Annotated in this window: 37 protein-coding genes, 1 other RNA gene and 1 pseudogene (1 of these 39 running past the window's edge); 19 read left to right on the plus strand and 20 right to left on the minus strand. The window is 71.9% G+C overall.

The features are described from left to right. Nucleotides 1-59: 59 nt before the first annotated feature. From B124_RS05805 to B124_RS05820, 4 genes are all read left to right on the plus strand, one after another. Nucleotides 60-1,154, plus strand: coding sequence for an IS630 family transposase (locus B124_RS05805; protein ID WP_496501572.1), 1,095 nt, complete (start codon nt 60-62; stop codon nt 1,152-1,154). 225 nt (nt 1,155-1,379) lie between these two features. Then, entirely contained in the window at nt 1,380-1,709 is a 330-nt protein-coding gene (locus B124_RS05810) for a hypothetical protein (RefSeq protein WP_496501573.1), read from the plus strand. Continuing rightward, nucleotides 1,702-1,902, plus strand: a complete 201-nt coding sequence (locus tag B124_RS05815; RefSeq protein ID WP_496501574.1) for an MbtH family protein — start codon at nt 1,702-1,704, stop codon at nt 1,900-1,902. Before B124_RS05810 ends, B124_RS05815 begins: the two co-directional genes overlap by 8 nt. A 2-nt stretch (nt 1,903-1,904) precedes the next feature. Next, entirely contained in the window at nt 1,905-3,317 is a 1,413-nt protein-coding gene (locus tag B124_RS05820) for a LuxR C-terminal-related transcriptional regulator (protein WP_496501575.1), read from the plus strand. 292 nt (nt 3,318-3,609) lie between these two features. Here B124_RS05820 and B124_RS05825 read toward each other — a convergent pair whose 3' ends face one another. The 3 genes from B124_RS05825 to B124_RS05835 all read right to left on the minus strand — a co-directional run bounded on the left by B124_RS05825 (nt 3,610) and on the right by B124_RS05835 (nt 11,891). Further along, complete coding sequence (locus B124_RS05825; protein WP_496501576.1) at nt 3,610-8,988, minus strand: amino acid adenylation domain-containing protein; 5,379 nt, start codon at nt 8,986-8,988, stop codon at nt 3,610-3,612. A gap of 256 nt (nt 8,989-9,244) precedes the next feature. Continuing rightward, the gene (locus B124_RS05830) at nt 9,245-11,602 is read right to left on the minus strand and encodes a M20/M25/M40 family metallo-hydrolase (RefSeq protein WP_496501577.1); all 2,358 of its coding nucleotides are present in this window, start codon (nt 11,600-11,602) and stop codon (nt 9,245-9,247) included. Continuing rightward, complete coding sequence (locus B124_RS05835; RefSeq protein WP_496501578.1) at nt 11,589-11,891, minus strand: hypothetical protein; 303 nt, start codon at nt 11,889-11,891, stop codon at nt 11,589-11,591. The genes B124_RS05830 and B124_RS05835 overlap by 14 nt, the downstream gene beginning before the upstream one ends. A gap of 89 nt (nt 11,892-11,980) precedes the next feature. Between B124_RS05835 and B124_RS05840 the strand changes: the two genes are divergently transcribed. After that, complete coding sequence (locus B124_RS05840) at nt 11,981-12,289, plus strand: hypothetical protein (RefSeq protein WP_496501579.1); 309 nt, start codon at nt 11,981-11,983, stop codon at nt 12,287-12,289. Between the two features lie 7 nt (nt 12,290-12,296). Here the strand turns inward: B124_RS05840 and B124_RS05845 are convergent, their stop codons facing one another. The 3 genes from B124_RS05845 to brxD form a co-directional block, all read right to left on the minus strand. Then, on the minus strand, nt 12,297-12,872 hold the full coding sequence (locus B124_RS05845) for a hypothetical protein (RefSeq protein WP_496501580.1): 576 nt from the start codon (nt 12,870-12,872) through the stop codon (nt 12,297-12,299). 236 nt (nt 12,873-13,108) lie between these two features. Beyond that, nucleotides 13,109-15,247: a DEAD/DEAH box helicase gene (locus tag B124_RS05850; protein ID WP_496501581.1), complete on the minus strand. Its 2,139-nt coding sequence runs from the start codon at nt 15,245-15,247 to the stop codon at nt 13,109-13,111. Further along, nucleotides 15,247-16,569 (minus strand): BREX system ATP-binding protein BrxD, encoded by a 1,323-nt coding sequence (brxD, locus tag B124_RS05855; protein ID WP_496501582.1) that lies wholly within the window; start codon nt 16,567-16,569, stop codon nt 15,247-15,249. Before brxD ends, B124_RS05850 begins: the two co-directional genes overlap by 1 nt. 255 nt (nt 16,570-16,824) lie before the next feature. On the opposite strand from brxD, the gene pglW reads away from it, so the two are divergent. From pglW to pglZ, 4 genes are read left to right on the plus strand one after another with little or no spacing between them, the layout of a single operon-like run. Next, the gene (pglW, locus tag B124_RS05860; protein WP_496501583.1) at nt 16,825-21,357 is read left to right on the plus strand and encodes a BREX system serine/threonine kinase PglW; all 4,533 of its coding nucleotides are present in this window, start codon (nt 16,825-16,827) and stop codon (nt 21,355-21,357) included. Next, nucleotides 21,354-25,016, plus strand: coding sequence for a BREX-2 system adenine-specific DNA-methyltransferase PglX (pglX, locus tag B124_RS05865; RefSeq protein ID WP_496501584.1), 3,663 nt, complete (start codon nt 21,354-21,356; stop codon nt 25,014-25,016). The genes pglW and pglX overlap by 4 nt, the downstream gene beginning before the upstream one ends. Nucleotides 25,017-25,042: 26 nt before the next feature. Continuing rightward, complete coding sequence (gene pglY, locus B124_RS05870; protein ID WP_496501585.1) at nt 25,043-28,912, plus strand: BREX-2 system ATPase PglY; 3,870 nt, start codon at nt 25,043-25,045, stop codon at nt 28,910-28,912. Beyond that, nucleotides 28,912-31,716 carry a BREX-2 system phosphatase PglZ gene (gene pglZ, locus B124_RS05875; RefSeq protein ID WP_496501586.1) on the plus strand — a complete coding sequence of 935 codons (2,805 nt, stop codon included), beginning with the start codon at nt 28,912-28,914 and terminating at the stop codon, nt 31,714-31,716. Before pglY ends, pglZ begins: the two co-directional genes overlap by 1 nt. Nucleotides 31,717-31,905: 189 nt before the next feature. Here pglZ and rnpB read toward each other — a convergent pair. The 3 genes and pseudogenes from rnpB to B124_RS05890 all read right to left on the minus strand — a co-directional run bounded on the left by rnpB (nt 31,906) and on the right by B124_RS05890 (nt 34,115). Beyond that, nucleotides 31,906-32,304, minus strand: an RNA gene (gene rnpB, locus B124_RS05880) — RNase P RNA component class A. A 146-nt stretch (nt 32,305-32,450) separates the two neighbouring features. Continuing rightward, nucleotides 32,451-33,230, minus strand: a pseudogene (locus tag B124_RS05885) (DMT family transporter); the annotation flags it as partial. 54 nt (nt 33,231-33,284) lie between these two features. Beyond that, entirely contained in the window at nt 33,285-34,115 is an 831-nt protein-coding gene (locus B124_RS05890) for an AraC family transcriptional regulator (RefSeq protein ID WP_496501587.1), read from the minus strand. Between the two features lie 68 nt (nt 34,116-34,183). Here B124_RS05890 and B124_RS05895 point away from each other — a divergent pair, with 68 nt between their 5' ends. Next, complete coding sequence (locus tag B124_RS05895) at nt 34,184-35,665, plus strand: aminotransferase class V-fold PLP-dependent enzyme (protein WP_496501588.1); 1,482 nt, start codon at nt 34,184-34,186, stop codon at nt 35,663-35,665. A 73-nt stretch (nt 35,666-35,738) separates the two neighbouring features. After that, nucleotides 35,739-36,623: a MerR family transcriptional regulator gene (locus B124_RS05900; RefSeq protein ID WP_496501589.1), complete on the plus strand. Its 885-nt coding sequence runs from the start codon at nt 35,739-35,741 to the stop codon at nt 36,621-36,623. Between the two features lie 946 nt (nt 36,624-37,569). Here the strand turns inward: B124_RS05900 and B124_RS05905 are convergent. Continuing rightward, on the minus strand, nt 37,570-39,093 hold the full coding sequence (locus tag B124_RS05905) for an RNB domain-containing ribonuclease (protein ID WP_496501590.1): 1,524 nt from the start codon (nt 39,091-39,093) through the stop codon (nt 37,570-37,572). A 131-nt stretch (nt 39,094-39,224) separates the two neighbouring features. On the opposite strand from B124_RS05905, the gene B124_RS05910 reads away from it, so the two are divergent. Beyond that, nucleotides 39,225-40,784, plus strand: coding sequence for an arylsulfotransferase family protein (locus B124_RS05910; RefSeq protein WP_496501591.1), 1,560 nt, complete (start codon nt 39,225-39,227; stop codon nt 40,782-40,784). Between the two features lie 6 nt (nt 40,785-40,790). Here the strand turns inward: B124_RS05910 and B124_RS05915 are convergent, their stop codons facing one another. After that, on the minus strand, nt 40,791-41,333 hold the full coding sequence (locus B124_RS05915) for an MOSC domain-containing protein (RefSeq protein WP_496501592.1): 543 nt from the start codon (nt 41,331-41,333) through the stop codon (nt 40,791-40,793). A 159-nt stretch (nt 41,334-41,492) separates the two neighbouring features. Here B124_RS05915 and leuE point away from each other — a divergent pair, with 159 nt between their 5' ends. Further along, a complete protein-coding gene (gene leuE, locus B124_RS05920; protein ID WP_496501593.1) occupies nt 41,493-42,164 on the plus strand; it encodes a leucine efflux protein LeuE in 672 nt (223 codons plus the stop codon). 155 nt (nt 42,165-42,319) lie between these two features. Here leuE and B124_RS05925 read toward each other — a convergent pair whose 3' ends face one another. Both B124_RS05925 and B124_RS05930 read right to left on the minus strand, forming a co-directional pair. Beyond that, on the minus strand, nt 42,320-43,477 hold the full coding sequence (locus tag B124_RS05925) for a beta-1,3-glucanase family protein (RefSeq protein ID WP_496501594.1): 1,158 nt from the start codon (nt 43,475-43,477) through the stop codon (nt 42,320-42,322). Next, nucleotides 43,474-44,427, minus strand: a complete 954-nt coding sequence (locus B124_RS05930) for a glycoside hydrolase family 16 protein (RefSeq protein WP_496501595.1) — start codon at nt 44,425-44,427, stop codon at nt 43,474-43,476. The genes B124_RS05925 and B124_RS05930 overlap by 4 nt, the downstream gene beginning before the upstream one ends. 144 nt (nt 44,428-44,571) lie before the next feature. Between B124_RS05930 and B124_RS05935 the strand changes: the two genes are divergently transcribed. Next, nucleotides 44,572-45,606 (plus strand): LacI family DNA-binding transcriptional regulator, encoded by a 1,035-nt coding sequence (locus tag B124_RS05935; protein WP_496501596.1) that lies wholly within the window; start codon nt 44,572-44,574, stop codon nt 45,604-45,606. Between the two features lie 42 nt (nt 45,607-45,648). Here the strand turns inward: B124_RS05935 and B124_RS05940 are convergent, their stop codons facing one another. Next, nucleotides 45,649-46,122 (minus strand): DUF3574 domain-containing protein, encoded by a 474-nt coding sequence (locus B124_RS05940; RefSeq protein ID WP_496501597.1) that lies wholly within the window; start codon nt 46,120-46,122, stop codon nt 45,649-45,651. Between the two features lie 146 nt (nt 46,123-46,268). On the opposite strand from B124_RS05940, the gene B124_RS05945 reads away from it, so the two are divergent. The 3 genes from B124_RS05945 (at nt 46,269) to B124_RS05955 (ending at nt 48,968) form a co-directional block, all read left to right on the plus strand. Beyond that, on the plus strand, nt 46,269-47,453 hold the full coding sequence (locus B124_RS05945; protein ID WP_496501598.1) for a hypothetical protein: 1,185 nt from the start codon (nt 46,269-46,271) through the stop codon (nt 47,451-47,453). Between the two features lie 371 nt (nt 47,454-47,824). After that, complete coding sequence (locus B124_RS05950) at nt 47,825-48,100, plus strand: hypothetical protein (protein ID WP_496501599.1); 276 nt, start codon at nt 47,825-47,827, stop codon at nt 48,098-48,100. 136 nt (nt 48,101-48,236) lie between these two features. Further along, entirely contained in the window at nt 48,237-48,968 is a 732-nt protein-coding gene (locus B124_RS05955) for a DUF2382 domain-containing protein (RefSeq protein ID WP_496501600.1), read from the plus strand. Between the two features lie 76 nt (nt 48,969-49,044). Here B124_RS05955 and ku read toward each other — a convergent pair whose 3' ends face one another. After that, a complete protein-coding gene (gene ku, locus B124_RS05960; protein ID WP_496501601.1) occupies nt 49,045-49,974 on the minus strand; it encodes a non-homologous end joining protein Ku in 930 nt (309 codons plus the stop codon). Nucleotides 49,975-50,005: 31 nt separating this feature from the next. Between ku and ligD (B124_RS05965) the strand changes: the two genes are divergently transcribed. Next, nucleotides 50,006-50,929 (plus strand): non-homologous end-joining DNA ligase, encoded by a 924-nt coding sequence (gene ligD / locus B124_RS05965; RefSeq protein WP_496501602.1) that lies wholly within the window; start codon nt 50,006-50,008, stop codon nt 50,927-50,929. Nucleotides 50,930-51,074: 145 nt separating this feature from the next. On the opposite strand, the gene ligD (B124_RS05970) is transcribed toward ligD (B124_RS05965), so the two are convergent. The 3 genes from ligD (B124_RS05970) to B124_RS05980 form a co-directional block, all read right to left on the minus strand. Next, a complete protein-coding gene (ligD, locus tag B124_RS05970; RefSeq protein WP_496501603.1) occupies nt 51,075-52,079 on the minus strand; it encodes a non-homologous end-joining DNA ligase in 1,005 nt (334 codons plus the stop codon). A 27-nt stretch (nt 52,080-52,106) separates the two neighbouring features. After that, nucleotides 52,107-52,463, minus strand: a complete 357-nt coding sequence (locus tag B124_RS05975; RefSeq protein ID WP_496501604.1) for a group I truncated hemoglobin — start codon at nt 52,461-52,463, stop codon at nt 52,107-52,109. Nucleotides 52,464-52,563: 100 nt separating this feature from the next. Further along, nucleotides 52,564-53,529: a DUF4429 domain-containing protein gene (locus B124_RS05980; RefSeq protein ID WP_496501605.1), complete on the minus strand. Its 966-nt coding sequence runs from the start codon at nt 53,527-53,529 to the stop codon at nt 52,564-52,566. A gap of 131 nt (nt 53,530-53,660) precedes the next feature. Here B124_RS05980 and B124_RS05985 point away from each other — a divergent pair, with 131 nt between their 5' ends. Then, nucleotides 53,661-55,283 carry an alkaline phosphatase D family protein gene (locus tag B124_RS05985; RefSeq protein ID WP_496501606.1) on the plus strand — a complete coding sequence of 541 codons (1,623 nt, stop codon included), beginning with the start codon at nt 53,661-53,663 and terminating at the stop codon, nt 55,281-55,283. On the opposite strand, the gene B124_RS05990 is transcribed toward B124_RS05985, so the two are convergent. Together B124_RS05990 and B124_RS05995 are read right to left on the minus strand one after the other, a co-directional pair. Continuing rightward, nucleotides 55,204-56,748 (minus strand): MATE family efflux transporter, encoded by a 1,545-nt coding sequence (locus tag B124_RS05990; RefSeq protein WP_496501607.1) that lies wholly within the window; start codon nt 56,746-56,748, stop codon nt 55,204-55,206. The two genes, B124_RS05985 and B124_RS05990, sit on opposite strands and share 80 nt — an antisense overlap. Then, nucleotides 56,749-57,671, minus strand: the 3' portion of a protein-coding gene (locus B124_RS05995) for a CpsD/CapB family tyrosine-protein kinase (protein WP_496501608.1). The gene runs 772 nt beyond the window's last position; the window shows 923 of its 1,695 coding nt (coding positions 773-1,695); its start codon lies off the right edge, out of view — the gene reads right to left on this strand; the stop codon is at nt 56,749-56,751.

Raw genomic sequence — 57,671 nt, forward strand, 5'->3', positions numbered from 1 at the left:
CCTAGTGTCTCGTGATCCGGTTGTAGTTACCTGACGGTCGTTGGCGCGTTGGACAGGGCATGGATCTCTCTTTTGAACAGCGGGACGAACTACGGGAATTGGCAGCTTCTCGGGATGTTCCGGCGGATGTGGCACGTCGGGCTCAGATCTTGCTGTGGCTCGCGGAGGGTCGTCGCCGCAAGGACGTCGCGGAGCTGGCCGGCGTTGTGCCGGTCACGGTCGACCGCTACCGGGCCCGCTACGTGCAGCGGGGCATCCCCGGATTGGTCAATCGCCGCCCGGGCGGCGGGAAAGAGCAAGTGCCGCCGCAGACCCGGGGCCGTGTGATCGCGTTGACCAAGACGACCCCGCCGCCGGAGACAGGCTTGTCGCACTGGTCGACGCGCACCCTGGCCGACTACCTCAAGCGGCGGGAGGGCATCGCGGTGTCCTTCCACTACGTCGCCCGTATCTGGCGCGAGGAGAATCTCAAGCCGCACCGTTCGGGCACCTTCAAACTGTCGAAGGACCCGGCGTTCGCGGAAAAGGTGGCCGATGTGGTGGGGCTGTACCTGCACCCGCCCGGTGGCGCCGTGGTGCTGTCGGTCGACGAAAAGACGCAGGTCCAGGCGCTGGACCGGACCCAGCCGGTGCTGCCGGTGGCCTTCGCGGCCACCGAGAAGCGCACCCATGACTACGTGCGGCACGGCACCACGAACCTGTTCGCCGCGCTCAATGTCGCCACCGGCGAGGTCGTCGGCGAGTGCCGGCCGAACCGGAACGGAACAAACTTCCTGGCCTTCCTGAAGAACGCCACCCGGCCGCACACCGGCAAAGAGATCCACGTGGTTCTCGACAACCTCTCCACACACACCACCCCGGAGGTGAAGGCATGGCTGGCGAAGAACCCGCACGTGCACTTCCACTTCACCCCCGTGGGCTCGTCGTGGCTGAACCAGATCGAGATCTGGTTCGGGATCATCACCCGGCAGTCCATCCGCCGCGGCACCTTCGCCAGCGTCAACGTCCTCATCAAGCAGATCCGCGACTACATCAACAACTGGAACGAGACGGCCAAGCCGTTCACCTGGACCGCGACCGCCAACGAGATCCTCGCGAAGGTCCGCCTCACCCAGACCAACGTCAAGAAACTCGTGCGAAACAACTCGAAGTAACACAGACCAGATCACGAGACACTAGGGGTAGTTATTGGCCCTGATTCGGTGACTGCCTGGCTGTTTTTGATGTTCGCTGCGGTAGTCGGAGCGGCGTCTGAGTTTGACAATCTACAGGCAGCCGCGCGCCCCTCGCGGTCGGATCGTATCTGTGGGAGGGGTGCCAAGCTCACTTGGCCCGATGGCGGGCCCCGCCTCGCGAAGGAGAGAGCGCGGGCGAGCGGCGTGACCGTGCTGCAGGGAGCGACTTTCCGGGATCTGCGGCACTTCGCCGATGCGTACGGCTATCTCGTCTGGGAGGTCGACTGGGCCAATGCCCCCGCCTCCTTCGAAGAACTCTTGCTCATTCGTCGTCGGGGCTGGGCTCGTCGGGGTTGTGCGCTGTTGCCGGCAGGGATGGCGGCGGATCAGGCGTCGGCCCAGGCCGCGGCGTCAGATGGCGTCAAGGTTTCGTACAGCACCTGTCGTTACTCTCCTGTGAGCAATCTCGAATCGAGGGCAGTGATATCGGCGATGCTTGTTCGTCAACTCAAAACGTGGGGGAACGTTGAGTGAGTCCGGCGCATATGTCGTTGTTGTCAATGACGAGGAACAGTATTCCATTTGGCCGGCCGGGCGGGACATACCGGACGGTTGGACCTCGGAGGGAATGACGGGTTCCAAGGATGAGTGCCTGGCGCACATCGACACGGTCTGGACGGATATGAGGCCGCTGAGCCTGCGGAAGGCGATGGCTGCAGACGATTAATCGTGGACATCATTCCGCAGGCGCGTGCCGCGTTGGATGCCCTTGCGGCAGGCGTCAATACTGTACTTGCGCGAGATCCGCGACTGGCAGTCGACTGGTGCCGGGCCGCCCTGGGGCTGCTGTCTGCTGTCCCGGAGGACGGACAACAGCAGGCTGACCTGCTGCTGTCCCTGGCTCGTGCGCATGCGCGCATCGGAGAGCTGGCGCAGTGCCGTGCGGCTCTCGCGCAATGGAGCGCGCTTGCCGGGCCGGACCAGGGGTTGACTCAGGCTGCCGACATCCTGGCGATCCTCTCGCTCGCGGACGGCCGATTCACGCACGCTCGCGTGATCCTGCGGGGAGCCGTCAACCATCCGGCCGCCGTGGACACCGGGAGTCTCAGGCTGGATCTGGCGGCAACCGCCCTCTGGGACACTCACTGGTCCCGGTCGGACGCTGCGCTGGCTGTGATCAGGGAGGACCAGCACCTCCAACGGGCACGCGCGTTGGTGCTGCTCGCCGTCGAGGCGCTCGATCGCGAAGAGGTCGATCACGCGCTGCGGCTGGTGAAGGACGCGGCGGACCTCGTCGACCTGCGGACCGATGAGGAACTGGCCGAGCGTCCGGTCATCATGTCCGACCTCGGATGGGCCGAGACACACCTCGGCCAGAACCAGCGCGCCCGCCAGCGGTTCCAGCGAGGACTGCTGGTGTGCGAGGCGAGCGGCCAGTACCTGCCGGTTGCCCCGCTCCAGTCGGGACTTGCGGAGCAGGCGCTGCGCCAGGGAGCCCTGTCGGCTGCGACCGACAGGGCGGAGCGCGCGGTGTCGGTCGCGCGTTCCCTCGGCCATCGCGACCACTGGGCCATGGCTCTCGTCGTGCGGGCAGATGTCGCTCTCGCCGCGGGGCGCCGTGATAAAGCTCTGGCCGACGCCAGGTGCGCGATGCGGGTGGTCGACCTGGACAGCCCGCAGTGGCGGCGGGCGCATCTGGCCTACGCCGCCGCAGTCCTGGCGGCTGGTGACAGCGCGGCTTGCGTCCGTGCGTTACTGGATGTCGCGGGTGACGAACTCGGCGAGTTCCCGGTGTGGGAACGCCGGCGGGCGGCGAAACTGCTCGGCCGGGCCGAGCGTGCCGCCGGACGGGTGCGGCACGCTGTCCGCTGGGAACGGATCCGAGCCCGTTACGAGGCGTTGTTGGATCTCCCCGAGAAGAGTGCCGCGGGGCCGGTACTGGTGAGCCGGCGCGAGTTCGAGGTCGCGCGTCTGGTCAGCGAGGGCCGGACCAACCGGCAAATCGCCCGGCTGTTGGAGGTGAGCCACAAGACGGTGGAGACGCATCTTGCCCGCATCTTCGCCAAGTCCGGTGTCTCCAGCAGGGCCGAGTTGGCCGGGCTGACCGTCGCCAACCGGGTGGTCGCCCGCCCCGGCCCCTGAAAGCCGGGGGGCGGGCGACCCGCACACCTGCTCCTGCCGGACTCAAGGTGTCCTCAGGACGATCGGCCTCGCCGGCCGCGACCGCAGCCGGCGCCGCCGACGGCAGGGCGGCGGACCCGTTCCAGACGTGATCAGTCTCTCCACTCGAAGGAGACCGGGAGGCGGCGATACCCGTTGACCTGGGTCGCTGACCCGCTCGGGCTCTCCCGCGTGATGGATCGCGGTGAAGTGCTCGGCGCCGCCCCTTCCCGGAGGAATCGGCGGGCTCCGGCGAGCCATCCTCGTGTTCCCTTCACAGCGTGTTCCCTTCACAGCCCGTCGGGCGCTCCGGGTGTCCGGAGCCTGACGTGTCGGCCAGATAGCGCGAGCGGTCTACCCGGGCGATGAGGGTGCGCGGTGCGCCCGGAGCGTCCGGTCCCCCCGGACCACCGCCGCCCGCCCGCTGTACGCCGGCGTCCACGGAGGCGGCGATCCGGGCGACCGTCGGCTCGACGAAGAGTTCCTGGAGCGGAACCTTCACCCCGAACCGGTCGTCGATGCGCAGAGCAAGGCGGGCCATGAGCAGGGAGTGCCAGCCGAGGGCGAAGAGATCGTCGTCGCGGCCGACCCGGGAGGCACCGAGGAGTTCGGTGACGATGTCCGCCACGGCCGCCTCGGTGGTGGTGAACTGCGGGGCGGTGTACGCCGGGGCATCGTCCGGGGCGTGGCCCAGGGCGATCAGCGCCCGTCGGTCCACCTTGCCGTTGACCGTCAGCGGCAGGGCGCCGACCGGGCGGAAGCCGGCAGGCACCAGATACTCGGGCAGCCGTTCGCGCAGGTAGGCCCGGAGTTCGGCGGCTGTCGGCGGTGCCTCCCGGGGCACCACATAGCCGGTGAGCCCGGTACGGCCGCGGGCATCCTGGTCGGCCAGGACGAAGGCGTCGCGGACGCCGGGGTGGGTGCGCAGCACCACGGCGATCTCCCCGGGTTCTATCCGGTGACCCCGGATCTTGACCTGGGAGTCGGCCCGGCCGAGGTACTCCAGAGAGCCGTCCGGCCGCTCCCTGGCCAGATCACCGGAGCGGTACATCCGCTCCCCGGCCCGGTCGGGGTGCGGCACGAACCGCTCGGCCGTCAGGGCAGGCTGTCCCACGTATCCGCGTACGACTCCCTGGCCGCCGATGCAGATCTCTCCGGGTTCGCCGGGGGCGACCGCAGAGCCGTCCGCGTCGAGCAGGCGCAGGTCGGTGCCGGCGAGCGGAGCGCCGAGCGGGATCTCGGTGGCTGTGACGTCCCGCGCGGGTGCGGGAGGGGGCGGGGGTCCGCTCGCCCGGTTCAGCGGTCCATAGGTGGCGTGCACGGATATCTCGGTGATGCCGTACATGTTGGTCAGACGGGTCGCGGGATCACCGTTCGCCCGCCAGTCGGCGAGGTGACCGGTCTCCAGTTTCTCCCCGCCGAAGACGATGTGGCGCAGATCCAGGCCGCGGAGCAACTGCGGGGCGACCGCGGTCAGTTCGGCGAAGACCGCGGGCGTCTGGTTCAGCACGGTGACCCGATGCCGGCGCAGCAGCTCCCAGAAGTCCGGTGGCGACAGCGTCTCTTGGGCCTCCACCAGCACGAGCCTGCCGCCGTGTACGAGCGGGCCCCACATCTCCCACACGGAGAAGTCGAAGGCGTAGGAGTGGAAGAGTGTCCACACGTCCGTGTGGTCGAAGCGGAAGTCCGCCGCGGCTGCGAAGAGATTGGCCACGCCCCTGTGCGGCACCAGCACGCCCTTGGGCCGTCCGCTGGAGCCCGAGGTGTGGATGACGTACGCCAACCGGTCGAGGGCTCCGGGTACCCCGGGATCGGCGGCGGGCAGCGCCGCGAGCGTCTCGGCCTCAGCGTCGAGGTCGATGACCGCGGCGTCGTGCCCGGGGAGGCGAGACTTGGTCTCGGCGCAGGTCAGGATGATCGACGGCCGGGTATCTTCGAGAACGTACGCGGTCCGCGCGGCCGGGTGTGCCGGATCCAGCGGCACATAGGCCCCACCCGCCTTGGCCACCGCCAGGGCAGCCACCACCAGGTGGTCGGAGCGCGGCAGGCAGAGCGCGACCATCGACTCGGGGAGCACCCCGGCATCCCTCAGCCGGTGGGCGAGCCGGTTGGCGCGGGCATCGAGTTCTGCGTAGGTGAGTGCGCCACCGCTCCAGACGAGTGCCGTGCGGTCCGGCGCGATCTCGGCCCGGCGCGCGAACATCTCATGCACGGGGCGCAGTCCGGCCGTCTCCTGGCCGGACCCGGCGGTCTTCGGTCCGGGGCCGAGGAGCCGTGGATCGGACAGCGTCGCCTCGGGGGCGCCGGTCACCGTGTCGAGGACGGTGCGGTACTGCTCCGCCCAGCCGCGGGCGGATTCGGGCCGCAACAGCGCTGCGTCGAAGTGCAGCACTCCGTGCCACTGGCCGTCGATCTCGGCGAGGGTGACGCCGGTCTCGAACTGGCTGGCGGGCGGAGTGAACGGCACCGATTCCAGGGCGAGTCCACCGACCGTGCCACGGACGCCTGGAAGTCCCAGGGCACCGGCGGCCGTCAGCGGACCGTGCCCGCCCATCGGCCGATGCACGGTGATGGCGGCTTGGGCGAACACGGGGCGCCCGGGGCTGCGCCGTGGCTGCAGGCGCTCGATCAGCGCGGGCAGCGGCAGCCCGGCGTGGGCGACGGCGGACCGTACGGTGCCGTGGGTACGACGGAGCAGCGAACCGCAGGTGTCGGTTCGCGAGAGCCTGCCGCGCAGTAGCAGCGTCCCCGCGAACAGCCCGATCCCGGCGGCCTCGTCCGCTGCGCGCCGGCCGTGCTCGGGGGTGGCGACGAGCAGGTCCTCGCGGTCGCTGAGGCGCCCGAGGAGGATCTGGTAGGCGGTGAGCAGCACCGTATAGGGGGTGGTTCCGGCGGCGGCTGCGGCGGTGGTGATCCGGGCGCTGAGCTCCGGGCCGAGGGCGAAGGGCACGCTCCGGCCTTGCGGGGAGGGGTGCTCTGCCCGAGGGCGGTCCGCGGGCGGTGCGCCGTCCATGGGCAGCGGCAACAGAGCGGGAGCACCCGCCAGTTCCCGGCTCCAGTACTCCCACAGCCGCTCTTCCTCGTCCCGGGTCGGCTGCCTCGGCACCGGGCTGCCGACCGGTGGTACAGGCGGCGCCTCGCCCTGCAGCGCCGCGGGATAGAGCAGGTGGAGGTCGGCCAGGAGCACCTCGACCGACCAGAAGTCGGCGACGATGTGAGGGATCGCGAGGACCAGCCGGTGGTCGTCAGGGCCGAGGGTGAAGACCGCGGCCCGCAGGAGCGGTCCGCCGGCCAGGTCGAAGGGCCGGTAGGCGGCCTCGGCAAGGCGCGCCTGCAGGGTCTCCGCGTCGAGCCCGGCGGCGTCGCACCGGACGAAATCGATCTGTGGGCCCCGCCGAATCCGTTGTACGGGACCGTCACCGGCCAGGATGAAGGCGGTACGCAGCGCCGGGTGCCGGGCCACCACGCCGAGCAGGGCCCGTTCAAGGGCTTCGGTGTCCAGGGGGCCTCGGACGGCCACCGCAGAGGCGATCACCTGGGCCCGGCCGTCGGGCGCGACCTGGTGTCTCAGCCACTGCGCGTACTGGTTCGAGGTGAGCGGCTGATCCCCGACGGGCTCGGCGGGCGTGGCCGCGGCCGGGCCCGCGACGGTGGACGCCGGCGCCGCAACCAGCGCGGCGAGTTCGGCGAGGGTGCAGGCAGCCGCCTCTTCGAGATCGATCCGCTGCCCGAACTCGCGCTCGATCCGGTGCTGCAGTTCCACCGTGCCCAGCGAGTCGAGGCCCAGCTCGATCAGCGTCCGGTCGGCGGGGAGGTCGTCGTGCCGCAGGAGCAACTGGGTGACCTGCGTGCGGAGAAAGGCCAGGGCGCCGGCGGCGCCGGCCGTGGTCCGCGGGGCGTCTGGAAGGGGAGCCGCGGAGGCGGCAGCATCACCCTGGCCCACCGCGACGGCCGGCCCAGCGTCGTCGTGGTCCGCATGGACGGTCTTCAGCGCACCGGCACGAAGCTCTGTCCTGCAGGTTCCCCGTTGCACCTTGCCGCTGGAGGTCCGCGGCAGAGTACCGGCCCGGAGCAGCACGACGGTGTGCGGCCGTACCTGATGCGCGGCGGTAACGGCACCGCGGACGGCCGTCACCACGTGTGCAGGGTCGCCGTCGAAGCCGCGGTCGAGTTCGTGCACGACGGCGAGGCGCTCGGCCCCGTCATCGCCGCTGCCGCCGATCGAGAAGGCTGCACCGCCGCCAGGACGCAGCGCCGGATGGCTCTGCTCGACGGTCTGCTCGATGTCCGGCGGATAGTGGTTCCGGCCGCGCACGATGATCAAGTCCTTGAGCCGGCCGACCACATGAAGCTCGCCTTCGGACGACCGGTACCCCAGGTCGCCGGTGCGGAGGAAACACGGCCCGGTGGTGCCGCTCAGGGTGGCCGCGAAGGTGGCCGCGCTCAGCTCGGGCCGGCCCAGGTAGCCCTCGGAGACACCGGGTGAGCTCACCCAGATCTCGCCGACCCGGTCGCTTTCGGCGAGTTCGCACGTCGCAGGGTCGACGATCTCCACCCGTACGCCTGGTACCGGAATGCCGCTGGAGACGACGGGAGCGCTGCTGTCCGGCGGAGTTCCGTCCACAGCCGCCGCGGTCCCGCGCGGTTTCGCTGAGACCAGCAGGGTCGCCTCGGCGAGGCCGTAGCACGGTGTCAGCGCCTCGGCGCGGAAGCCGCTGCCGGCGAAGGCCGCGGCGAAGCGGCTCAGGGTCGAGGGGCGCAGCGGCTCGGCCCCGTTGAAGGCGACCTCCCAGGAGCTGAGGTCGAGCGCGGCCCGCTCCTCGGGTCCGATGCGGTCGACGCACAGGTCGTAGGCGAAGTTCGGGGCGCCGCTCGCCGTGCCACGAACCGAGCTGATCGCCTCCAGCCAGCGGGCGGGCCGTTGTGCGAACGCCGAGGGCGACATCAGCACGCAGCTCCCGCCGCAGTACACCGTGCCGAGGACCGAACCGATCAGGCCCATGTCATGGTAGAGGGGGAGCCAGGAAACCACCCGGCTGTCGGGAGACGTTCCGAACGCCTGCTGGGTCACCCGTGCGTTCGACAGCAGGTTCCCGTGGTCGAGCAGCACACCGCGAGGGCTGCTGGTCGAACCCGAGGTGTACTGGATGAACGCCGTTGTCCGCTCATCGGCCCGGTACGGCGTCCAGCCGTCGATCTCGGCTCCCTGCGTCACGGTGTCGGTCGCGACCAGCCGCATTCCCCTCATCGCGGGAGCCCTGGACGCCAGGCGGCCGGCGAACTCCGCGGTGGACAGGGCCGTGTGCACGCCGCTGTCCCGGACGATGCCCGCGAGGCGCTCCAGCGAGCGTGCCTGGCGGGTGGGGGGATAGGCGGGTACCGCCACCGCGCCCGCGTACAGACAGCCGAAGAAGGCCGTCACAAAGTCGAGGCCCGAGGGGTAGAGCAGCAGCACCCGACGGCCTGTCAGGCCGAGTTCCTGGAGGCGGATGCCGACCGCCCGGGCTTCTGAGTCGAGCTGGGAGTACGTCAATTCGCCGTCCGGGACCTCCCCGTCGGCGAGGTAGCTGAAGGCGACACGGTCCGGTGAACGCAGTGCGGTATCGGCGAGTAGCCCGGTCCAACTGCCCGCCGTAGGGCGAATCTGGGTCATCAGCACCTCTATCGTCCGAGGGCGCGGCGGAACACCGCCGGTGGGTAGGCGAACAGCCTGGCCATGCCCGGCGCCGCGCATAAAGTCGGGAACACTCCTGACACCGGCGCGGCCCCGCCCGCGGAATGATCAACCGGCTCCGAAGGCCGCAGGGACGTCCAGGCCGTTGACGCGCCGGCCCGGTGTTCTGCGGGCACTGCTCCCGTGGCAGACGGCCGTCCACCTCCCCGCGGGAGCAGGCGGCTGCGGTTGCTCGTCAGATGGTGAACTCCTGTGCCACCAGGGTGAATCCCGCGTCCCACGCGGCCCAGCCGACCTCGGCCGGTGGCTCCTCAGCCAGCGCCCCGGCTGGGAAACCGGCGGACTTCGCCAGCAGGCGCAGCCGCAGGGGTCCGTCGCCGCTGACCTTCAGACGGAGTTCGACACCCTCCGGCGGCGGCGCGGCGTAGGTGAATCCCCAGCCCCAACGACCGTGCACTCCGAGCCTGTTGTGGCCGCCGGGCAGCTTCTCGCCCGCCACCGTCAGGCTCCGTACGTCACCGCTGTCGGTGTCTGCGTACAGCTTCAGCTGACTGGCCGCACCGCGGTCGGTACCGATGCGCACGGTGACCTCGCGCGATCCGCCCGCGCTGCGGCGGGTGGAGAGCACCTTGAGAGTCGGTGCCGGAGCCTCGGCGCGGGGCGCGGGTCCGGTGCGCCACTCGTCCGGTTCCGACAGATACGGGAACTCCGCCGCGAGCGGAGCGGTGTCTCCAGCAACGTACTGATCGAGCCACGGATGGCCGCCCCGCCCCGAGCTCACCCACCGGGCCTTCTGGCCGTCGGCGACGTACAACAGGCTGACCTGGGAGGGGTGTCGGCCGTCGATGCCGTCCCGGGCCAGGCCAATCCCGCAGACGACGAAACCCGCGAGGGTCGCCGCACCGGCCCTGATGAGCAGGGGGCGCCGCGGCACAGGGCGGGCGAGCGGCGCTGCCAGCAGGGCGACGAGCAGGGCGAGCACGATCAGCGGCGCCAGGGCGAGCCCCAGTCCGAACGTGGCGAAGAGCAGCGCCACCATGGGGGCGAGCAGCGCGGCAGCGGGTACGGCCGGCAGTGCTGCGGCGGCGGTACGCCAGTGGGAGGCCGCGGGCAGCCGGACCGCGGTGGCGAACCCTGCCGCGCCGGTCAGGGCGGGCCAGAGGAACAGGTACGAGGCGCCGGGAACGAGCACTGCCGTCAGCAAGGTGAGGAACGTCAGCCAGCAGGTGACCGCCGCGCTCAGTTCCAGAAGGCCGCATCTGCGCCGCAGCACCACCGCCCAAGCCCACACGGCCACCCCGGTGACCGCACACAGGCCGAGCGCGGGGAGCCCCGGACGGTAGGGATCGCCGAAGATGAATCCCGCGTAGTGCGGCCGGACGAGGACCATCAGCCGCCAGCCCGCCCAGCCCACCACAGCCGCCGTGAGCAGCGGTACGGGGACGGTGGCGGCTGCGATCACCAGCGTCCGGCCCTTGACGGCGTGGCGCCGGAGCGCGAACCACACGGCGGCCCCGGATGCGGCCACCGAGATCCCGGCCAGTGGCAGCACCAGGCCCCCCGGATAGCGCACCAGGAGCGGCCCGAGCGAGAAGTAGGTCGCGTCGCCGCCCTTGCCGATCGCGGAGACGTCCGCCGCGGCCAGATGCCTGGTGGCGGACAGGACAGTGGCGCCCATGTCCTGCAGAGAGTCTTTGCTGGAGTTGGCGAGCTTGTCCTGAGGGGTGTCGTAGTTCGCCGACGTGCCGATGTTGGCGAAGTTCATTCCGGTGAAGCCCGCGTCACGGAAGACCGTGAAGTCGGTGTCGTTGGGCAGGAGCCCGTACACCTCGTCGGCGAGCGAGGTGGTCACCGGCACCCGGTCGGCGAGGGCGGGCACGAGCGCCGCGTTGTGCCCACCGGTCTCGAACATCACCGCGCGGCCTGAGGTGCCGCGGGACTCCACATTGAGTACGACGGTGCGATCCGGGTCGCCCTGGTCCTCGGCGGCGAGGCGGGCGCGGACACCCATGAGGCCGTGCTCCTCCGCGTCGGAGAAGAGGAAGGTGATGTCGTTGCGCGGCGCGGGGCCCGACCGCAGTGCCCGGATGGTTTCGAGCAGCGTCGCCACACCGTGCGCGTTGTCCGTGGCCCCCGGCCCGATCTCCACCGAGTCGTAGTGGGCCACGACCAGGATCCGGCCGGTCGGATCGGTGCCGGGCAGCGTGGCTTCGATGTTCTGGGTCCGGGCGGCCATGACGTGACCGGAGGTCCGGTCGATGCCGACCTCTTCGTGGACCTCCGGCTCCATGCCGAGTCCTCTGAGTGTCCGTACCAGTTGATCTCGTACGCGATCGTGTGCAGCCGATCCGATGGGGCGCGGCCTCGTAGCGATCTGTTCGACGTGGGTGTGGGCGCGAGTGGCCGAGAACTCGGATGCGGGCGCGTCGGCCGGCAGCGGATCCGGCGGTGTGACGGTGTACAGCACGCCGAGGCCCGCCACGGCCAGCGTGACAGCGAGGACCAGCAGTCCGGGCAGCCAACGACGACCGGAAGCGGGCGGCTGCCCCGAGGCCGGGGCGGTGTCGGGGATGAGGGTCTCACGCAGAGTCATTCGCCCTCCGTCGTTCCTGTGCGTTCGGTCCGGGCCCGGTGTACGGGTACGGGACGTGGCCGGTCCTGCGGCCGGGGACCAGCGGCAGGGCGTCGGGCGTGAGCCCCGGCAGGCACGACGGCGCCGGCAAAGTGGGGCGCACGCAGCCGACGTGGTCCACGGCCAGCCCCCCCGCGAGGCTCCCGAGCGGCGAGTGGCCGTTGGTCCGGCCGAGCGGCAGCGTGCGCATCGGCGCACCCGGGAACTCCGCAGTGACCAGCCGCTCGTCCAGCAGTTTGGTGTTGGCCACGTCCGGTGGTCTCACCCGCCCCGAAGCGGAGTCTCGGCACCGCGGTGGTGCTGGGTTCTACCACCACGCGCGCCTCCTTCCTGAGGCATGTGAGGCAGCCACAAGGCCCGTCGATCGTGGCAGCGTGGCGCTTCCAGCAGCAGTCGGGAGAATCCCCCACGCCGACGGTTCGCGCCCCGTCCGTCAGCGGGCCTCCCGACCGGCTCATCCGCCACCTCGCCACCGGTCTCCGCGCCATCCTTTACAACGCCCCTGCCAGGGCACTGAGTCGGACGGCACCTCAGCCGAAGCGGCAGATCCCGCACAAAGCCAAGCAGACCGCGCTCTACCGCGTCGTCGGCGAGATCAGCGCAGAGACCGGCTGGCTTGCCTACGACTCACCAAAGCACCAAGACTGAGCGCTGATCAGTCGCCGTGGTAGAGGCGATGCGGCTCGATCAGTTGGATGGCGGGGTCGCTTTCGGCGCGGAGGCGCAGGTCGTCGGTGAAGCCTGCGGCGCTGTAGCAGTGCAGTCTCGTGGCGTCGGTAGCTGTGCCGCGTGCCATGAGCAGGGAGCGGATGCGCTGGAGGCGGTCCAGATGCCTCTGCCCCATGACGTCGTTCCACTTGACTTCACCGATGGCCAAAAGCCCCTCGCCGCCGCTTTCGGTCTCGCCGTGGACGGCGACATCGACCTCGTGACTGGTCTTCGCGGCGGGGTCGTTGACGGTGCCGCTCGCCACTCTGGTGGCCACCGCGCCGTGGGTTTCGGCTGATGCGTGCCAACGGGCCCACTCACGGCAGACCTGCTCGAAGTGCGGGCCGACGACTTTGCTGCGGAACGTGGACTGGGCGCGGCGCCACACCGCATGGGCGCGTCCGGGGCGCTCCAGGTCACCCCAGGCAGGACGCATGACTGCGTGGTAGAAGGCGATGAGGGGTTCGGCGATGCGGTAGGCGGAGCGGTTACGGCGGAAGGCGTCAGCCTCGTGCGTGATCATGCCGACGTCCTGAAGGACGCTGAGCGGGTGGGCGAGATCCGCAACCGGGGGGCGAGGCGAGGTCGGAGCGCCGCGCGCATCCGCCCGGACCGGTCGCTCGGCCGTCGCAGAGCACCGCCCCGAAAGGGTGGCGTCCCACCAGCGGGGGACGAGCACGTGCCGCGGCGTGTTCCGTGCGGCCTTCCTGGCTCAGCGCCGGTGGCTCCCATGGGGACTCACGTCAAGGCTTCGGCAGGCTATTGCCAGGTCTCCCAGCGCACGGCCTCGTCAAGGACGGACCGGGCGCCGTCGAAGTCCGCCAGGCGAGCGGCGACCGTGCGTGCGGCGAGGTGCTCGGGGAGGGCGGCCGAGAACTTCAGGCCCTGCACAGCACGGGGGTTGACGTCAGGCAGGACAAGGTGGTGGGCGAGGGCGGTGCAGGCGGCCTGCCAACTCTGCGGTGTCGTTGCCGTATTGAGGCGGATCCGGGCGTCGTCGGGTTGTTGTACGGGGTCGGCGAGGGCCCCGAGGGATGCGATGAGGGTGGCGTTGGCGCGGAAGCCGGCCCAGGTCCACCACTCGAGCTTGTCGCCCTCGCGGCGTAGGAGCGTCCCGCGTGCGTCGACGTGCGAGGCCCGGTTCTCCCGGAGTTCGGCGAGGCGTGCCTGCGCGCGTCGGGTGAGGCGGGCGGGCGGGTCCGCGCCGAGGAGTACGTCGCGCATGGCGCGGGTGAGTGGGAAGGAGAGGCCGCTGAGCCCGTAGCTGTCCCAGCGGGCGCGGCCGCCGCCTTCGGCGGGTTCGACGAAAGCACGTCTGCGGTTGAAGTCGATGTGGCCGACCTGCCAGCTGCGTCCGCCGAGGAGCAGCAGGCGCGGCCCCTCATGCTGTTCCAGCAGGAGCCGAGGGTCGATGGTGCCGAGGTCCTTGCGGCCGAAGTAGACGGTGAACTGCGGCGGGGCGGTGAAGGCCGCGGTGAGGGCCATGAAGTGGCGGCGGCCGAAGTGCTTCTCGGCCTGGGGGCCGATGAAGAGGAGCCCTCCGTCGGTGTCGAGGAATCCGCCGCTGACCAGGTACTTGATGATTGGCGTCGCGCTCTTGTCGAAGGGTGCGAGACCGTTCCACTCCTCGTGCCAGGTGCGGTCGCCGAGTGTGTGCTGCTGCAGGGCTGCGGCGAGAATCTGCTGGGCGACGAGGTGGCGCGGCTGTGGCGGCGGGACGACGGGCTCGATCCAGTGACGGCCCCACAGCAGGAGCAGTGCCGCGGCTTTGAGGAGGGCGGGCTCTTCGGTGGTGAGGAAGAGGGCATTGCGTACGGTTCCGGTGCGCCGTCCCGTGCGGCCCAGGCGCTGCAGGAAGGCTGCGACGGTGTCAGGGGCGCCGATCTGGATGACCCGGTCCAAGTCGCCCACGTCGATGCCGAGTTCAAGGGTCGAGGTGGAGACGATCACGCAGTCGCGGGCCTCGGCGAAGGCTTCTTCGGAGCGGCGCCGCTCGTCGAGGGAGAGGGAGGAGTGGGAGAGGTATGTCGTCACGCCGCGGAGACGAAGCTTCTCACCGAGTTCCTCGACGGATGCGCGGGAGTCGCAGAAGACGAGACGCTTTTCGCCGCCGTGGAGGAGGGAGATGAGTTTGGCCGCGTTGTCGAGGGAGCCCACGTAGTCGAGTTCGATGTCGCCGGGTGGTGGGGCGCTTCCTCCGGGTGCCTCGGGATGAACGCCGGGTGCGACGACGCGGCCCGTGCGCTCGTGTGGCTGCGCCCCTTGCAGCCAGTGCAGCAGGTCTTCGGGGTTGCCGACGGTGGCGGACAGGCCGATGCGCTGGATGCGCCGCCCCGCGAGGCGCTCCAGGCGTTCGAGTACGGCGAGCAGGTGCCAGCCGCGGTCGTCCGAAGCGAACGCGTGCACCTCGTCGATGACCACGGCCCGTACCCCGCCGAGCATGTGCTTGTGGTCGGTCTTCTTGCTGATGAGTTGGGCTTCGAGGGATTCGGGAGTGGTCAGGAGGATGTCAGGGCTGTCGACCCGCATTCGCTTGCGGGCGGATTCCCTGGTGTCGCCGTGCCATAGCCCCGCCGTGCGGCCCAGCCATCCCGCGTAGGTCCCGAGGCGGGGTTCAAGGTTGTTGAGGAGGGCTTTGAGGGGGGCGAGGTAGAGCACCGAGGTGCCCTGCCAGTGGCTGTTCTCCATGGCCGCGAGCAGCGGGAACGAGGCGGCCTCCGTCTTGCCGCCCGCGGTGGGGGCGAGCAGCACGGCGTCCTCGCCGTCCATCAGCGGGTCGACGGCGGCCTTCTGCAGGGGCCGCAGGCCGGGCCAGCCGAGGGTGTTGACGATGTGGTGCAGGAGCACGGGATGCAGACGGTCCACCGGATCCGGGCGGTCCACCCGGTCCGGCTCCATCACAGCTCCAGGCCGATGTCGTCCGCTGCCGCCGCATTGCGTTCCATGTCCGTCAGCTCGCTCCCGGACAAGGTGAGTTGATAGTGGGCCCGCGGGTCGAACTCCTCGAACTGGTCGATCCGGTCGAGGACGTCCCCGACGAGCTTCTTCAGGAAGATCCGCGGGGCGACGCCGACCTTCCCGCCCAGGCGCCCGCCGACTGCCTTGGCGAGGTCGTCGATGTACGCCTCGTCGGCCACCTCCTGTATCCGTACGGGATCGTCCGCTCCGGCGGTGTACAGGTCCCGGACCTTCAGCCCGAGCTGGACGAGGCGCTCCCCGGTGAAGCCCGGCAGCCGGATCTGCACGGCACGCGGGTTGTCGAAGCGAGGGTCGGTCGTGAAGTCGGTGGCGAGCCGCTGTGCGAGGGGGGCGAGTCGCTGCACGCCCTGCGGCCCGTCGTAGAAGGCCGGGGTGCCGGTGATCACCAGATAGAGCCCGGGGAACCGGCCGGAGTGCACCTCGTCGATGAGCTGGCGCAGCGCGTTGAGGGCCTTGTCGCGGGCGTCGGAGCGGACCCGCTGCAGCGTCTCCACCTCGTCGAGTACGACGACGAGGCCGGCGTGACCGGTGTCACGCAGGACGGTGAGGAGCCCCTGGAGGAACCCGAGTGCCCCGAAGTGGTCGAGGTCACCACGCACCCCGGCCGTCTTGCGCGCCGCGGCGGACACGTGCGGCTGTCCGCCGAGCCAGGAGAGGACGGCGGCGGCCGACGTGTCATCGCCGGCTTCGAGCGCCTGCCGGTAGCCGCGCAGTGCGGCGGCGAAGGCCGGTGCGTGCCGGGACACCTCGGCGAGCCGCGCCGACATCAACCGGTCCACGGCATCGGCAAGAGCGTCCTCACCCACTCCGTCCGCGAGCGCGTCCTCCTCCAGTGCGTAGAACCAGCCGTCGACGACCTGCTGCAGCGCGCTGGGCGCGAAGGCCGAGGTGACGAGCCGCTCGATGAGCCGCCGGTAGACGGTCTCAAGCTTGTGCAGCGGCGTCTCGTTCTCCGATACCTGGATCTCACAGACGGCGAACCCGCGGGCCTTGCCGCGCTCGGCGAGCCACCGGGTGAAGAACGTCTTGCCGGAGCCGTACTCGCCGCGCACCGCTTTGAAGACGGAGCCGCCGCCTGCGGCGGTTTCCAGCTCCTCGTCCACAGCGGGGGTGAACCGGTCGAGGCCGGTCGCGAGCAGATCAAGCCCCTGCTCGGGCACGGCCCCTCGCCGCAGTGCGTCCACGACGCTTCGCCGCCGTACGGCGCTGACCTGACCGCGTACGTCATTCACGGGCACCATCCTCGCAAACCCGACCCTCCGGCTGCCCGGGAGTCGGTGTTGCGCGAGGACTTGGGTACCACGATCGCAGTGCCGCAAGCCCCTGGGCGGGATGAGCCGAAAAGGGCTGGGGGACGGCGGTCACGCCCGTACAATCCGACAAACTAACAAACCGTCAGGGTGGCCTGCCGGGATGCCGGCCACGAGCTGCCCGGTGCAACCACCCACCGAGGCCAGCCCTGACGGCAGAGCGCGGGGAATCGGAGAGCCAGGCTGATGAAGAAGGGTCGCTGGACGGCCGTCGCTCCTTCCGAGTACCCGCACGAACAGGCGGCCCTCGAGAGGATCCTCACGCCTCTACCGGACGACGGTCCGTGGCTGGCGTGGTCCAACTTCACCTTCGTCAGCCAGACGGGTCACGTTCGTGAGGTCGACCTCCTGGTCGTGACGCCGGGTGGCGTGCACATGATCGAGCTGAAGAGTCTGCACGGCCGGGTGGAACGGCGCGGCGGCCAGTGGGTGCAGATCCCGCCGGGGAACCGACGCGGGTACGGGAGGAGCCTCGGCGACCCACTGCGCCTCACCAACCAGAAGTCCAAGGAACTGGCTTCCCTGCTGCGCAGGTACGGCGCGAGGGTGTACATCACCGAGGGCGTGTGCTTCACCGAGGACGGCCTCGACCTGGCGCTGCCGCCACACGAGTTGAACGCCCACATCTACAACGGCGTCCCGGCCCTCCTCGCAGAGCTCCGGTTACCGCCGCGCGAGGACCGGTTCCGGATCTCGTCGCAGGCCAGCACGGGCATCGGCAGGGCGCTCACCCAGGTCGGTATCCAGCAGGTGGTCAGGGAGGCGAAGGTCGGCCCGTTCATCCTGGACAAGCGGCCCTTCGACACGGGCGTCACCTGGGCCGACTACGCGGGCAGACACGAGCAGTTGTCCGAGACCGTGCGCGTGCGGGTCCATCTGCGGCCCCGCAACTCGAGCAGCGAGGCGCGTAAGGCACTCGTCGAGGCGGCGAGGCGGGAGGCCGACACACTCAAGCGGATCCACCACCCCGGTGTGGTGCGCATTCGGGACTACTACCCCTCCGACCATGAAGCGGGCCCGGCCCTCACCTTCGACCACCACCCCGAGCGGCTGCACCTGGACGAGTTCCTCGACCGGTGGGGTGGAGTGCTGAACCTGGAGGACCGGCTCGCCTTCGTCCGCCAGATCGCCGAGGCGATCAAGTACGCGCACGCCAAGCGGCTCTACCACCGTGCTCTCACGCCGCGCTCGATCCATGTCATCCCTCGCTACCAGGGTGCGGACGGGCGTGAACTGAGCGAGGAGGAGCGCTGGCGGCAGCCCTTGATGCAAGTATCCGACTGGCAGCTAGCCTCGCGCACGGTCACCTCGAGCGGTGTGAGCCTGGCGCCGTCCACGGTGTCGGACGGGAGCGTCGGCGACGACTCGGATCCTTATCTGGCACCGGAGTTGACAGCCCCGAAGGCCGATCCGGCGCGCATGGACGTGTACGGCATCGGCACGCTCGCCTATCTGCTCATCACCGGCAGCTCTCCCGCCGCGACCCGTGCGGAGCTGCAGGCCGGCTCGGAGAGGGGCGAGCGGCTCGCCCCGTCGGCGGTCAGGGACGGCATCCCGCCGTTCCTCGACGACCTGATCGACGCCGCCACCGCTCAGCAGCCGGACCGGCGGCTCGACGCGGTGAGCGACTTCCTGGAAATGCTGGCGGCGGTCGAGGAGGACCTCAGGCCCGGCTCCGTACAGGAGGAGGAGCAGCCGGAGCAGGAGCCCGCCGACGACCCCGACCCGCTTGAGGTCCCGCCGGGCACGCTCCTGCAGGGGCGCTGGCGAGTGCGCCGCCGCCTCGGTACCGGCTCGACGGCGCGTGCACTCCTGGTGCTGGACGAACAGCAGGGGAAGAGTGACGCGTTCGCGGTACTGAAGGTGGCGCTCGACGACGACAAGTCGGAGGCGTTGCAGCGCGAGGCGGAGACTCTCGACCGACTGCGGGACTCGAGCATCATCCGGCTGCTCGTACCGGGGACGTTCACCGTGGGCGGACGTACGGTCCTGGCCACCGAGTACGTAGGCAACATCAAGGCCGAGGCCGACGACAAGCGCAACGACCGCACCGCGCGGGACGAGACCATGGCACGCGTCCTGGGGCGCCAGGGCCGCCTCACCATGGACGAGCTGGAGCGCTACAGCGACAACCTGTTCAACGCCCTCTACTACCTGGAGGGCGAGGGCGTCTGGCATCGCGACATCAAACCGGACAACATCGCGATCCGGATCCGTCCGAACGGCACCAGGCAGGCCCTCCTCCTCGACTTCTCGCTGGCCTCCGTCTCGGCCCGCGAGACCGGCGCGGGCACAGTCGGCTATCGCGACCCGTTCGTCGGCACGGTCATGCGGAACCTGTACGACGACGCAGCGGAGCGGTACGCACTCGCCGCGACACTGCACCAGATGGCCTCGAACGAGCTGCCGCAATGGGGCGACGGGTCCGTCACCCCGCGGATGACGGACCCGAAGGAGTGGCCGTACCCGACGATCGCCGCGGAGGGCTTCGAGGACGAACTGCGCGACGGGCTCACCGAGTTCTTCCGCAAGGCGCTCGCCCGCGATGCGAAGCAGCGCCACAAGGACCTGCGGGAGATGCGCACGTCCTGGCAGCGGGTGTTCCTGGACGCGCAACGCCTGGCCGCCAGCGCCGGACACGAGTCGCTGAGGCGGCAGGGGCAGAGCTCCGCACCGGATGGCGAAGCCGACACCGCCGAGCTGCGCGACCAACTGGCCGAGGTCGCCACCCGTGACACTCCTCTGGTGCGTGCGGGCCTGACGCCGTCCGCGTACTCGATCCTGCGGGACATGAAGCTCACCACGGTCGGTGAGTTCCTCGACCGGGCCAGCCGTACCTTCATCAACCGGCCGGGGCTCGGTGCCCGTACGCGGACGGAGATCCAGCGGCGGCAGAAGGAGTGGCGTGCCCGCCTCGGCTCGCAGCCCGAGCCGCAGCCGTCGCCGTCACCGCAGGAGAGGACGCCGCTCGAGGCGCATCTCAAGCACATCGTCACGGGGGTCCCCGACGTCCAGGACATCGACCACCTCCTCGCCCGGATCGTCCCGCCTGCTGCCGGCGGGACGAAGCGGCTGCACGAGGTGGCCGTGCACCTGCTGCGCGCGCCCGGCGCCGACGGGACGCTGCCGGACCTTCCGGTGTGGCCGCTGCAAAAGGATGCCACGCAGGTCGTCGGGTTCGCCGACCAGTCGACGTTCTCGAGAGAGCTGAAGAAGCTCCGCAAGCTCTGGGTGAAGGATGAGGGCCTGCTGGTGGTGCGAGCGGCGCTTCTGGAGCAGCTTCGCACGCTCGGCCGGGTAGCCTCCGTGGACGCGCTGGCCGGCTGGCTGCTCGGCACCCGCGGCTACTCCCTGGGAGACCCGGAGGTACGGCGGGCCGCCGCCTTCGCCGTGTTGCGCGCGCTGATCGAACGCGAGCAGCAACTGTCCGCGGGCGACGTGGCTTTCCGGCACTTCGCCCCGTACAAGGCGACCGATCCGGTACGCCGCGCGGGTTTCCTCGCGCTGGAGGTCGACCCGGACAACGAAGCGGACGGACCCGACACCCCGGCCGCGCCCGCGCTGCTCAGCTACGTGAAGCGGCTCGGTGACGCCGCGGACCGGCTTGCGGGACGGGACTCCCTGCCGGGTTCGAGTACGGTCCTCGCCGAGTTGAGCGCGGTGAGGCTGCCCGAGGGCGACTTCTCCTGGGACGACCGGCGCGTGGCCACCCTCGCCGCCCAGGCGAGCCAGAACGCGGCGCTGTCGCCGCGGCTTGAGATCTACCCGCGCGACCTGGGCCTCGTCCGCGCCCTGCGGCTCACTCAGGCGGGTCTGGTCCGGGTCCTGCCGGGTCTGCCCGAGAAGCAGCAGCCGGGGCTGCCCCTGCGCGAGGTCCTCGAACGCGTCAACGACCGCTTCCCCGCTCTGGCGGCGCTCGCCGGGATGAAGGACAGGCCCGAGGAACTGCTCAAGGCGCTGCGCGAAGCGGGGTTCGACCTCAAGTACGCGGCCGACAAAAAGGCGTTCCTGCCCCGGAAATTCGAGGCGGTCCTGTCGTACACCTCGGCCTTCAGCGGCAGCGGTTCCGGGACCGGCGGCCCGCTGGACCCGGAGTCGGCCGCGGCGCGGGCCGATGCGCAACTGGCGGGCGCCGCGCGGCGCGACGGGTTCCGGGTGCTGACCGTGCGCGCGCGAAGCGCCCCGGCGGCGGGACGGGAGCTGCGTCGCCGGTACGGGGCGCGGGCGGTGTCCGTGACCGAGCTGTTCCTGGAAGGGCTGCGGGGCGAACTCACGCCCGGGCGCGCGATGCCGGCGTGGGAGGTCGTGGTGAAGGCGGACGTCCTTCCGGCCGGGCAGCGTCCGACGGGGTTCACCAACCTGGTGGGGGCGGTGTGGCAGGCCGTGCAGGGGGTGCTGGAAGGGGAGCTGGCGGCTTCGGCCCCGGCTCCGGCCCCGGCCCCGAATTCCGGTGATGGCCGCGATGCCCCTGTCCTCCTCGCCGATGCCGCCGTCTTCGCCCGCTACGACGGCATGCACGTCCTCGACCGGCTGACCGCGCTCGCCCGGCGCGGTGGCCGCCCCCTGTGGGTCCTTGTCGCCCAGGACGACGAGACCGCCGTGCCGAAACTCGCCGGACGCCCCGTTCCGTACCTCGAGGCCCAGCAGGAGTGGATCCCCATTCCCAAGTCTTGGACCCGCATGCACGAACCGACCGCTCTCGAAGGAGCCACCGCGTGATCGACCGCAAGGCGCTGCTGTCAGACCTGCAGGCACAGGTGAAGGCGGCGGAGACGGACCTTGAGGGCCAGGTGAAGCGGGACGAGGCGGTACGGGACCGGCTGCGTGCCGAGTACGACGCGTCGAAGAGGGTAGGCCGTACGGCGGCGACCTGGCAGTCCTGGCTCGATGAGCGGATCACGCAGGTGGCGGTGGCGTGGGTGCTCGGGACGGTCTTCGTACGGTTCGTCGAGGACAACGGCCTGGTGCCCGAGCCGTACATCACGGCGCCGGACATCGCCGGGCGCGAGGTCGCGCAGGCGCGGTACGACGAGTACGTGGACAAGACGGAGGACCCCACGTATCGGGGCTGGTTCGAGCGGGCCTTCGAGGAGCTGGCGGAGGGGCCTGCGGGCGCGCTGCTGTTCTCGGACCACAATCCGCTGAAGCAGATACCCCTCTCGCACGAGGGGGCCGGGGCGCTGCGGGACTTCTGGCAGCGGACGGTCGACGACGAGGCGGGGGCTTCGGTCCTGGTCCACGACTTCACGGACCCGCTGGAGGAGGACGGCGACGGCACGCGGGGGTGGGACACCCGGTTCCTGGGCGACCTGTACCAGGACCTGAGCGAGGCGGCGCGCAAGAACTACGCGCTGCTTCAAACCCCGGAGTTCGTGGAGGAGTTCATCCTCGACCGGACGATGAAGCCGGTGGTACGGGAGCGGGGTGGTGTCGAGGGCCTGAAGCTGATCGACCCCACGTGCGGGTCGGGGCACTTCGTGCTCGGCGCCTTCCGACGGCTGGTGAGAGAGTGGGCTGAGCGGCGGCCGGAGCTGGACGCGCACGCGCGGGTGCGCGGGGCACTGGAGTCGGTGCACGGCGTGGACATCAACCCGTTCGCGGTGGCGATCGCACGGTTCCGGCTGCTGATCGCGGCGATGGCGGCGGCGGGGGTGCGGACGTTAGGGGAAGCGGCGGGGTACGACTGGCCTATGCAGTTGGCGGTGGGGGACAGCCTGATCCGTAACCGGAAGATCCGCGGCGAGCAGGGCACGTTTGACTTCGAAGAGGCGGACGAGCCGGACCCGCTGGTCGATTTCCGGTACACAACCGAGGACGTCAACGACTTCGACCACATCCTGCAGCGCGGCCGATACGACGTAGTCGTCGGAAATCCCCCGTACATCACGGTCAAGGACAAGAAGCTCAACGACTTGTACCGGTCGATCTACGACGCCTGCCAGGGGACGTACGCGTTGTCGGTGCCGTTCGCACAGCGATTCTTCGAGCTGGCGAAGATCGGAAGCGCGGAGACGGGCGAGGGGTACGGCCGCGTCGGGCAGATCACGGCGAACTCCTTCATGAAGCGGGAGTTCGGCACGCGGCTGATCGAGTCGTTCTTCGGGCATGAGGTGGAACTGACGGAGGTCATCGACACGAGCGGGGCGTACATTCCGGGTCACGGGACGCCGACGGTTATTCTCGTGGGGACGCGGCGAGGGTACAGCAAGCGCGGGGCGACTGTTCGTACGGTTCGGTCGGTTAAGGGGGAGCCTTCAGCTCCGGAGAATCCGGAGGAGGGGCTGGTCTGGCGGGCGATCGTCGAGCAGATCGACGCGCCCGATTCCAAGAGCCAGTGGGTGTCCGTGGCGGATCTGGAGCGCGAGCGCTACTTCGCTAAAGCTCCGTGGATTTTGGCAGATGGGGGAAAGGAACTCCTGAGCCAGGTCACTCAGAGCAGTACTTCCAAGCTCGCGTCTCGCGCCGTTCGGTTCGGGTTCTACGGGGATACTCACGCAGATGACGCATTGATCTACCCTCCTCGCGCGTTGACCTCGAAGCACCTTGAGTCGGATTTCATCAAGCCCATTGGCGTAGGCGACCAGGTCCGTGATTTCTCCGTAACTCCGAGTGATGTCGTCATTCACCCGTACTCGGATCGACGTGAACTAGTCAACATCGAGTCGATGCCCGACATTGGAAGACTCCTATGGCCTTTGCGAACCGAGCTGGGGAACCGTTCACTTGCCGGAGGGGATACCTACTTCAGTAAGGGGCGCTCCTGGTGGCAGTGGCATCAGCTCCCCAAGGATTTGGAGGCCAGTACCTGGTCCATCAACTTTGCCTTCGTCGCGACTGGCAACCATTTCTCATTTTCCCGGGAGGGAATTGCCTTCACTCGAACCGCACCCGTGATCAAGCTGCGGGAGGGGGCCACGGAGGAGGAGCACCTGCGACTGCTCGGCGTGCTGAACAGTTCCACTGCGGCTTTCTGGCTCCAAATGGTGTCCCATAACAAGGGAGAAGGTGGTGGAGCGCGCGTTGCCGCTGGATATGCAGCCATGGGCAGTGAGGCATGGAAGAACTCGTTCGAGTTCACGGGCACCAAGCTCCAGGACTTCCCCCTCCCCCCGACGTACCCAACACAATTCGCCACCGCCCTGGACACCGCCGCCCAGCAACTCGCCGCCACCACCCCCAGCGCCGTAGCAGCCCAAGCCACCCCCACCCCCACCTCCCTCCGGGAAGCCCGCTCCACCTACGAAGCCACCCGTGCCCAAATGATCGCCCTCCAGGAGGAGTTGGACTGGCAGGTCTACTCCCTCTACGGCCTCACCGACACCGACCTCCGCCCCGCCGACCCAGCCGACGTCCCGCCCCTCGCCCTCGGCGAGCGCGCCTTCGAGATCGTGCTGGCCCGTGCCATCGAGCGCGGCGAGGCCTCCTCCGAGTGGTTCACGCGACACAACTCCACACCCATCACCGAACTCCCCGACCACTGGCCGGCCGCGTACAAGGACATCGTCAACCAGCGCATCGCGAGGATGGAGTCGAACTCCGCCATCGGCATGGTCGAGCGCCCCGAGTACAAGCGGCGTTGGGCCACCGACGGCTGGGACGCCATGCAGAAGCGGGCCCTGCGCACCTGGCTGCTCGACCGGATCGAGGCCAAGCGCGAGCTGTGGTTCGACGGTGCCGACCAGCCCACCCTCATCACCCTGCCCCGCCTGACCGACCGCCTCCAGGAGGACGACGACTTCGCAGCCGTCCTCAACCTGTACGCGCCCCGCGCCGACTTCGCGAAGACCGTCGCCGAGCTGGTCGGCGACCAGCACGTTCCGGCCGCCGCCGCCCTGCGCTACAAGCCCGCCGGCCTGAAGAAGCGTGCCGACTGGGAGCGGACCTGGGAGAAGCAGCGTGCGGAGGACGCCGCGGCCTCCGAGGACGAGAAGCGGAAGATCAGGGCCGCGACCGACGTGCCGCCCAAGTACACCTCCGCCGACTTCCTGCGCACCAGCTTCTGGGCTCAGCGCGGCAAGCTCGACGTCCCCAAGGAGCGCTTCACCTCCTACGGCGCGCACAACACCCAGACCCCCGCGCTCCTCGGCTGGGCGGGCTGGGACCACCTCCAGCAGGCGCAGGCGATCGTCGGCTACCTCAACGAGAGCGAGCTGACGCCCGACGAACTCACCCCGTACCTCGCCGCCCTGCTCGAACTCCAGCCGTGGCTGGACCAGTGGCACGGCGAGTACCTCCCCGACTTCGGTCAGTCGGCGGCGCAGGCGTTCCACGACTTCCGGCTCGCCCTCCAGGGTGAGCAGGGGCTGACCGACGACGACATCCGGGCCTGGCGGCCCGCGGCTGCGGCGCGCGGCGGACGCGCCAAGAAGACGAAGTGAACAGAGGCAGAGGCAGAGAAGCAGACATGGCAGCGAACCCCGCGAACGGCAACCCCGGCACCCCTCTCCTCCGCGAGCTGATCAACATCAAGCCGGAGGTGTCCAGCTCCGACTACGTCCTGCAGCTCGCCGACGCCACCACCCCCGACGGCGCGGCGAAGGCCCTGGCCGAGTACGTCGTCACCGACGACCTCGTGAAGCACTTCAACGAGGCCCTCGGCATCATCAAGGCGGCGGTGGACAGCCACTCCTCGAAAGCCGCGTATCTGCACGCCTCGTTCGGTGCCGGTAAGTCGCACTTCATGGCCGTACTGCACGCCCTGCTCAACCAGGCGCCGGCAGCTCGCGGCAGAACCGATTTCGACCCGGTGTTCGCGAAGAACCGGTGGCTGCAGGGCGCCGACCGGCGGTTCCTGATGGTGCCGGTGCACATGCTGGACGCGAAGTCCATGGAGCAGCGGATCCTCGGCGGGTACGTCAAGCGGATCAAGGAGTTGGAGCCCGGCGCGCCGACCCCGCGGGTGTACCGAACCGATGCCATGTTCCGCGATCTGCAGTCTATGCGGGAGCGGCTCGGCGACGAGGACGTGATCAAGTTCCTGGCGGGTGCCGCGTCCGCCGAGGCCGCAGGCGACGGCGACGGCGACGGCGATGGCGGCGAATGGGGCGAGTTCGGGGCCGCTTTCGCCTGGACCACTGAGCTGCTCGACCAGGCGATGGCCGCCGAGGAGCTGGAGGTCGGGCAGGAGTTCAACCCCGCCGATCCGTCCACCCCCGGCGAGCTGCGGGCCCGGCTCGCCCAGGACACGGCCAAGGTGCTTCCCGGCTACGCGGAACGTGCTGTCGAACAGGACGGCGGCTTCATCAGCCTCGACCGGGGCCTGTCGGTGATCGCCCAGCACGCGAAGAGTCTGAACTACGACGGGATCGTGCTCTTCCTCGACGAGTTGATCCTGTGGTTCGCCTCCCGCATATCCGACCCTGAGTTCGTGTCCCGGGAGACCGCGAAGATCACGAATCTGGTGGAGGGCGGGGACGAGCGCCGCGCCATCCCCGTCGTGTCGTTCATCGCGCGCCAGCGCGACCTGCGCGACCTGGTCGGATCCGCTGAGGACGGGGGCCGCTACCAGCGGGCCATCGTCGACAACCTGGAGCTTGCCTCGGGCCGGTTCGACCGCATCAGCCTGGAGGACCGGAACCTTCCTCAGATCGCCCACGCGCGCCTCCTCAAGCCGGACACGACCGAGAAGGCCGCGGTCATCGAGGAGGCGTTCAAGAAGGCGAAGTCCACGAACGCCAAGTTCTGGGACGAACTCCTGGGCGGCGACGGGAACAACGTGGGTGCCACGGAGACCGCGTTCCGCTTCACGTATCCCTTCTCGCCCGCCTTCATGGACACCCTCGTCCACCTGTCCTCGGCCCTTCAGCGCTCCCGGACCGGCCTCAAGCTGATGGGTGAACTCCTCGCCCACCGTCGCAATCTGCTGCGCGTGGGCGAGCTGGTGCCGCTCGGCGACATCTACGCGCTGATCTCCGGTGGCGGCGACAAGCCGTTCACCGACGAGCTGCGGGCCGTCTTCGAGGAGGCCGACCGGCTGTACCGCAACCGGATGCGCCCCTACCTCCTCGACCAGCACCGGGTCACGGAGGAGCAGGTCGCGACGTATCAGCAGGACCCGGCCGCCGTCGAGGACGGTGACCTCTCCCGTCGGCTCAAGCAGTTCACCGACGACGACCGGCTGATGTCGACCCTCGTCCTGTCCGCCCTCGCGCCCGCCGCGCCCGCCTTCCAGAACATGACGGTCAAGCGGCTCCTGGCCCTGAATGCCGGCACCATCAAGGCGCTCCTTCCCGGCGGCGAGATCCCCGCCTTGATCAACAAGCTGAAGGAGTGGGCGGGCCGGATTCCCGAGATCAAACTCGCGGGCGACGGCGTGGCGATGACCGTACGCCTCGAACTGTCCGGTGTGGACATCGACTCCGTCGTCCGCAACGGCCGCGAAGCCTTCGACAAGCCCCGCTACCGCCTCGACGCCGCCGTCGAGCTGCTGCGCTCGGAGTTCGCGCTGACCGCGGCCAAGGGGCAGGGCGGCTTCGACGCGTACGACACCCTCGACTTCACCTGGCGGGGCAGCAAGCGCCGTACCGAGGTCGTCTTCGCCAATATCGCCGACCGGGAGGAGACCCCCTACGCCATGCTCACCCCCACCGGCACGGAGGTCTGGCGACTCGTCGTAGATCTTCCGTGGGACGAGGGTGCGTACGGGCCGCGCGAAGATGTGAACCGGATGAACGGCTTCTGGGAGCGGCACCCCGAGGTCCAGCACTCCCTCGCCTGGGTGCCCACCCATATGACGACGACGATGTACGGGGACTTCAACCGGTACGTGGTCATCAAACGGATCCTGAACAGCGGCAGTGACTTCGACAGCCGGTTCGCCGCCCACCTCGGCCCCGACGACCGTGTGCGGGCTCGAGGATTGCTTTCCACGCAGGCCGACACCCTGCGCGACCGGGTCGTCGCCGCGTTCAGGCAGGCGTACGGCCTGGCGAAGAAGCAGGAGGGGGACGTCCTCGACGACTTCTCGGACCACATCGCCACCAAGCCGGGCGTGACGACGCCCGCGCTCGCACTGGGCGCCGCCCCGCGCGATGCGATCCGCGAGATCGCGGGCAGGGTGCTCGCCTGGCAGTACCCGGGCCACCCCGACCTCGGCGCCGAGGCCGTCACGCCCGCCCAGGCCCGCACCGTCCTGGGCTATATCAGTGAGGCCGCTCGGGCCAAGGAGGGCAAGGCAGAGGTAGTGCCGCGCGGCGACCGGGAGCTGATGGAGACGGTCGCGCAGCCGCTCAAGCTGGGCACGATGGGGGAGAGTTACTTCACCCTCGGCACCTACTGGCGTGAGCACTTCAACCGGCTCGCGAAGAACGACCCGGATGCGGACATCGCCTACGGCTTGCTGACCGCGTGGATGGATGAGCCGCAGCGGATGGGGCTCCCGACCCACGTCCAGCAGCTCGTCGCGGCCGCGTACGGCGAGATGGAAGACCGGGTGTGGGTCATCGGCGGGGCCCCCGTCGCCGACCTCAAGCTGGGCGAGATCAAGGACGGCTGGGCGTTGCGCCGCCAGCCCCTGCCCTCCGCGCCGGACTGGGAGACGGCCCGCGCGCGCTACGAGAAGATCTTCGGCAAGAAGGCCCCCGTGCAGCTACGCGGGCGGATCGTCAATTCCTTCGCCGATCTGGTGCGTACCCACGTCGACACGCTCTTGCCGGCCAATCGTGAGCTGGTGGCCGAGCTGGAGCGGCGAGCAGACTTCCTCGGCCTTGACGACACCGCTGTCACCGGCCGTCTGCACACCGCACGCCGCGGGCTGGCCCTGCTCGAGGAACTGCTCGCCGAGAAGGGACGCGGGGCCAAGCGGGTCGTCGAGGCCCTCGCCGAGTTCGGCCTCGGCGAGCTGACGCCGGAACGGCTCGGCTCATCCGTCACCACGGCGGACGTGGTGGCGCCCGCCTTGCAGAACGCCTCCTGGGACGTGCTCGAACTGGGCACGGGCATGGACGCTCTCACCACCCTTCAGGAGGACGCGGGCGAGGATCAGTTCAGCAGGAAGCTGCAGGACTCCCTGCCGCGCGCCCAGCGAGCGATCACCCAGGCCCTGGCCGTCCAGCGGCAACAGCAGCAGCGGACCGAACCACCGACCGACACTCCGGCCTCGCCCAGCCCGGACCAGGTGCCCCTGACCACCGACACCTCGCACCCCAAGGTCGACACCATTGCGCGTACGGGTTCCGTGCAGGGCAGCGCTGCCGAGGTCGAGCAGGCCCTGCACCAGGTGGCGGTGGCGCATCCCGGCAAGGGCATCGAGATCACGTGGAAGGTGGTCGACTGATGCCTCAGGCCGCCCCGGGGGTCGCCCGCCTCACGCCCACCGCTGTCGCGAACTACCTCGCGGGTCAGCGCACGCTGCTCAAAGAGCCCCTGCAGCCGAACGGCGAGACTCGCCAGGTGGTGCTCCTGCGCTCGGCACCCACGTGGGAGGGGCAGGCGATCCTGAACTGGAACGGCGGCCGACGCGCACGGGTGGCCGCCGCGCCGTCCGTGCTCGCCCTCTACCAGGAGGCGCTCAGCCACCTGGACGCCCCTGGGCCTGGCTCGGCAGCGGATCCGTCACTACTCGTCCTGCTCACCGACCGGGAGGACGCCGAACTCGACCCCGGTATTCTGGTCCGCGCCTACCGGCACGCCATCCAGCACGTCGACAACTGGGACCTCATCCGCGAGACCTTCACCGCCTCCGGTATCGATCCGAGGCTCAGCGACGAGACGTGGGGGGTGGCCGAGGCGCTCCTCGAAGCCGCCCCCGCGGGCGGCTGGCCCGGCCTCAACCGGCAGGTCCTGTCCCGCACGCACGCACTCACCGCCCTCGCACGGCGGCGGCTGCTCCTCGACGCGGCCTCCCCGCTCGACATCGACACCCTGCTGCTGTGGAGCCGCACCTCCTCCGAAGGGCCGCGCGCCTACCGCGCACTGCGCGACGGGGAGCGTGCCGGGCTGCGGTCTTTTCTCGCCGAGGTGGACCAGGCCGGGCCGACCGCCGACGTCCTTCTGTCCATCCTCGAGCACGACGAGCCGTCCGTCGCCCTGCCGTTCGGGCTCGTCGCCGCAGCGCTGTGGCGCCACGCCCCAGCCGGCCCTCAGGTATTCCGGGCGCGTGGTCGAGCGGAGAACATACTCGGCCGGGAGTATCCCGACAAGGCCATGCGGCGCTACGGGGAATCCGTCGAGAACCTCGTCGCACGCAACGCACAACTCCTCGCCGAGGTCACCCCGGACGCCGAACGGCTCGCCGGACATCTCGGGGCGACCGAGGCCGTGGGCCACAGCCCCTACCTGTCCGTCGGACTCGAAGCGCGCCTGGCCGGCGTGGGTTCGGCGATCGCCGGCCGAGATCTCGACGACTGCCGTACGGCGCTGCGCGCGGTGCAGGCGCACCACGTCGCCGAGACGGCTCGCACCCGGATCGGCCGCGCCCGGATGGCCGTGCGCCTGGTGCAGTGGCTGGCTGCCGACCCCGTATGGGCACCGGACACCGTCGCGGGTGCCTTGGCCCACTACAACGCCGAACTCTCCTGGGCTGACCGCGCGTTGGAGCACCTGGAGGCGGGCGGTGACACGGAGCCCGCCCTGTCCGGAGCCTACGAGGCGCTCGCCGCTGACGTGCGTAAGGTGCGGCGGCGCATGGACCGGGCCTTCGCCGAGCAGGTCGCCGAGTGGACCGCGGCGGGTAAGGCCCCCCGCTCGATGCTGACGGTCGAGACCTTCCTGGAGCGGGTCGCGAAGCCTGTGGTGAAGTCCCAACGGCGGCTGATGCTGCTCGTCGTGGACGGCATGAGCGCCGCGCTCGCGGGACAGCTCGGCGAGGAACTCGCGGCGCACTGGACCGAGTACGACCCCACCGGCGAGAAGCGGTTTCCGCCCACCCGCCAGGCGATGGCCGCCGCCCTGCCCACCATCACCGCCGTCAGCCGTACCACCCTCCTCACCGCCAGGCTGCAACGCGGCGACCAGAAGGCTGAGAAGCGTGAATTCCCGTCCCTGCGGCTGTGGTCGGGGCAGAAGGCGGCTGTCTTCCACAAGGACGACCTCCGCCCCGCCGACACGGGTGGACGCTTCGGGCCCGATCTGGAGGCGGCGCTGGCTGACGGCGCGTCACACCTCGCGATCGTCCTCAACACCGTCGACGACGGCCTGAAGAACGACGAACGCCTCGACGAGTGGGACTGGACGATCGCCGACATCGACGCCCTGACCCCACTGCTGGACGAGGCCCGCCGACAGGGTATGGCCGTACTGATCACCAGCGACCACGGGCACGTACTGGAGCACCGGGGCGTGAAGGTACCCACCCCCGAGGCGGTCAACGCACGCTACCGCGAAGTCCCGGACGGTGGCGCTGAACCCCTGGTAAGCGAGGCGGAGATGGTGCTCGCTGGGCCACGCGTGGTCGGAGGCCCCATCGTCGCCTTGTGGTCGGCCGACACTCGCTACACCAACCGTGCCGCCGGTTACCACGGGGGAGTGCACCCGGCCGAGTTCACGATCCCTCTGCTCGCGTACCTGCCGGACGGCGCGACCGAGCACATCCCGCCAGGGTGGCGGCAACTCACGGACACATATGAGCCCCGCTGGTGGAAACTGGACACGATGCGTCTGCACGTGACTTCGGCACCTCGCTCCGTGGAGACCGGGACGAGGCAGTCGGCGAAGCCCAGGCGTACCCCGAAGAAGTCCGCTCCTCAGGAGGCGGGTCTGTTTGAGGTCGCGGTGTCCCCCCAACTTTCCGAGACCGAGGAAACACTGCTCTCCGTGCAAGGTCAGTCGCCGGTGGAGCAGCTCTTGGACGACCTCTTCGTCTCCCCGGCCTTCAGTGACCAGCTCGCTCTGCTCCCTCGCAGGCAGGACCCGGGAAGACTCCGCCAGGCCCTTGCAGCGCTCTGCGAGAACAACACGCTCCCTCTGACGGCCGTGGCCGCCGCTGCCGGCATGCCGCCGGCCCGGGCCCGTGGCTACGCCGCCGTCCTCACCCAGCTCCTGAACATGGACGGAATCCAGGTCCTCGAACTCCTCCCCGACAACAAGACGGTGAAGCTCAACCCGGCGTGGCTGAGGGCCCAGTTCGGGCTGGAGGAGTAGGCCCGTGGCGGTTCTCACCGCTCTCCAGCCATCCTCCAGCCTCACCGCTGCTCCGACACCAAGATCGCGTTACACATCCCTTACACAAACGCGCGGGAACTCCCGGGAAACCGCAGGTAGAGGCGTTGCGCATCTCGGCGTGGAAAACGGCCCCGACCCGGGCAAACGCCCAGGTCAGGGCCGTGAAGGCGGACGAGTCGGCCTGTACGCCGGGTTCTGTCTCCCGGGGGCCTTGCGGCCCGCGGGGAGGCGGTCATCCATCTGGGACCGGTGTTGCCACCGGCCTCGTGCGGTCTACCCGCGGACTCGGGCGGGCCGCCCTCGGTCGTCCGCGCAGGGTCGCTTCCGCGGCCCCTCTTGACCTTGCTCCGGGTGGGGTTTACCTAGCCGCCCGGGTCACCCCGGGCGCTGGTGGTCTCTTACACCGCCGTTTCACCCTTACCGGGGGCGCGCCCCCGGCGGTCTGTTTTCTGTGGCACTGTCCCGCGGGTCACCCCGGGTGGGCGTTACCCACCACCTTGCCCTGTGGAGCCCGGACGTTCCTCGGCGGTCCCTGGGTGGGACCGACGCGACCGCCCGGCCGGCTCGTCCGCCGTGGGGCCCATGGTAGTCGCAGGGACGGGCTCGGCGCCGCCCGGCTCCGGGGCGGTGGGGGTGGTGGCGGGGGCGGCGGTGGCCAGGAAGGAGCCGGCCAGGATGAGGACGAAGGCGGCGGCTATGGAGGCCGTCAGGCGTTCGTCGAGGAAGGCGACGCCCGCGGCGACCGCGACCGCCGGGTTGACGTAGGTGAAGACGACCGCGCGCGTCGGCCCCACCTCGCGGATCAGCTCCAGGAAGACCACGAACGCCAGCGCCGTGCACAGCACCCCCAGGCCCACCAGCGACGCGATGACCTTGCCCGACGGTGTCGTGGCCGGCCAGGAGGCGAGGCCCGAGGGGGCGTAGACGAGGGCGGCCAGGAGCAGGCAGGGGGCGATGAGCTGCAGTGTCGGTACGTCCTTGAGCCGGCGGGCGATGATCAGCGGGGCGGTGGCGTAGCCGAGGGCCGTGAGCATGACCTCCGTCATCGCCCACGCCGAGCCGCCGCTCAGCTCCGGCGCCGCCAGCACCGCGACGCCCGCGAGGCCCAGCCCGAGGCCCAGCCAGCGGCGGCGGCCCAGGCGCTCCTCGTCGCCCAGGAGGCGGGCGAGGATCACGCCGATCGTCGGCACCGCGGCGATCAGCAGGCCGGCCATGGCGCTGGAGAGGGTGCGTTCGGCGTCGGTCAGGGTCCACCACGGGCCGATGATCTCGATGCAGGCGAACGCCAGCATCGGCGCCCAGTGCGTCCGTACGGTACGGGCCAGCCCTCCGCCGCGCAGCGCGAGCGGCAGCAGGACGAGCGCGCCCAGTGCGCACCGTACGAAGACGACCCCCGACGGCGACACCGCGTCCACCGCCACTTTGATCATCAGGTAGGGGACGCCCCAGATGACGCCCATGAGGAGGAACAGGACCCAGCCGCGTGCAGTCATACCGCCCAGCGTCCGCGGCGGGGGGTGTCCCTGTCTTGAATGCGGTTGCGGCGGCTACGCCCGTACGCTCCGGCGGTACGCCGCCGGGGTCGCGCCCAGCACCCGCCGGAACCACCGCGTCAGATGCGCCTGGTCCGCGAACCCCACGAGCCCCGCCACCTCCGCCGGCCGGTGCCCCGCCTCCAGCAGCCCCCGCGCCCGCTCCACCCGGTACTGGGCCAGCCAGGCATACGGGGGCATGCCCATGGTGTCCCGGAACGCGCGCAGCACCTGGTACCGGGACAGCCCCAGGTCGCAGCCGATCGCCGCCAGCGACGGCGGGTCCGTCAGCTCGTCCGCCAGCCGGTCCCGTACCGCACGGGCGACGCCGTCACCCAGCGCCGCGCTGGCCGCCGGGCGGGCGCGGCCGTGCCGGCGGGCCAGGGCGGCGAGGAGCCACGGCAGCCGCGACTCCGCCTCCAGCGGCTCCGCGCCGCGGTCGACGGCGACGTGGGCGGCGCGCAGCGCGGCGGCCAGGGCCGGGTCGTCGATGACGGGTTCGGTGAAGTGGGCGTCGGTGCAGGCGCCGTCGGTGAGCAGCGCCATGGAGGGGTAGAACGCGCGGTAGCCGTAGCCGGTGTCGTCCGCCGGGCCGCCGGTGTGCGCCTCGCCGGGGGCGAGGACGACGATGCTGCCGGGGCGCGCCCGTATCCGTTCACCGCGGTAGTCGATGACCTCGGCGCCGTGCGTGCACACGCCGACGGCGAACTCGTGGTGGGCGTGCGGTGCGTAGCGGTGTGCGGTGAAGCACGCCGTCATCAGGTACAGGGACTGGCCGGCGCCGAGCGGCGTCCGTGTCCAGTGCCCGTACTCGCCGGCGTCCCGCCCGTCCCCCTTGCCGCTCATGGGTCGCATTGTGCGCGATGCCGTACGGCCCTTGCCAGCGGGATTCCGCGGCTGCCTACGATGCGCGGATGTCGCAGCGAGATCTGTCCCCCGAAGAGTTCCGCGAGCTCGGCCACGCCTACGTCGACTGGATAGCCGACTACCGCGCCCGCGTCGGCGATCTGCCGGTGCTCCCCGGCGTCGAGCCCGGCTGGGTGCGCGAGCGGCTGCCCGCCCGGCTGCCGGAGGAGGGCGAGCCGCTGACGGCGGTGCTGGCGGACATGGACCGCGTCGTGGTGCCCGCCACCACCCACTGGCAGCACCCCGGCTTCTTCGCGTACTTCCCCGCCAACGCCTCCCTCGCCTCCCTCCTCGGCGACATGCTCTCCACCGGCCTCGGCTCCCAGGGCATGCTGTGGTCGACGTCCCCCGCCGCCACCGAGCTGGAGCAGCACCTGCTCGACCAGCTCGCCGACGCCACGGGCCTGCCCGCCGCGTTCACCTTCGCCGGCGGGGGCGGCGGCGTCATCCAGGACTCGGCGTCCTCGTCCTCGCTGGTGGCGCTGCTCGCCGCGCTGCACCGGACGTCCGGCGGCGCGTGGCGGACGGCGGGCCGGGACGGGCGCGAGGTGCTGTACGTCTCGGCGCACACCCACTCCTCGCTGGAGAAGGCGGCGATCGCGGCCGGTCTGGGCGCGGAGGCGGTACGGGTCGTGGAGGCCGAAGCCGGCGGTCAAGCGATGGCGCCCGAGGCGCTGGCCGCCGCCGTACGCGAGGACGTGGCCGCCGGGCGCCGGCCGGTGATGGTGTGCGCGACGATCGGCACCACCGGCACCGGCGCCGTCGACCCGGTGCGCGAGATCGCCGCGGTCTGCGCGGAGTACGGCATCTGGCTGCACGTCGACGCCGCCTGGGCCGGCGCCGCCGCGTTCTGCCCCGAGCACCGCGGGCTCTTCGACGGCGCCGGACTGGCCGACTCGTACAGCACCGACGGGCACAAGTGGCTGCTCACCGCCTTCGACTGCAACCTCTTCTGGACCCGCGACCCCGCCACCCTCACCGGCGCCCTGACCGTGCTGCCGGAGTACCTGCGCAACGCCGCCAGCGAGTCCGGCGCCGTCGTCGACTACCGCGACTGGCACCTGCCGCTGGGCCGCCGCTTCCGCGCGCTGAAGCTGTGGACGGTGCTGCGCCGCTTCGGCCTCGCAGGCATACGGGCCCACGTGCGCCGGCACGTGGAGCTGGCGGCGGAGCTGGAGTCGTGGGCGGCGGCGGACCCGCGCTTCGCGCTGGGGGTGCCGCGGAGCCTGGCGCTGGTGTGCCTGTACGTCGCCACCGGCCGCGGCACCGATGCCGACAACGCTGCGACGAAGGCGGTGCTGGAGCGGATCAACGCGGGCGGGCGGTCGTACGTCACGCACACCGTGGCCGACGGCCGCTATCTGCTGCGGGTCGCGGTCGGCGGGCTGGAGACCGAGGAGCGGCACGTCCGGGCGCTCTGGGACGACCTGTGCGCCGCGGCCGACGCAGGGACCGGCGCGGCCGAGGGGGCGTCCGCGCGTACCGCCTGAACCCCCGGCCGCCCGGCCCGCCGCTTGACCCCGCGCTTGACCCTGTCGCGACGTCAACGTTTCTACTGAGGTCATGCGCATCGGAGAGCTCGCCGCGCTCGCCGGGGTCACCACCCGCACCGTGCGGCATTACCACCGCATCGGGCTGCTGCCCGAGCCCGCCCGCCGCGCCAACGGCTACCGCGTCTACACCCTGCGCGACGCCGTCGAGCTGGCCCGCGTCCGCCGCCTGACCGAGCTGGGCCTGAGCCTGGACGAGGTCCGCGACGCGCTCGCCGACGACGCCGGCAAGGAGCTGCACGAGATACTCGCCGAGCTGGACGCCGACCTCGCCCGGCAGGAGGCCGCCATCCGGCAGCGCCGCGCCCGCCTGGCGGAGCTGCTGCGGCACGCGGAGGGCGGCGGGCTGACCGCCGAGGGGCCGGTGTCGCCGGAGCTGGCGGCCGTGTTCGCCGACATGTCCCGCGCCTCCGCGCGGCTCGGCGTCCCGGAGCCGGCGAGCGCGGCGAAGGAGCGGGAGCTGCTGGCGCTGCTGGACACCACGGCGGACGGCGGGCACCGGGGCTGGTTCGACGGGCTGCTGCACGCGCTCAGCTCCGATCCGGAGGCGATGACGCGCGCGTACGGCATCTACGCCAGGCTCGACGAGCTGGCCGGCGCCGAGGTCACCGACCCGCGCGTCGAGGAGCTGGCGCGGGACGTGGTCGCCGCCCTGCCGGAGGAGGCGCGCAAGCTCGTCACCGCCGGACCGGACGCGGCCCGTACCACCACCACCGCAGACGACGACGGTGGCGATGACGGGGGAGCCTTCGCGGAAATGTTCTTCGCGGACTTCCCTCCGGCGCAGGCCGAGGTCATGCGCCGGGCGATGGCCCTGCTCGGAGAGCGGACGGGCAGGGCCGGCGAGGCGGGCGGGGCCGGGCGTGCGGACCGGCGGCGCGGGGAGAGTGCGTCGTGAACGCGCTGCGCCGTACGGTCCGCTGGGCCCTGGCCTCGCTCGTCCCCGGCGAGCTGGTGCTCGTGCTCTGCCTCGCCTCGGGCGTCCGCATCCCGGCCCCCGTGCTGCGTGCCGTCGAGGCGGCCGTCCTGCTGGTCACCGCGGCCCTGGTCACGCTGCTGGCCGCCGACTACCGCCGCCACCGCGGCACCGGGCTCACGCCCCGCGCAGCCGGTCTGGAGGCGGTACGGGACAGCGTCCCGGCCGTGGTGCGCAAGCTGACCGTGCACGAGGTGAAGCTCTTCACCGCCACGCTGCGCTGGCTCGCCCGCCGCCCGAAGCACGGCGTCGGCCCCGGTGACACCGCCGTCCCGTACGCCTCGGGGCAGGCGTTCGTGTTCTACGGCTTCTTCTTCGTCTCGGTCGTCGAGACCGTGGCGCTCGCCCTCGTCATCCCCTGGCCGGTGGTGCACGCCGTCCTGCTGGTCCTGGACGTCTGGGGCATCTACTTCATCCTCGCGCTCCAGGCGGCCTGCGCGGTCCGCCCGCACGTCGTCGGCGCGGACGGCTCGCTGCGCGTACGGTACGGGGTCCTGCTGGACATCCCCGTACCGGCCGGGCTGATCGCGAACGCCCGGCTGGAGCGCCGCTTCCCGGACGGCGGCGGGCTGCTGCGGCTGCACGGCGACGGCACGGCCGACCTCGCGATCGGCGGGCAGACGACGGTCACGGTCGAGCTGACGGAGCCGGTGGCGTTCGTCCGGCCGCTGGGCAAGCCGGTCGCGGCGCGGGTGCTGCGGTTCTACGCCGAGGACCCGAAGCCGGTGGTCGAGGCCCTGCGCCGGGCGCGCGCGGCGCGTGACGAGGCGCGTGACGAGGCGCGTGACGAGGCGCGTGACGAGGCACGCGATGCGGCCCGGGAGCGGGCGGGGGAGCAGGGCGGGCCCGGCGCGGCGCCGCTGCCCGCTCAGGGCGCGGGCGCGAAGCGCACCGGGGACACCCCGGGCTCCGCCGCCGTCACCCGCACGCGCAACCGGTGGCCGAGTGGCAGCGGTTCGGCCGGCTCGCCGGCCGCTGGCTCCGCGGCGGGCGAGAGGCCCGGAGCGTCCCCCGAGGCAACCGAGTCTCCCGAACCCCCCGACTCCACGCGGCCGATGACCGCCGGCTCGTAGAGCTGCACCGTGCCCCGCGTCGGCCGGTCCTCGTCGACCGCCACCACGTGCCCGTCGAAGACCTCCCCGATCCGCCCGCTCAGCAGCGCCGCCGCGACCAGGTCCACGCACGCCCGCTCCAGCCGCTCCGCCCGCGCCGCGCCTTCGGCCATCAGCTCCGGGACGCCGCCCAGCGCCTCGCGCACCCACTCCGGCGCCGGCTCGCCGGCCGCCGCCGCCACGCACAGCTCCCCGGCGTAGCGGTCGGCCAGCCGCCGCAGCGGCGCCGTGCAGTGCGCGTACGCGTCGGCCACCGCGACGTGCACCGCGTCCTGCCGCGCCGGCGGCCCGCCGTCGAAGACCTTGTACCCGCCGCCGCCCAGCAGCGCGGTGCACTCCTGCAACAGCGCCGCGTGGTTGGCCATCTGCGGGTTCAGGGCGCGGATCAGCTCGGGGTAGTCCAGGCCCTCGGGCCAGTCGACGTCGAGCGCGCGGGCCACCCGGTGCAGATGCGTCAGCGCGCCCCGGCGCGCGGGCGGCAGCGTACGCAGGATGCCGGTGCCGGCGGTGAGCATGAGGTCCGCGGCGGCCATGCCGGTGAGCAGGGACACCTGCGCGTTCCAGCCGTGGGCGGGCAGCGGGGCGTGGTACTCCAGCGTGTAGCCGCCGCCGTGCCGCACCACCTCCTGCTCCGGCACGCCCAGCGAGATCCCGCCGCGCTCGCGCTCCAGCTCCTCGCGCAGCAGCCCGACGTCGCGCAGCAGCGCCACCGGCTCCTCGGCCGTGCCCTCGTCGATGGCCTGCTGGACGCCGCCGTAGTCGAGCTGTGCGCGGCTGCGTACCAGCGCGCGGCCGACCGTGGCCCGCGCGGTCTGCCCGCTGGAGTCCAGGTCGATCTCCCACAGCAGCGCGGGTGCGGTCTGGCCGGGCAGCAGGCTGGCGGCGCCCTCGGACAGCCGCTCGGGGTACAGGGGGACGCGGGTGTCGGGGAAGTACAGGGTCGTCACCCGGCGGTGCGCCTCGGCGTCGAGCGCCCCGCCGGGGGAGACGAAGGCGGCGACGTCGGCGATGGCGTAGTGGATACGGAAGCCGCCGCCGCCCCGGCGCGCGATGTGGACGGCCTGGTCCAGGTCGGGGGAGCCGGGCGGATCGACGGTGCAGAACGGGATGTCGGTCGCGTCCCGCTCGGGCAGCCGGGGCGCCTTCGCGGCGCGGTCGGCCTCGGCGAGCACCTCGGGCGGGAACTCCTCGGGTACGTCCTCGGCGGCGCGCAGCCGGCGGAGGGCGGTGCGCAGCGGGGCGTCCTCGTCATCGATCGCGTACAGGATGCGTAGGGGCACGCATATCACCCTAATTCGGGCAGTCGTCCCGGGCGCGCACCGCGGCCGGAACCGCCCCCTGCGCCCCAGGAGTGACCGCTCTGTCACCGCGCGGTTGGTAGAGGTGGAATCCCCCCACCTCCGGGAGAGACATGTCGATCTGTCACGCATCCCGTCAGTTGTCGCGTACGTGCACCGCGATCGTCCTCGGCGGCCTTGTCGCGGCCCTCCCGCCCGCGGCGGTCGCCGACCCGGCCGCGACGAGCGGTACGGCCCCGGCCGCCCACGCCGCTCCTGCCGCGGCAGCCTCCGCCGTCGCGGGGGAGCTGTCCGACCCGTCGCCCCCGCCTCTCGACGTCCTGGAGCGCCGGCCCGGCACAAGCGACGGCCTGCTCTTCGTCGGACCGCAGAAGATCCCCAGCCGGTACGCACCGCCCGGCGGGGAGCCGCCGGCGGCCGAGGCGGGCAGCGGACCCCTGATCGTCGACGACCGCGGCCGGCCCCTCTGGTACCACCCCATCCCGGCGACCGAGTACGTCACCGACTTCCGCGTCCAGGAGTACCGCGGCGAGAAGGTCCTGACCTGGTTGCAGGGCAAGAGTGACCACCCCGGCATCGGCGCGGGCGTCGGCTACATCGCCGACGAGAACTACGACATCATCGCCACCGTCCGCTCCCCGGACCCAGAACAGACCATCGACCTGCACGAGTTCCGGCTCACCCCCGAGGGCACCGCCCTGGTCGTCAGCTACCAGCAGCGGCCCTACGACCTCACCCCGGTCGGCGGCCCCGCGGACGGCGACGTCATCGAGAGCGTCGTGTGGGAGCTGGACCTCGCCACCGGCGAGCCGCTGCTGGAGTGGCGCAGCCTCGACCACGTACCGCTGCAGGCGTCCGACGAGCGGCCCTCGGGCCGCGCCGGCACCCGCCCGTTCGACTACCTGCACGCCAACTCCGTGTCCCTCGACACCGACGGCAACCTGCTCGTCTCCGCCCTCGGCACCAGCACCGTCTACAAGATCGACCGGCGGACCGGCGAGATCATCTGGCGGCTGGGCGGCAAGAACAGCGACTTCCGGCTCGGCGCGGGCGCGCGCACGATCGCCCAGCACGACGTCGTGGCCGTGGGCGGGAACACGTACCGCATGTTCGACAACCAGAACATGCACGCCCCGGGCTACGAGAGCCGGGTGGCGTGGCTGCGGATCGACCCCGGGGGCGGCACCGCCGAGCTGGTGCGCCAGCTCGTGCACCCCGACCGGGTGTCCACGGCCGTCACCGGCGGCAGCCAGGCGCTGCCGGGCGGCAACACCCTGGTCGGCTGGGGGTCGGCGGGCCGCGTCTCGGAGTTCGACGCGGACGGGCGGCTGCTGTTCGACGCCGTCTTCCCGGAGGAGTACGCCTCGTACCGCGCGTACCGCCAGGAGTGGGAGGGCGCGCCGGAGACCTCGCCGGAGGTACGGATCGACGGCGCGTCCGGCGACGCGCACGCGGTGTGGAACGGCGCCACCGAGGTCGCCGGCTGGCGGGTGCTGGCCGGTGACACCCGGGACGGCCTGCGGCCCGTCGCCCGCGAGCCGTGGGACGGCCTCGACACGGACGTCGACCTGCCGCCGGAGGCGGCGGACGCGGCGTACGTGAAGGCGGAGGCGCTGGACGCGCGCGGCGAGGTGATCGGCGCGTCCCCGGTCACGGGGACGGGTGCCGGCTGAGCGCGCTCAGACCTTCTGCAGCGGGCGGTGCGGCGCCTCGGGCAGCACGACGGCGACCGGGTCCCCGGGACGTACCACACCGCCCGTCAGCACCACGCTCATCACGCCCGCCTTGCGCACCACGTTCCCCGCCTCGTCCCGGCCCACGACCTGCTTGAGCAGCCCGTGCTGGAAGTCGTCGATCTGGTGGCAGGGGTTGCGCAGCCCGGTTATCTCGATGACCGCTTCGGCACCGAGGTGCAGCAGCGTGCCGGTCGGCAGGCCGAGCAGGTCGATGCCGCGGGTGGTGACGTTCTCGCCGAGCTGGCCGGGGCGTACGCGGAAGCCCGCCCCGGCGACCTCGTCGAACAGCTCCTCGTGGATGAGGTGCACCTGGCGCAGGTTCGGCTGGGAGGGGTCGCGGGCGACCCGGGAGCGGTGCTTGACCGTGACACCGGCGTGCGCGTCGCCCTCCACGCCGAGCCCGGCGAGCAGGGTGATCGACGCGCGGGCCGGCTTGTGGAAGGTGTACTCGCCGCTGCTGCAGACCGCCGTGACCGTGCCGTTCATACTTCGGGACCCCTCCGCCGGGACTGTCGACCTCCTACGAGCCTAACCGGCCCGGTCAGCGGGGCCGCGACCGTGGCCGGCGGGCCGCTGCTGTCCGGCATGCGGGACCGCGGGTTATTGATTCGTACGGACACGCGGACCCGTGGCAGCCTGGCCCGCATGCTTGGAGTCACCGATCTGTCGACGTACCTCGCCGGGCTGGCCCTGATCATCCTGCTCCCGGGGCCCAACTCGCTCTACGTCGTCTCCGTCGCCGCCCGCCGCGGCGCCCGCGCCGGCTACCGCGCGGCCGGCGGCGTGATGTGCGGCGACATGGTGCTCATGGTGCTCTCCGCGGGCGGCGTGGCCTCGCTGCTGCAGGCCAGCCCGACGGCGTTCGCCGTCGTCAAGTTCGCCGGCGCCGGGTATCTGACCTGGCTGGCGGTGGGGATGCTGCGCGGGGCGTGGCGGATGTGGCGCGAGCGGGGGGCGCGGGCCGCCGCCCGGGCCGAGGGGGAGCCGGCGCGGGCGGAGCCGGCGCGGGCCGAGCTGGAGCGCCCGTACCGCCGCGCGTTCGTCGTCAGCCTGCTCAACCCGAAGGCGATCCTGTTCTTCGTCTCCTTCTTCGTGCAGTTCATCGACCCGGCGTACGCGCACCCGGAGCTGACGTTCCTCGTGCTGGCGGCCTGGGCGCAGTTGTTCAGCATCACGTACCTGACCGCGCTGATCTTCAGCGGCACCCACCTCGCGGCGCTCTTCCGCCGCAAGCGGCGGCTGACGGCCGGGATGTCGGCCGCGGCGGGCACGGCGTTCCTCGGCTTCGCCGCCAAGCTGTCGATGAGCAGCGCGTAAGGGAGCAGCGCGTAAGGGAGCAGCGCGGCAGGTGGGAACTGCCGTCCGGGGGCTGCCCGGCCCTGACCACCGGACAGCCCCCGGCCGCCGCGGCTCCCGCGGCCTCGCGGAAGCCGGCGGGCTCCCGCTGCCTCCCCCGCCGGCTCCCGTGGGTGTCAGAAGGGCGTCAGCGTCAGCGTGAGCTGCTGCGGCGCCCGGTCCTCGATGTACGACGCGAAGCCGGAGACGTCGTCGAAGGCGAACCCGTACGCCCGCCCGTCCTCCGACACCTCGTGCATCACCCGTGCGTAGTGGTGTGAAATGTCGGTGTCATAGAAGGCGGAGGCGTCGGTGACCGGCTGGTCGGCGTGGTCGCGCAGGGTGGTGCGGTTGAGCGCGGCCCCCAGGATGGCGGCGACCGGTCCCGTGGTGCCGTCGTTCGGCGCGGCGAGCGTGCCGTCGCAGAACAGCACGTCACGGGTGGGCGGCCGGTCGAAGGCCACGTCGGCGGGGCCGGTGAAGGACAGCCGGTCGCCGGCGACGCGGCCGGTGAAGGTCCCGGCGTTCGTGGTGACCTTCAGGTCCTTGCCCCCGTACGCCGACCAGACCTCGTCCACGTACCCGTCGAGATACCCGCCGTCGAACAGCCCGGCGTCCAGGCCGTGTCCGGGCGCGACGACACGCAGCCCGTCCGGGTGCACCAGCCGGTCGAAGCCCGCGGTGCCGGCCAGGGTGTCGAACACCTGCTGGCGCGCCCCGTCCTTGAGCGTCCCGGTCGTCTGGTCGGCGGCGCCCGTCAGACGGATGGACATCGGGACGCTGAACATGTCGACCATGGTGGTGTTGCAGAACATGCCGGAGTCGTTGAGCGTGAACTCCATGCAGTCGTGCACCACGGGGTAGTTGGGGTCGGTCGATACCCAGCCGGCGGGGTACGCGAGCGCGGCGTTGCCGGCGCCGTCGGTGACCGCCTTCATCTTGAGCTTGCCGCCGAGGGCGACGTACAGCCGGCCGGACATGTTCGGCAGCGTCAGGGCCGTGTCGCCACTGCCGGCGAAGGGGAGGGCGTAGTCGGTGTAGCCGTCGGAGCCGTTGTCGTCCAGCGAGATGGGCGCGAGCGTCCCGTCCGGCGTGAGGCGGACCTGCCGGCCGCCCTCGTTGCCGACGACGTAGATGCTGATCGAGGAGTTCTCGTACGCGCCGGTCTTGTTGACGACGGTCACGTCGAGGGCCGCGGCGGCGCCGCCCGCCCGCGCCGCGGAGAACACCAGGGGTGTCCCCGCGGCGGCGGACGCGACGGCCAGACCACCCAGCAGCCTGCGTCGCGAGATCACTTGGCCGTACCTCCGGTGGTCTCGACGGACACGTAGTCGACGAGCATCGGCACGCCGGGCCGGGTGGCGTCGGTGGGGGTGGCGTGGCCGGCGACACCGTCGGGGAAGGCGCCGCCCATGGCGACGTTGAGGAGGAGGAAGTGGCCGTGGTGGGCGAGGTTCGCCCAGGTCTCGGCGCCGACCTGGTCGGCGTTGACGGAGTGGTACTGCTGGCCGTCCACGTACCAGCGCAGCTCCTCGACGGGGCCGCTGCGGTCCAGCTCCAGGGCGTACTCGTGGAAGCCGGACTGGCAACTGCTGTCCGGGCAGGCGCGGGAGGCGCCGATGCCGTTGTTCTCGTTGCACGGGCCGCCGGGCGCGGTGCCGCAGTGCAGGACGCCCCAGACGCTGTTGACGCCGTTGACGTTCTCCATGATGTCGAACTCGCCGATGCCCGGCCAGTTCCAGTAGTTGCCGCGGTAGGCGTCGCCGAGGGTCCAGAACGCGGGCCAGTAGCCGAGGGCTTCGTCGCCGGTGACGTTCGGCATCTGGATACGGGCCTCGACCCGCATCACGCCGCCGGCGGGGGCGGCGAAGTCGGTGCGCTGGGTCTCGATCCGGGCGGACGTCCAGCCGCCGGAGGCGTCGCGGCGGGGGGTGATGGTGAGGTTGCCGTTGCCGTCCTTCTGGAGGTTGTCGGGGCTGTCGGTGTACGTCTGGATCTCACCGGTGCCCCAGTTGGCCGGGCCGCCGGGGTAGGAGGTCCCGGTGTCGACGATCCAGTTCGCGGCGTCAGGACCGGAGCCGGCGGCGCCGTCGAAGTCGTCGCGGAAGACCTCGGCGAGGGGCGCCGGCCCCGCGGCGTCGTCCTCGCCGGCCATCGCGGAGGGCAGGGTCAGGGCGCTGGCCGCGGCCAGCGTGGCGACCGCGCAGAGCAGGGTCCTGCGCCACCGTCGTCGTATTGCGTGCATCTCTGGCAGCTCCTCGGGGGTGTGGGGGATGAGGAGGTTCTCCCCTGGGGACGCGCATGTTTGAGAGCGCTCTCAGGTTGTGTTGAGGCACACTGCCGAGTGGGCGGGCTACTGTCAAGGCCCACCGAGTGAAGAGGAGTTGAGGTGTCCGGGAACCGCCCCACGCTGGAGGCCGTCGCCGCCCGCGCCGGAGTGTCGCGGGCCACGGTCTCGCGCGTGGTCAACGGCGGCGCGGGGGTGCGCGCGCCGCTGCGCGAGCGGGTGCACCGCGCCGTGGCCGAACTCGGCTACGTACCGAACCAGGCCGCGCGCACCCTCGTCACCCGGCGCACGGGCGCGGTCGCCGTCGTCATCGCGGAGCCCGAGAGCCGGGTCTTCTCCGACCCGTTCTTCGCCCGGCAACTGCGGGGGATCAGCGGGGCGCTGGCCGCGGCGGACACGCAGTTGGTGCTGCTGTACGTCGCGGACCGGGAGGACTACCCGCGCATCGGCCGGTTCCTGGCCGGCGGGCACGTGGACGGCGCGCTGATGTTCTCGCTGCACCGCGACGACCCGCTGCCGGGCCTGGCCGAGGCGGCGGGGCTGCCGGTGGTCTACGGCGGCCGGCCGGGCTGGCCGGGGGCGGCGGGGGAGCCGGGCCTGCTGTACGTGGACACCGACAACCGGGCGGGGGCGGAACTGGCGGTACGGCACCTGCTGGCGCGGGGGAGGCGGCGCATCGGGCACATCGCGGGGCCGCTGGACCAGACGTCGGCGGTGGACCGGCTGGCGGGGTACCGGGCGGCGCTGGCGGAGGATTCGTACGGTGTCCCGGGCCACCCGGAGCTCGTCGCCGAGGGCGACTTCACCCCGGCGGGCGGCGAACGCGCGATGGCCGAGCTGCTGGCCAGGGCCCCAGGTCTCGATGCCGTCTTCGCCGCCTCCGACCTCATGGCCACCGGCGCGCTGCGCACCCTGCGCGCCCACGGCCGCCGCGTCCCCGCCGACGTCGCGGTCGTCGGCTACGACGACCTGGAGCCGGCGACCTGGACGGAGCCGCCGCTGACGACGGTGCACCAGGACGTCGAGGGGATGGGCGCGGTGATGGCCCGGCTGCTGCTGCGCAGCCTGGGCGGCGGACCGGAGCACCGGGACCCGGTGGTGACGACGCCGCGGCTGGTCGTCAGGGAGTCGGGCTGAGGCCCCGCTGCAGAGGAGGCCCGCTGCAGAGGAGGCCCCGCCTCAGAAGCCGGCGCGGGCGGGCTCGTCGACCCGGGCCACCGACTCCTGCCCGAACTGGGCGGTGTACGCCTCGCGGATCTCCTCGATCCGGACGTCCTGCTCCTTCGCCTCGGCCAGCGGGTAGAGCAGGTACACCTCGTACGAGCGCTCCCGTTCGACGGTGCCGTGCCGGTCGCGGTACTGGCCCTTCACCTCGTCCACCGTCAGCCCCGACGGGAAGCGCGGCGTGACCACCTCGTCCACGAACCCGCGGAACTGCCGGTCCGTGACGTCCCGGCCGCCCTCGGGGCGTACCGTGCCGAACAGCAGGTGCGTCTGCACGTACGGGTCGAGGTCCGCGGCCTGCGACAGCGGAGCCGGCGGGCTGGGGTCGCCGTCGGCGAGGGCGGCGGTGGCGGTGGCCGCGGCGGCACCGGCGAGCGCCGCGGCGAGGGCGAGGGCGGCGAGGCGAAGGCGTGGCTTCGTAAGGTTCACGACCGGGGCAACGATCCCCGGGACCGAAAGTTGCGCGGGCAGACCGGGGGCGGTTTGTTTGCCCGTTGTTCGGCTGCACCTCACCGGCCGGTGGCTGCGCGGTTGCAGAATCGAGGATCCTCCTCCGGATCACGAAAGGCCCTTCCATGCGGGAAGAGCGACGCACCGCGGCCACGCCACCGGGCACGCGGCTGCTCCACATCGGCCCCCACAAGACGGGCACCACCGCCCTCCAGGCCGCCTGCCACCGGGCACGCGCCGCTCTGCGGGAGCACGGCGTCGTCTACGCCGGGCCGGGCCGCCAGGCGAAGGACCCGGCGGTCGCGATCGCCAGGAAGAACCCGACGCCGGCGGAGCGCGAGCCGTGGGAGGCGTTCTGCGCCGCGGCGGCCGAGGCGGGTGACATGCGGTTCTTCGCGAGCAGCGAGTTCTTCGCGACCGCCGGCGCGGACGCGGCGCGGACGGCGGTGCGGGAACTGGCGGGCGGCTCCCCCGTACACGTGGTCGTGACGCTGCGCCCGCTGCGGAAGATCATGCCGTCGCACTGGCAGCAGTACGTCAAGCACGGCCTCTGCGAGTCGTACGAGACCTGGCTCGACGGCATGCTGCGCAAGCCCCCGTACGACGAGCCGACCCCCGACTTCTGGCATCTGCAGCGGCACGACGAGCTGATCAGGCGGTGGGCGGCGGCTGCGGGCGAGGAGAACGTGACGGCGGTGGTGGTGGACGAGGCGAGGCCGCTGTGGCAGTTCCGCGTCTTCGAGCAGTTGCTCGACCTGCCGGAGAGGGTGCTCGAACCGCAGGAGCGCGGGGGCAACTCGTCGCTGACGCAGAGCGAGGCGGAGCTGCTGCTCCAGCTCAACCGCAAGCTCAGGGACCGCAACTGGAGCACGTGGCGGCAGGGCAAGGTGATCCGCGAGGGCGTGGTGCCGCGCCTGCAGTCGTACGCACCGGCGCCCGGCGAGCCGCGCATCACGACCCCGCCGTGGGCGGAGGAGGCGGTGGCGGAGGTCGCCGAACGGGTCGTCGCGGGCATCGCGGCGTCGGGCGTACGGGTCGTGGGCGACCTGGACACGCTGGCGCGGCGGCCGAGCAGCCCGGCGGAGCCGGAGCCGCCGCGGGAGATCCCGACGGAGGCGGCGACGGAGGCGGTCCTGGGGGGGATACTGGCGTCGGCCGCGCTGGCGGAGCAGACGGCACCGCCGAAGGCGCCGTCCCCCTCGGTGCCGGAGGCGCGGGCGGCGCTGGGGGACAGGCCGGTGCGGAACGTCCCGGCGAAGGACCTGGTACGGGAGGTAGCCCGCCGCGCGGTACGCCGCCTCCGAGGGTGACCACCGACCACCCACCGCCCCCGCCTCCCGCCCACGGCGGGCTCGCCGGCACCGGCGCCTGAGGGGGACCCGGGGCGCACCCCGGGCCGCCCGAGAGGGCCCGGGGACGCACCGCGGGTGGGTGCCGGGGGCAGCCCTCCGGCGCCGACTTCGCCGCTCCAGGCGCACCCACCCGCGCCGCCCGGAATGCGTGCGACCGGTACGAAGTCGCCGCTACCGGCTTCCCAGATTGGGGCAATTCACCCACGCGGGCTGAGTTTTGCCTCGTCGCGCGCGCCCGCCCCCGCCCGCTGGCGATCGGCCTTCCGGTCGACACGCCCATCGGTGCGAGTTTTCATGGAACTGCCGGCCCCCTACGTCCGGAGGCATCCGTGCACACCGACAAGCGTCCGACCGGCGGCTCCGGCCGCGATGGCGGCACGGGGCGCGGCGGTCACGGGCGTCGTGCCGACGCCGAGCGTGGGCGTGAGGAGCGTGAGGGCTCGCCGCCCGCGTCTTCGCGGGATGCGTACGACGACGAGCGCGATCAGGCCATCGACGCCGATCCGCAGCTTCGCGAGGTCGGGCGGGCCCGGTTGCGCAAGCGGGCGAGCCGGTCGTCCCAGGGTGACCAGGGCGATGACCAGGGCGGTCGGGCGCCCCGCTGAGCGGCGTGCGGCCCGCTGATTACTCCCTCCGGTCGACACCTGAACGGCGGAGGCGTTACATGGTGATATGCCGGTTTCGTCGAATGAGTCGGCGGACCGCTTCTATCCCTGCACGCACCATCCAGCGGGAGGAACAGTGCAGACCCACAGGAACACAGCCAGTGGCGGCAGTGGCAAGGCCGCGAGAGCCGCGGGGGTAGGGCGCGAGACCGGCGCCGCCGCTGCGGCGGGCGGCGCCGGCCAGGGCGAACAGATGGGCCGGCGCGGTCAGCAGGCCGAGAGCGCGCAGCGGGGCGGCGCGGCGGAGGACCAGCGCGTCGTCGCGTATCGCGAGCGGCTGCAGGTCGACCCCGTCGACCAGCGGCAGCCGCTGGGCGAGGCCGAGGTCACGATCCGGGTGCGGGAGACCCCGCAGCGGTTCGAGGTCACCCGCGGTCACGACGAGTGTGTCGTGCGGCGCAGCGACATCGACGGCAAGGGCGGCAATCTGGTCGCCGGCGATCACCACGAGTTCGTGGAGCGCAGCGTGAAGGTGCCGCTCTACGGCGAGAACTCCGAGGTCGTCGTCCACAAGGTGTCCGAGCCCTACGCCGTCGCCGACATCGGCACCCGGCGCATCGAGGACACCCAGACGTTCGAGACCGTCCTCAAGACCGAGGAGATCGTGGAGAACGTGCCGGCTGCGTCGAGCTCGTCGATGAGCGTCCGTGAGGTGCAGGAAGGCTACGACCTGCGCGGGGGCGTCCGCAGCGAGCAGCGCGAGGAGACCGGCGCCGCTCCCGGCCACGCCGCCGCACCCGAGAGCGCCGACACCCCCGGCGCCGCCGAGGACATCGGGGAGGGCAAGGGGCGTGGTCGCTGGTTCTGACCGACCGTGTTCCCACCCTGCCTCCCATGCGGGGGTCCGCCACGGTGCGGGCCCCCGCCTGTCCGCGTACGGCCTCTCAGGCCGCCTTGCCCGGCTTCTTCTTCGTCGTTTTCTTTGCCGCCGTTTTCTTTGCCGCCGTTTTCTTCGTCGTCTGCTTGGTCGTTTTCTTCTTCGCCGCCGCCGTTTTCTTCGCCGCCGCCTTCTTCCGCGGCCTCGTCTCGCCGCGCTTGTCCTTCGCCGCCTGGACGCTCGCCTCCAGCGCCGACATCAGGTCGATCACCTGCCCCCGCTCCGCACCGGCCGCCGCCTCCTTCGGCAGCGGCGCGATGCCCTCCTTGCTCGCGACGAGCGCTTCGACCGCCTCGCGGTACTCGTCCGTGAACTCCTCCGGGTCGTATCCGCCCAGCGCGTCCATCAGCGAGTCGACCATGTCCAGTTCCTGCCGGCGCACCGTCACCTTCTCGTCCGGTGCCACCGCCTGCGCCGAGCGCACCTCGTCGGGCCAGAGCATCGTGTGCAGGACCAGTACGTCCTCATCCGCCAGCACCCGCACCAGCGCGGGCGCCTCGCGGTTGCGGAGCGCCACCTTGACCACCGCCACCCGCCCCGAGCGCTTCAGCGCCTCGCGGAGCAGGACGTACGGCTTGGCCGCCGCGGCGTCGACCGGTTTGACGTAGTACGCGCGGGAGAACTGGATGGGATCGAAGTAGCCGGCCTCCTCGAAGCCCACCACGTCGATGATCTTCTTGCTGGGCAGGGGCAACTGGGCGAGGTCTTCCGGGGTGAGCACGACGAGGTGGCCGTCCTCCGTCTCGTACGCCCTGGTGATCTCCGCGTACTGCACCTCGCGGTCCTCCAGCTCGCAGACCCGCCGGTAGCGGATCCGGCCGCCGTCCTCGGCGTGCACCTGGCGGAAGGACACGCCGCGCTCCTCGGTGGCGGAGTAGAGCTGGACCGGGATGCTGACCAACCCGAAGGAGATCGCACCCTTCCATATAGATTTCATCCATATGTCCTCTCTCCCGGAGGTTCAGCATATGCCGGTCACCGAGGTCGAAGGACGCCGCCTGAAGCTCAGCAACCTCGACAAGGTGCTGTGGCCCGGGCACGGGTTCACCAAGGGAGAGGCGCTGCACTACTACGCCCAAGTCGCCGACGTCCTCCTGCCGCACGTACGCGACCGGCCCGCCTCCTTCCTGCGCTTCCCGGACGGCGTGGACGGGGAGCGGTTCTTCGCCAAGAACGCCCCCGCGGGCACGCCTGAATGGGTGAGCACCGTGGACGTCGAGCTGAGCCGGAGCACCGTGCACCACGTGCTCGTGCAGGATCTGCCGACGCTGCTCTGGGCGGCGAACCTCGCCGCGCTGGAGCTGCACGTACCGCAGTGGAAGGCGCTGGACCCCGGCGGGAAGCAGGGGCGGCGGGTCAGGGCCGGCGAGCGTCCCGCCGACCGGATCGTCTTCGACCTCGACCCCGGCCCGCCCGCCACCGTCGTCGAGTGCTGCCGCGCCGCGCTGCTGGTGCGCGAGGCGCTGCGCGCGGACGGGCTCGACGCCTGGCCGAAGACCTCCGGCTCCAAGGGCCTGCACCTGTACGTGCCCCTGGCGCCCGCCTCCGCCGAGGCCACCAGCGCGTACGCCAAGGCCCTGGCCCGGCGGCTGGAGCAGGAGCACCCGGACCTGATCCTGCACCGGATGGCCCGGAAGCTGCGCCCGCGGAAGGTCTTCGTCGACTGGAGCCAGAACTCGCGGGCGAAGACCACCGTCGCGCCGTACGTACTGCGTGCGAAGTCCCAGCCGACCGTCTCCACCCCGCTGGCCTGGGACGAGGTGGAGTCGTGCGCCGACCCCGAGGAGCTGGCCTTCCTTCCCGGCGACGTACGGGAGCGCATCGACGCGCACGGTGACCTGCTGGAGCCGCTCCTGACCGCACACTACAACCTGCCGGACATGCCTGATTAGTCCATTCGTGGGACAGTGGAGGACAGGACCGACCCGCGCGAGCGGCGCGGCACGCGCCCCGGCCGCGTGCCCGGCGTGCTCGGGGCGCCGGGCACGCCGGCTTTCGCGTACGGCCTCGGTTTACGGCCTTCGCGTACGAGCCGCGCTACGCCCCCGGCGCCCGTGCCTCCTCCGGGCCCTTGTCCGGGCGCAGCCCCCGCCACACCGGGTGCCGCAGCACGCCCGACGCCGTCCACTCCCCGTACGCCACCTCGCCCACCAGCTCCGGCTCCACCCAGTGCACCGCGCCCCCCGCCCGCACGTGCCGGTCCGCGACCGGGCCCGCGAAGGGGCTCGTGTCCCGCGCCAGGCCCGCCAGGCGCTCGTGCAGCACCTCCAGCGCGTGCCGGGAGAAGCCGCTGCCCACCGTGCCGGCGTAGGCCAGGTCGCCGTCCTTCGTCCACACGCCCATCAGCAGCCCGCCGATCACGTCCGACCTGCTGCCCGCGCCCTCGGTCCAGCCCCCGACGACGACCTCCTGGGTACGGACGTTCTTGATCTTCAGCCAGAGATCGCTGCGCCGGCCCGGCAGATACGGCGACGCCAGCCGCTTCGCGAGCAGCCCCTCCAGCCCGTACTGCCTGGTCATCTCCCACGCCTCGGCGCCGTGGCCCTCCCAGTGCGGGGGAGTGCGCCAGCGCGGTCCGTTGACGTCCAGCCCGGCGAGCAGCGCACGGCGTTCGCGGTACGGGCGGCGCAGGGTGGGCTCGCCGTCGAGGTGCAGCACGTCGAACGCCATGTAGTCGACCGGCACCTCGGCGGCGAGGCGGGCGATGACGGCGCCGCGGGTCAGGTTCATGCGGCGCTGCAGCGCGCCGAAGGAGGGGCGGCCGTCGGCGCCCAGCGCGACGATCTCGCCGTCGAGCACGCAGGCGTGCCCGGCGGCGGCGAGGGCCTCGCCGAGCGGGGCCAGCTCGGGGTAGCGGGCGGTGACGTCGTTGTCGTTGCGCGTCAGCAGCGTCAGCGAGCCGTCGCCCGGGGCGTAGGCGACGGCGCGGATGCCGTCCCACTTCAGCTCGTACGCCCAGGAGGGGTCCGCGGCGGCCGTCGGCAGGCTGCCGGAGACCGCCAGCATGGGCGCGACGTGCGGCAGCCCGCCGAGGTCGGTCATGCGGGCAGGGTAAGTTCCGGACCTGCGCTACGCCTCCTGGACGATGTCCGCGCGCAGCGGCTCCAGGGCGCCGCCGATGGTCCTCACGGTGTCGTCCGGTACGCCGAGGCCGACGAGGGTGGCCGCCAGGTGGTCGATGACCCGCTCGAAGTGGGCCGCCGTGATGCCGAGTCCCTCGTGTGCCTTCCGCATGCCGCGGCCGTTGTAGCCGCCGGGGCCGCCGAGGGCGGCGGTGATGAAAGCGCGCTGGTGGCGCTTGAGACGCTGGACGTCGATGCCGTCGAAGAACAGCTTCAGCTCCGGGTCGTCGAGCACTCGGTCGTAGAAGTTGTCCACGGCGGTCGAGACCGCCGGGGCCCCGCCGATCGAGTCGTAGATAGTCATGGGGCCCGATTATTGGGGCCAGTGGGGCTGGAGTGAAGAGTATTGAACGGCTAATTCCGGCCCAAGTTTTCGCCAACTGCGGGCCAGGAGCCCCGGGTTGTCAGCCGTTACCGCCCATGCGCTGCAGGATTGCCCGCTTTGCGACCGTGAACTCTTCGTCGGTCAGCACCCCGGCGGCGTGCAACTCGCCCAGCTCGCGCAGCCGGCGCAGCACCGCGTCGTGGTCGTCGCCCGGAACCGCCGCCTCCGGGGCTGCTGTTGCCGAGCCCGCCGCTGCCGAGCCCGCCGCGTCCCCCTCCTTGCGGAACTCCACCGGCACCGCGTCCGCGGGCTCCGCCCCGGCTGCCGGCAGCGCCGCCCGCGCGTGCGGGTGCGGCAGCCGTACGGTCACGGCCGCCGCCAGCAGCACCGCCGCCCCCTTCTCCTTCTTCGTCCCCCACAGCGCCAGCGTGTGCGGGTCCTTGTCCGGGGCGAGGAAGACGTCCGTCCCGTGCGGACGGAACCGCAGGCCGCCCGCCTCCAGGCCCGTGCCGCCCGCCCACTCCACGCCCGCCAGCCCGGCGAGCGGGAACATCCGGTTCCCCACCCGCTTCTTCGCGTCCTCGACCAGCCAGTTCCACTCCAGCCGGAGCTGCTCGCCGTCGAACGTCGCCGTGCCGTCCAGCCCGGGAGCGGTCAGCGGCACCGCCGGGCCCGGCAGCAGATAGCGGTCGACCGGGCCGTCCGGCACCTCCTCCAGCAGCAGCGCCCTGCGCACCTCCTCGGCGAAGTACTCCGCCACCCCGCCGCGGTCGCGCTCCGGCCGCAGCAGGTACGGGTTCGCCGCCTCCGGCAGCCGGCCGCCCGCGGCCCGGAGCAGCGGGCACGCACCGTCGCGCAGCCGCAGCCGCAACAGCCCGCCCTTGCGCCCCGGTTCGTATGCGATCCCCGCCACCGCCGGCAGCGGCACGGCGACCTCGCCGAGCAACTGCCGCAGCCTGTGCACCCCCCGGTCGCGGCCGGGGACGATCCGGATGATCTCGCCGTCGAAGTCCCAGCTTCCGTCTTTCGCGAGCACTTCGGCCATGCGGCGCAGTCTATGGGGCGGTCACGTGAACGTCAGTTCGCGTGGAATCCACCCTAGACGTCGACGCTCTGTCACCTGACCGCCGCACACGGTATGGACAGCAGTTGCCCCCAGCAACTCCAATACCGCGCATGACGCCTCCCAACCCGCAGGACGCCCTGCGCGCAGCCGCCGCGCACGTGAGCCGCCGCCGCTTCCTGACCGCCACCGGTGCCGCCGCCGCACTGGCCTTCTCCGTGAACCTGCCCCGGGCGCACGCGGACGAGCCGGCGGACCCGGGGACGATCCATCAGGAGCCCTTCACGCTCGGCGTCGCCTCCGGCGACCCGGCCCCCGACGGAGTGGTGCTGTGGACCCGGCTCGCGCCCGCGGCGTTCGAGCCCGACGGCGGCATGCCGCAGGCCCCGTACCTGGTCGACTGGGAGGTCGCCCACGACGAGGGCTTCCGCCGGGTCGCCCGGAGCGGGCAGGAGCTCGCCCACCCCGAGTTCCACCACACCGTGCACGTCGAGGCCGACGGGCTCGCGCCCGGCCGTCCGTACTACTACCGCTTCCGGCTCGGCCGCTGGACGAGCACCGTCGGCCGTACGAGAACCGCGCCGCCGCACAACGCGCACAACTCCGCAATGCGCTTCGGCGTGATCGCCTGCCAGAACTACCCGGGCGGCTACTACACCGCCTTCAAGCACCTCGCCGACGAGGACCTCGACGCCGTCTTCCACCTCGGCGACTGGATCTACGAGGGCGCCGTCTCCTCCACCGGCGGCAGCCGCGCGTACCCCGCCGGCACGCTCCCCGACGTCTTCAACCACGAGACCGTCACGCTGGAGGACTACCGGCTGCGCTACGCCCTCTACCGCAGCGACGCCGACCTGCGCGCCGCCCAGGCCGCCCACCCCTGGATCCTCACCTGGGACGACCACGAGGTCGAGAACAACTACGCGGGCGCCGTCTCCCAGGACAACCTGCCGCCCGAGGAGTTCCTCGTGCGGCGGGCCGCCGCCTACCGGGCGTACTGGGAGAACCAGCCGCTCCGCAAGCCCCAACGCCCGAGCGGCGCCGACCTGATGCTCTACCGGCGGCTGCACTACGGCACGCTGGCGCAGTTCGACGTCCTCGACGGCCGGCAGTACCGCAGCGACCAGGCGTACGGCGGCGTGTGGGCGCCGCCGGGGCCGGACGCGGACGACCCGGCGCGCACGATGCTCGGCGCGCAGCAGGAGCAGTGGCTCGCGGACGGCTGGCGCGACTCGCGGGCGCGGTGGAACGTCGTGCCGCAGCAGGTCGTGATGGCCGAGCGGCGCAGCGAGCCGATCGAGACATACAACGTCAGCATGGACGCCTGGGACGGCTACACCGCCGCCCGGACCCGGTTCCTGGACGCGGCGGAGGCGGCGGGGGTGGAGAACCTCGTCGTCCTCACGGGCGATGTCCACGTGCACTACGCGATGGACGTCAAGCGCGACTACGCCGACCCCGCCGCGCCCGCCGTCGCCAGCGAGATCGTCGCCTCCTCCATCAGCAGCGGCGGCAACGGCGCCGAGCGGCCCGCGAACTACGACCGGCTCACGCAGGCCAACCCGCACCTGCGGTTCTACGACGGCCGCCGCGGCTACGTGACCGTCGCGCTGGACCGCGAGCAGTGCCGCGCGGACTTCCGCGTGGTGCCCTACATCACCACCGAGGGCGCCCCCGTCGCGACCGTGGCTTCCTATGCGATCGCGGCCGGGCAGCCGGGACTGAACCGGGTGTGACGGGCCCGCCGGCGGGTGCGGCGCCGGCGGCGGGCGCGGCGCCGGCGGCAGGTGAGCCGCCGGGGCCTCCCGAGCCGCTGGCGCCGCCCGAGCCGGTGGCGCCGTCGGCGGCGACCGAGCGGCTGACGGCCGCGACCCTGAGCCACAGGGCCGCGGCCTTCAGCGCGGAGCCGGCGCACAGGCCCCAGGCGGCGCCGAGCACGCCGCCGGCGGCGTAGCCGGTGAGCATGCAGCCGACCGAGAGCAGGGAGAAGACGACCTGGATCGCCAGGGTGCTCTCCGGGCGCAGCACGCGCAGCGTGAGCAGCGCGCTGGTGCCCAGGGCGATGCCCGCGTACTGGCTGCCGGTCGCGGGCAGCAGCGCGGACGTCGACGCCCAGGTGTCGCCGAGGAGTTCGCGGCCGGCGAAGTCGGGGAGGAGGACGAGCACGGTCGTCCAGGCGGCGGCGGTGCCGGCGAGCAGGGCGGCGAGGGCGGCGGCGGAGCGGAGCTTGCTGCGCAGGTTCGGGATGCGGTTCATCACCGGCGGGCCGAAGGACGTCGCGGAGTTGTAGAGGACGTTCATCGGCCCGTACACGGTGGTGGCGCCGCGCAGCGCGCCGACCGCGAGCTGGCTGGCGACGAGGCCGAGGCCGATGACCGACAACTGCGTCGCGCCGTTGCCCACCGCGAACTCCACCACGAAGCGGCGGCCGAGGTGCCCCCGGCGCAGATAGCGCCGCCAGTCGCCCCGGGCCCCGCGGACCCGGGCCGCGGCCAGCGCCAGGCAGAGCAGCAGCGCGGGCAGCGCTGAGGCACCCCACACGGCGATGAGCCGCGCGGGGGACGAGCCGTCCGGCTGCAGCACGAGCGCCGGCACGGCGACCGCGAGCCGCAACAGGTCGGCCAGGAGCGCGTGGTGCGGCAGCCGGAGCGCGGCGAAGCAGTAGCGCAGCACGTCGTGCAGGAGCACGACGGGCAGCACCACGCCGAGCATGGCCAGCCCGTGCGCCAGCTCGCCCGGCACCGGGGCCAGCAGCAGGGCCGCCGTCCCGCCGACCGCGGTGGACGACAGCGCCGAGAATGTCACCGCCGACCGGCAGGCGGACGCGACGCCGGTGGCCGGCGGGGGCGGCGCGTCGGGGTCGGGCTCCGCCCAGGACGGGATGTACGGCCCGTCGGGCGCGGTGGCGTCGGCCCCGTCGGACCCCATGCCCGCGCCGGCCGCGCTCCCCGTGCCCCCCTTGTCCCCCTTACCCCCCCTACTTCCTCTGCCGTTCTTGCCGTCGCGCTCCAGCACCAGCGCCTGGCCCACGAAGCTGCTCTGCACACCCAGCACGACGGTGAACGTCATGTAGACGATCGAGAAGACCGCGAACCCCTCCGCCGACGACTCCCGCGCCGCGACCACCAGCACCGCGATGTTCGTCAGCGCCGCCACGCCCTGGTCGGCGACGGAGGAGGCGATCGCCCAGCGGGCGCGCATCTACCGCCGCGAGGAGCGCACGGCCCGGCCGCCGGCCGGGTAGTCCGCCCCCGCGGCCTCGGCCGGCGGCGCCGGCACCGCCGTACCCGCACCCGCCTCGGCGGCGCGGCCGTCGCCCCGGCCGGCGCCTCTGCCCGACCGCCCGCCGGCATCGGGCTCGCCGCTGCCGTGCGAGTGCAGCACCGCCCCGAGGACCGTGCCGCCCGCACCCGATATCAGCTCGCGGATCCGCGCCAGGTCCTCGCGGTGCACCTGCCGCGGGTCGCAGACGACGAGCACGCCGTCGACCCGGTCGGCGAGCGCCAGCGCGTCCGCGTACGACAGCACGGCCGGCGCCAGCACCACCACGAGCGACCCCGGCGCGTCCGCCTCCGCGATCAACTGCGTGGCGGGCGCGGACGTCAGGGCCCGCGCGGCGTTGCGCACCCGGGTGCCGGGGATGAGGTCGAACGCGCCGGACTCGCCCGCGTCGATCGGCACCTGCAGGCCCGTCGGCCAGCCGCCGTCACCGCGCGACGGCGTACGGGCCCAGCCGGGCCGCACCCCCTCCGCGGCGCTGAGCCGGGCCGACAGGCTCGGCGTGCGCAGGTCCGCTTCGACGAGCAGCACTTCGTGCCCCATCTCCACGAACGACGCGGCCAGGTTGACCGAGACCGCGGCGGGGATGTCTATGCTGCCGCGCGGCGCCACCACCAGCAGCCGCCGCCGGTCGGCGAAGCGCTGGTCGTACGCCAGCCGGAAGGCCATCGAGCGGTACTCCTCTGCGACCCTGCCGGTGGCCAGCAGCCCGCCGGGCCGGCGGGTGCGCGGCAGGGTGCCCAGCACCGGGGCGTGCAGCGCCCGCACGACGTCGCTCTCCGAGCGCGCCGTGGGGTCGAAGACCAGGCGCACCCACGCGACGACCAGGCCGAGGCCCACGCCGA

This window comes from Streptomyces sp. CNP082, assembly GCF_059570535.1.

What these genes read in the sequence shown, in the direction of transcription:
- B124_RS05930 (WP_496501595.1), bottom strand. Translation starts at nt 44,427, where the DNA reads ATGCACGCAATACGACGACGGTGGCGCAGGACCCTGCTCTGCGCGGTC.
- pglY (WP_496501585.1), top strand. Translation starts at nt 25,043, where the DNA reads ATGGCAGCGAACCCCGCGAACGGCAACCCCGGCACCCCTCTCCTCCGC.
- B124_RS05825 (WP_496501576.1), bottom strand. Translation starts at nt 8,988, where the DNA reads ATGACCCAGATTCGCCCTACGGCGGGCAGTTGGACCGGGCTACTCGCC.
- B124_RS05980 (WP_496501605.1), bottom strand. Translation starts at nt 53,529, where the DNA reads ATGGCCGAAGTGCTCGCGAAAGACGGAAGCTGGGACTTCGACGGCGAG.
- pglZ (WP_496501586.1), top strand. Translation starts at nt 28,912, where the DNA reads ATGCCTCAGGCCGCCCCGGGGGTCGCCCGCCTCACGCCCACCGCTGTC.
- ku (WP_496501601.1), bottom strand. Translation starts at nt 49,974, where the DNA reads ATGAAATCTATATGGAAGGGTGCGATCTCCTTCGGGTTGGTCAGCATC.
- B124_RS05850 (WP_496501581.1), bottom strand. Translation starts at nt 15,247, where the DNA reads ATGGAGCCGGACCGGGTGGACCGCCCGGATCCGGTGGACCGTCTGCAT.
- B124_RS05945 (WP_496501598.1), top strand. Translation starts at nt 46,269, where the DNA reads ATGCGGGAAGAGCGACGCACCGCGGCCACGCCACCGGGCACGCGGCTG.
- B124_RS05985 (WP_496501606.1), top strand. Translation starts at nt 53,661, where the DNA reads ATGACGCCTCCCAACCCGCAGGACGCCCTGCGCGCAGCCGCCGCGCAC.
- B124_RS05990 (WP_496501607.1), bottom strand. Translation starts at nt 56,748, where the DNA reads ATGCGCGCCCGCTGGGCGATCGCCTCCTCCGTCGCCGACCAGGGCGTG.
- leuE (WP_496501593.1), top strand. Translation starts at nt 41,493, where the DNA reads ATGCTTGGAGTCACCGATCTGTCGACGTACCTCGCCGGGCTGGCCCTG.
- ligD (WP_496501603.1), bottom strand. Translation starts at nt 52,079, where the DNA reads ATGACCGACCTCGGCGGGCTGCCGCACGTCGCGCCCATGCTGGCGGTC.
- B124_RS05845 (WP_496501580.1), bottom strand. Translation starts at nt 12,872, where the DNA reads ATGATCACGCACGAGGCTGACGCCTTCCGCCGTAACCGCTCCGCCTAC.
- B124_RS05890 (WP_496501587.1), bottom strand. Translation starts at nt 34,115, where the DNA reads ATGAGCGGCAAGGGGGACGGGCGGGACGCCGGCGAGTACGGGCACTGG.
- B124_RS05910 (WP_496501591.1), top strand. Translation starts at nt 39,225, where the DNA reads ATGTCGATCTGTCACGCATCCCGTCAGTTGTCGCGTACGTGCACCGCG.
- B124_RS05900 (WP_496501589.1), top strand. Translation starts at nt 35,739, where the DNA reads ATGCGCATCGGAGAGCTCGCCGCGCTCGCCGGGGTCACCACCCGCACC.
- B124_RS05805 (WP_496501572.1), top strand. Translation starts at nt 60, where the DNA reads ATGGATCTCTCTTTTGAACAGCGGGACGAACTACGGGAATTGGCAGCT.
- B124_RS05830 (WP_496501577.1), bottom strand. Translation starts at nt 11,602, where the DNA reads ATGACTCTGCGTGAGACCCTCATCCCCGACACCGCCCCGGCCTCGGGG.
- pglW (WP_496501583.1), top strand. Translation starts at nt 16,825, where the DNA reads ATGAAGAAGGGTCGCTGGACGGCCGTCGCTCCTTCCGAGTACCCGCAC.
- B124_RS05895 (WP_496501588.1), top strand. Translation starts at nt 34,184, where the DNA reads ATGTCGCAGCGAGATCTGTCCCCCGAAGAGTTCCGCGAGCTCGGCCAC.
- B124_RS05915 (WP_496501592.1), bottom strand. Translation starts at nt 41,333, where the DNA reads ATGAACGGCACGGTCACGGCGGTCTGCAGCAGCGGCGAGTACACCTTC.
- ligD (WP_496501602.1), top strand. Translation starts at nt 50,006, where the DNA reads ATGCCGGTCACCGAGGTCGAAGGACGCCGCCTGAAGCTCAGCAACCTC.
- B124_RS05975 (WP_496501604.1), bottom strand. Translation starts at nt 52,463, where the DNA reads ATGACTATCTACGACTCGATCGGCGGGGCCCCGGCGGTCTCGACCGCC.
- brxD (WP_496501582.1), bottom strand. Translation starts at nt 16,569, where the DNA reads ATGGTGCCCGTGAATGACGTACGCGGTCAGGTCAGCGCCGTACGGCGG.